General features: G+C 71.4%; 49 protein-coding genes and 1 pseudogene (2 of these 50 cut by a window edge). 25 read left to right on the top strand and 25 right to left on the bottom strand.

Annotation, left to right across the window (positions count from 1 at the left end):
* Positions 1-703 carry the 3' portion of an ArsR/SmtB family transcription factor gene (locus ACO2Q3_RS17535; RefSeq protein WP_423308850.1) on the top strand. 53 nt of this gene lie to the left of the window's left edge, so the window shows 703 of its 756 coding nt (coding positions 54-756); the start codon falls outside the window, past its left edge; it ends in the stop codon at positions 701-703.
* A 225-nt stretch (positions 704-928) separates the two neighbouring features.
* Here ACO2Q3_RS17535 and ACO2Q3_RS17530 read toward each other — a convergent pair whose 3' ends face one another.
* Entirely contained in the window at positions 929-2,143 is a 1,215-nt protein-coding gene (locus ACO2Q3_RS17530) for a M20 metallopeptidase family protein (protein WP_423308848.1), read from the bottom strand.
* A gap of 117 nt (positions 2,144-2,260) precedes the next feature.
* Between ACO2Q3_RS17530 and ACO2Q3_RS17525 the strand changes: the two genes are divergently transcribed.
* Both ACO2Q3_RS17525 and ACO2Q3_RS17520 read left to right on the top strand, forming a co-directional pair.
* The gene (locus ACO2Q3_RS17525) at positions 2,261-2,677 is read left to right on the top strand and encodes a VOC family protein (protein ID WP_423308846.1); all 417 of its coding nucleotides are present in this window, start codon (positions 2,261-2,263) and stop codon (positions 2,675-2,677) included.
* Positions 2,674-3,651: a threonine ammonia-lyase gene (locus ACO2Q3_RS17520; RefSeq protein WP_423308844.1), complete on the top strand. Its 978-nt coding sequence runs from the start codon at positions 2,674-2,676 to the stop codon at positions 3,649-3,651. The genes ACO2Q3_RS17525 and ACO2Q3_RS17520 overlap by 4 nt, the downstream gene beginning before the upstream one ends.
* A 41-nt stretch (positions 3,652-3,692) precedes the next feature.
* Here the strand turns inward: ACO2Q3_RS17520 and ACO2Q3_RS17515 are convergent, their stop codons facing one another.
* Together ACO2Q3_RS17515 and ACO2Q3_RS17510 are read right to left on the bottom strand one after the other, a co-directional pair.
* On the bottom strand, positions 3,693-4,541 hold the full coding sequence (locus tag ACO2Q3_RS17515; protein ID WP_423308842.1) for a C40 family peptidase: 849 nt from the start codon (positions 4,539-4,541) through the stop codon (positions 3,693-3,695).
* Positions 4,538-5,935, bottom strand: a complete 1,398-nt coding sequence (locus ACO2Q3_RS17510) for a leucyl aminopeptidase family protein (RefSeq protein ID WP_423308840.1) — start codon at positions 5,933-5,935, stop codon at positions 4,538-4,540. The genes ACO2Q3_RS17515 and ACO2Q3_RS17510 overlap by 4 nt, the downstream gene beginning before the upstream one ends.
* 121 nt (positions 5,936-6,056) lie before the next feature.
* On the opposite strand from ACO2Q3_RS17510, the gene ACO2Q3_RS17505 reads away from it, so the two are divergent.
* The 3 genes from ACO2Q3_RS17505 (at position 6,057) to ACO2Q3_RS17495 (ending at position 10,749) form a co-directional block, all read left to right on the top strand.
* A complete protein-coding gene (locus tag ACO2Q3_RS17505) occupies positions 6,057-6,875 on the top strand; it encodes a tetratricopeptide repeat protein (protein ID WP_423308838.1) in 819 nt (272 codons plus the stop codon).
* Between the two features lie 471 nt (positions 6,876-7,346).
* The gene (locus tag ACO2Q3_RS17500) at positions 7,347-8,459 is read left to right on the top strand and encodes an OmpA family protein (protein ID WP_423308836.1); all 1,113 of its coding nucleotides are present in this window, start codon (positions 7,347-7,349) and stop codon (positions 8,457-8,459) included.
* A gap of 418 nt (positions 8,460-8,877) precedes the next feature.
* A complete protein-coding gene (locus ACO2Q3_RS17495) occupies positions 8,878-10,749 on the top strand; it encodes a ribonucleoside-diphosphate reductase subunit alpha (RefSeq protein ID WP_423308834.1) in 1,872 nt (623 codons plus the stop codon).
* 246 nt (positions 10,750-10,995) lie between these two features.
* On the opposite strand, the gene ACO2Q3_RS17490 is transcribed toward ACO2Q3_RS17495, so the two are convergent.
* Positions 10,996-11,775 (bottom strand): helix-turn-helix transcriptional regulator, encoded by a 780-nt coding sequence (locus tag ACO2Q3_RS17490; RefSeq protein WP_423308832.1) that lies wholly within the window; start codon positions 11,773-11,775, stop codon positions 10,996-10,998.
* An 81-nt stretch (positions 11,776-11,856) separates the two neighbouring features.
* On the opposite strand from ACO2Q3_RS17490, the gene ACO2Q3_RS17485 reads away from it, so the two are divergent.
* Positions 11,857-12,621 (top strand): class I SAM-dependent methyltransferase, encoded by a 765-nt coding sequence (locus tag ACO2Q3_RS17485; RefSeq protein WP_423308830.1) that lies wholly within the window; start codon positions 11,857-11,859, stop codon positions 12,619-12,621.
* A gap of 6 nt (positions 12,622-12,627) precedes the next feature.
* Here the strand turns inward: ACO2Q3_RS17485 and ACO2Q3_RS17480 are convergent, their stop codons facing one another.
* Together ACO2Q3_RS17480 and rsgA are read right to left on the bottom strand one after the other, a co-directional pair.
* Positions 12,628-13,095, bottom strand: a complete 468-nt coding sequence (locus ACO2Q3_RS17480) for a GNAT family N-acetyltransferase (RefSeq protein WP_423308828.1) — start codon at positions 13,093-13,095, stop codon at positions 12,628-12,630.
* Positions 13,092-14,162 (bottom strand): ribosome small subunit-dependent GTPase A, encoded by a 1,071-nt coding sequence (gene rsgA, locus ACO2Q3_RS17475; protein WP_423308826.1) that lies wholly within the window; start codon positions 14,160-14,162, stop codon positions 13,092-13,094. Before rsgA ends, ACO2Q3_RS17480 begins: the two co-directional genes overlap by 4 nt.
* Positions 14,163-14,401: 239 nt before the next feature.
* Between rsgA and ACO2Q3_RS17470 the strand changes: the two genes are divergently transcribed.
* The 3 genes from ACO2Q3_RS17470 (at position 14,402) to ACO2Q3_RS17460 (ending at position 16,377) form a co-directional block, all read left to right on the top strand.
* Positions 14,402-15,220 (top strand): dienelactone hydrolase family protein, encoded by an 819-nt coding sequence (locus ACO2Q3_RS17470; protein WP_423308824.1) that lies wholly within the window; start codon positions 14,402-14,404, stop codon positions 15,218-15,220.
* A gap of 66 nt (positions 15,221-15,286) precedes the next feature.
* Positions 15,287-15,805: a DUF2939 domain-containing protein gene (locus ACO2Q3_RS17465; protein WP_423308822.1), complete on the top strand. Its 519-nt coding sequence runs from the start codon at positions 15,287-15,289 to the stop codon at positions 15,803-15,805.
* Positions 15,802-16,377 carry a hypothetical protein gene (locus ACO2Q3_RS17460; protein WP_423308820.1) on the top strand — a complete coding sequence of 192 codons (576 nt, stop codon included), beginning with the start codon at positions 15,802-15,804 and terminating at the stop codon, positions 16,375-16,377. Before ACO2Q3_RS17465 ends, ACO2Q3_RS17460 begins: the two co-directional genes overlap by 4 nt.
* 158 nt (positions 16,378-16,535) lie before the next feature.
* On the opposite strand, the gene mtnA is transcribed toward ACO2Q3_RS17460, so the two are convergent.
* Positions 16,536-17,630, bottom strand: coding sequence for an S-methyl-5-thioribose-1-phosphate isomerase (mtnA, locus tag ACO2Q3_RS17455; RefSeq protein WP_423308818.1), 1,095 nt, complete (start codon positions 17,628-17,630; stop codon positions 16,536-16,538).
* Positions 17,631-17,859: 229 nt separating this feature from the next.
* Between mtnA and ACO2Q3_RS17450 the strand changes: the two genes are divergently transcribed.
* The gene (locus ACO2Q3_RS17450; RefSeq protein WP_423308816.1) at positions 17,860-19,524 is read left to right on the top strand and encodes a S53 family peptidase; all 1,665 of its coding nucleotides are present in this window, start codon (positions 17,860-17,862) and stop codon (positions 19,522-19,524) included.
* Here ACO2Q3_RS17450 and ACO2Q3_RS17445 read toward each other — a convergent pair.
* Positions 19,499-20,158 carry a glutathione S-transferase family protein gene (locus tag ACO2Q3_RS17445; RefSeq protein WP_423308814.1) on the bottom strand — a complete coding sequence of 220 codons (660 nt, stop codon included), beginning with the start codon at positions 20,156-20,158 and terminating at the stop codon, positions 19,499-19,501. The two genes, ACO2Q3_RS17450 and ACO2Q3_RS17445, sit on opposite strands and share 26 nt — an antisense overlap.
* 138 nt (positions 20,159-20,296) lie before the next feature.
* Here ACO2Q3_RS17445 and ACO2Q3_RS17440 point away from each other — a divergent pair, with 138 nt between their 5' ends.
* Positions 20,297-21,340 carry a ribonucleotide-diphosphate reductase subunit beta gene (locus ACO2Q3_RS17440; protein WP_423308812.1) on the top strand — a complete coding sequence of 348 codons (1,044 nt, stop codon included), beginning with the start codon at positions 20,297-20,299 and terminating at the stop codon, positions 21,338-21,340.
* A gap of 13 nt (positions 21,341-21,353) precedes the next feature.
* Positions 21,354-22,361 (top strand): phosphatase PAP2 family protein, encoded by a 1,008-nt coding sequence (locus ACO2Q3_RS17435; protein WP_423308810.1) that lies wholly within the window; start codon positions 21,354-21,356, stop codon positions 22,359-22,361.
* Between the two features lie 10 nt (positions 22,362-22,371).
* On the opposite strand, the gene ACO2Q3_RS17430 is transcribed toward ACO2Q3_RS17435, so the two are convergent.
* Entirely contained in the window at positions 22,372-23,640 is a 1,269-nt protein-coding gene (locus ACO2Q3_RS17430; RefSeq protein WP_423308808.1) for a dicarboxylate/amino acid:cation symporter, read from the bottom strand.
* Between the two features lie 179 nt (positions 23,641-23,819).
* Between ACO2Q3_RS17430 and ACO2Q3_RS17425 the strand changes: the two genes are divergently transcribed.
* Positions 23,820-26,858, top strand: coding sequence for a TonB-dependent receptor (locus tag ACO2Q3_RS17425; protein ID WP_423308806.1), 3,039 nt, complete (start codon positions 23,820-23,822; stop codon positions 26,856-26,858).
* 68 nt (positions 26,859-26,926) lie between these two features.
* On the top strand, positions 26,927-28,381 hold the full coding sequence (locus tag ACO2Q3_RS17420) for an AMP nucleosidase (protein ID WP_423308804.1): 1,455 nt from the start codon (positions 26,927-26,929) through the stop codon (positions 28,379-28,381).
* Between the two features lie 54 nt (positions 28,382-28,435).
* Here the strand turns inward: ACO2Q3_RS17420 and ACO2Q3_RS17415 are convergent, their stop codons facing one another.
* Both ACO2Q3_RS17415 and ACO2Q3_RS17410 read right to left on the bottom strand, forming a co-directional pair.
* Positions 28,436-29,698 (bottom strand): hypothetical protein, encoded by a 1,263-nt coding sequence (locus tag ACO2Q3_RS17415; RefSeq protein ID WP_423308802.1) that lies wholly within the window; start codon positions 29,696-29,698, stop codon positions 28,436-28,438.
* Between the two features lie 263 nt (positions 29,699-29,961).
* On the bottom strand, positions 29,962-30,903 hold the full coding sequence (locus tag ACO2Q3_RS17410; protein ID WP_423308800.1) for a zinc-binding dehydrogenase: 942 nt from the start codon (positions 30,901-30,903) through the stop codon (positions 29,962-29,964).
* Between the two features lie 77 nt (positions 30,904-30,980).
* Here ACO2Q3_RS17410 and ACO2Q3_RS17405 point away from each other — a divergent pair, with 77 nt between their 5' ends.
* Entirely contained in the window at positions 30,981-31,619 is a 639-nt protein-coding gene (locus ACO2Q3_RS17405; RefSeq protein WP_423308798.1) for a TetR/AcrR family transcriptional regulator, read from the top strand.
* Positions 31,620-31,812: 193 nt separating this feature from the next.
* Here ACO2Q3_RS17405 and ACO2Q3_RS17400 read toward each other — a convergent pair whose 3' ends face one another.
* Complete coding sequence (locus ACO2Q3_RS17400) at positions 31,813-32,559, bottom strand: alpha/beta fold hydrolase (protein WP_423308796.1); 747 nt, start codon at positions 32,557-32,559, stop codon at positions 31,813-31,815.
* Positions 32,560-32,632: 73 nt separating this feature from the next.
* On the opposite strand from ACO2Q3_RS17400, the gene ACO2Q3_RS17395 reads away from it, so the two are divergent.
* The gene (locus ACO2Q3_RS17395) at positions 32,633-33,409 is read left to right on the top strand and encodes a tyrosine-protein phosphatase (RefSeq protein ID WP_423308794.1); all 777 of its coding nucleotides are present in this window, start codon (positions 32,633-32,635) and stop codon (positions 33,407-33,409) included.
* A 37-nt stretch (positions 33,410-33,446) separates the two neighbouring features.
* Positions 33,447-34,616: a pyridoxal-phosphate-dependent aminotransferase family protein gene (locus tag ACO2Q3_RS17390; RefSeq protein WP_423308792.1), complete on the top strand. Its 1,170-nt coding sequence runs from the start codon at positions 33,447-33,449 to the stop codon at positions 34,614-34,616.
* A 164-nt stretch (positions 34,617-34,780) separates the two neighbouring features.
* Here ACO2Q3_RS17390 and infB read toward each other — a convergent pair whose 3' ends face one another.
* The 5 genes from infB to ACO2Q3_RS17365 all read right to left on the bottom strand — a co-directional run bounded on the left by infB (position 34,781) and on the right by ACO2Q3_RS17365 (position 41,303).
* Positions 34,781-37,912 (bottom strand): translation initiation factor IF-2, encoded by a 3,132-nt coding sequence (gene infB / locus ACO2Q3_RS17385; RefSeq protein WP_423308790.1) that lies wholly within the window; start codon positions 37,910-37,912, stop codon positions 34,781-34,783.
* 85 nt (positions 37,913-37,997) lie between these two features.
* Complete coding sequence (locus tag ACO2Q3_RS17380; protein ID WP_423308788.1) at positions 37,998-38,624, bottom strand: RNA-binding protein; 627 nt, start codon at positions 38,622-38,624, stop codon at positions 37,998-38,000.
* A gap of 11 nt (positions 38,625-38,635) precedes the next feature.
* On the bottom strand, positions 38,636-40,300 hold the full coding sequence (nusA, locus tag ACO2Q3_RS17375) for a transcription termination factor NusA (protein ID WP_423308786.1): 1,665 nt from the start codon (positions 40,298-40,300) through the stop codon (positions 38,636-38,638).
* Entirely contained in the window at positions 40,297-40,872 is a 576-nt protein-coding gene (rimP, locus tag ACO2Q3_RS17370) for a ribosome maturation factor RimP (protein WP_423308784.1), read from the bottom strand. The genes nusA and rimP overlap by 4 nt, the downstream gene beginning before the upstream one ends.
* 116 nt (positions 40,873-40,988) lie before the next feature.
* Complete coding sequence (locus tag ACO2Q3_RS17365) at positions 40,989-41,303, bottom strand: DUF1244 domain-containing protein (RefSeq protein ID WP_423308782.1); 315 nt, start codon at positions 41,301-41,303, stop codon at positions 40,989-40,991.
* 183 nt (positions 41,304-41,486) lie between these two features.
* On the opposite strand from ACO2Q3_RS17365, the gene ACO2Q3_RS17360 reads away from it, so the two are divergent.
* Both ACO2Q3_RS17360 and ACO2Q3_RS17355 read left to right on the top strand, forming a co-directional pair.
* Positions 41,487-42,317, top strand: coding sequence for a sterol desaturase family protein (locus tag ACO2Q3_RS17360; RefSeq protein ID WP_423308780.1), 831 nt, complete (start codon positions 41,487-41,489; stop codon positions 42,315-42,317).
* Positions 42,318-42,321: 4 nt separating this feature from the next.
* On the top strand, positions 42,322-43,536 hold the full coding sequence (locus tag ACO2Q3_RS17355; protein ID WP_423308778.1) for a M48 family metalloprotease: 1,215 nt from the start codon (positions 42,322-42,324) through the stop codon (positions 43,534-43,536).
* Positions 43,537-43,602: 66 nt separating this feature from the next.
* Here ACO2Q3_RS17355 and ACO2Q3_RS17350 read toward each other — a convergent pair whose 3' ends face one another.
* The 3 genes from ACO2Q3_RS17350 to rplU form a co-directional block, all read right to left on the bottom strand.
* Positions 43,603-44,178: a GNAT family N-acetyltransferase gene (locus tag ACO2Q3_RS17350; protein ID WP_423308776.1), complete on the bottom strand. Its 576-nt coding sequence runs from the start codon at positions 44,176-44,178 to the stop codon at positions 43,603-43,605.
* Between the two features lie 153 nt (positions 44,179-44,331).
* Entirely contained in the window at positions 44,332-44,592 is a 261-nt protein-coding gene (gene rpmA / locus ACO2Q3_RS17345; RefSeq protein WP_423308774.1) for a 50S ribosomal protein L27, read from the bottom strand.
* Positions 44,593-44,651: 59 nt separating this feature from the next.
* Positions 44,652-45,269, bottom strand: a complete 618-nt coding sequence (gene rplU, locus ACO2Q3_RS17340; RefSeq protein ID WP_423308772.1) for a 50S ribosomal protein L21 — start codon at positions 45,267-45,269, stop codon at positions 44,652-44,654.
* A 273-nt stretch (positions 45,270-45,542) separates the two neighbouring features.
* On the opposite strand from rplU, the gene ACO2Q3_RS17335 reads away from it, so the two are divergent.
* On the top strand, positions 45,543-46,649 hold the full coding sequence (locus ACO2Q3_RS17335; protein WP_423308770.1) for a CobW family GTP-binding protein: 1,107 nt from the start codon (positions 45,543-45,545) through the stop codon (positions 46,647-46,649).
* Positions 46,650-46,865: 216 nt separating this feature from the next.
* On the opposite strand, the gene ACO2Q3_RS17330 is transcribed toward ACO2Q3_RS17335, so the two are convergent.
* Positions 46,866-47,297: a biopolymer transporter ExbD gene (locus ACO2Q3_RS17330; RefSeq protein WP_423308768.1), complete on the bottom strand. Its 432-nt coding sequence runs from the start codon at positions 47,295-47,297 to the stop codon at positions 46,866-46,868.
* A gap of 159 nt (positions 47,298-47,456) precedes the next feature.
* Positions 47,457-47,903 carry an ExbD/TolR family protein gene (locus ACO2Q3_RS17325; protein WP_423308766.1) on the bottom strand — a complete coding sequence of 149 codons (447 nt, stop codon included), beginning with the start codon at positions 47,901-47,903 and terminating at the stop codon, positions 47,457-47,459.
* A gap of 158 nt (positions 47,904-48,061) precedes the next feature.
* Here ACO2Q3_RS17325 and ACO2Q3_RS17320 point away from each other — a divergent pair, with 158 nt between their 5' ends.
* Both ACO2Q3_RS17320 and ACO2Q3_RS17315 read left to right on the top strand, forming a co-directional pair.
* Positions 48,062-49,096, top strand: coding sequence for a WD40 repeat domain-containing protein (locus tag ACO2Q3_RS17320; RefSeq protein WP_423308764.1), 1,035 nt, complete (start codon positions 48,062-48,064; stop codon positions 49,094-49,096).
* A gap of 131 nt (positions 49,097-49,227) precedes the next feature.
* Positions 49,228-49,296 (top strand): annotated as a pseudogene (locus tag ACO2Q3_RS17315) (hypothetical protein); the annotation flags it as partial.
* Here ACO2Q3_RS17315 and ACO2Q3_RS17310 read toward each other — a convergent pair.
* Entirely contained in the window at positions 49,293-49,835 is a 543-nt protein-coding gene (locus ACO2Q3_RS17310; protein WP_423308762.1) for an isochorismatase family protein, read from the bottom strand. The pseudogene ACO2Q3_RS17315 and the gene ACO2Q3_RS17310 sit on opposite strands and share 4 nt — an antisense overlap.
* 50 nt (positions 49,836-49,885) lie before the next feature.
* A complete protein-coding gene (locus ACO2Q3_RS17305) occupies positions 49,886-50,548 on the bottom strand; it encodes a nitroreductase (RefSeq protein ID WP_423308912.1) in 663 nt (220 codons plus the stop codon).
* 96 nt (positions 50,549-50,644) lie between these two features.
* Between ACO2Q3_RS17305 and mtgA the strand changes: the two genes are divergently transcribed.
* Together mtgA and ACO2Q3_RS17295 are read left to right on the top strand one after the other, a co-directional pair.
* On the top strand, positions 50,645-51,433 hold the full coding sequence (mtgA, locus tag ACO2Q3_RS17300) for a monofunctional biosynthetic peptidoglycan transglycosylase (protein ID WP_423308760.1): 789 nt from the start codon (positions 50,645-50,647) through the stop codon (positions 51,431-51,433).
* A 242-nt stretch (positions 51,434-51,675) separates the two neighbouring features.
* Complete coding sequence (locus ACO2Q3_RS17295) at positions 51,676-53,229, top strand: VWA domain-containing protein (RefSeq protein ID WP_423308758.1); 1,554 nt, start codon at positions 51,676-51,678, stop codon at positions 53,227-53,229.
* Between the two features lie 281 nt (positions 53,230-53,510).
* Here the strand turns inward: ACO2Q3_RS17295 and ACO2Q3_RS17290 are convergent, their stop codons facing one another.
* Positions 53,511-55,734, bottom strand: partial view of an ATP-binding protein gene (locus ACO2Q3_RS17290; protein ID WP_423308756.1) — the 3' portion only. It continues 263 nt past the right edge of the window; the window shows 2,224 of its 2,487 coding nt (coding positions 264-2,487); its start codon lies off the right edge, out of view — the gene reads right to left on this strand; the stop codon is at positions 53,511-53,513.

The raw sequence follows: 55,734 nt of genomic DNA, 5'->3' as shown, positions 1-55,734 counted from the left end.
CGCCGCCCTGATCGGCGATCCCGTGCGCGCCGCCCTGCTGATGGCGCTGATGGATGGCCGCGCCCATCCGGCCGGCGACCTGGCGCGGGGCGCCGGCGTCACCGCCCAGTCGGCCAGCAACCACCTGGCGCGGCTGCTGGAGGGCGGGCTGGTGCTGATGCAGCAGGAGGGGCGTCATCGCTATTACCGGCTGGCCGGCCGCGAGGTGGCCGAGGCGCTGGAGGCGCTGCAGCGGCTGATGCCGCCGCCGGCCCGGGTGCTGGAGGCGCCGCGCAGCCGGCTGGCGCGCGAGATCCGCGACGCCCGCAGCTGCTACGACCATCTGGCCGGACGGCTCGGCGTGGCGGTGGCGGAGGCGCTGCGGGCCCGAGGCCTGGTGGCGCCGGACCTAGCCGACGATCGCCGCTACGAGCTGACCCCCGCCGGCCAGGCCTGGTTCGCCGACTTCGGCGTCGACACCGCCCCGCCGGCCAGCCGGCGCATCTTCGCCCGCCCGTGCCTGGACTGGACCGAGCGGCGCGACCATCTCGCCGGCGCCCTGGGCGCGCGGCTGCTGCAGCGCCTGCTGGCGCTGAAGTGGCTGGCCCGGGTCGAAGGCGGCCGCGGGCTGCGCCTGACCCTGGCGGGGGTGCAGGGGCTGAAGCGGACGCTGGGGGTCGAGCTCGAGCCGTTGGTGGCGGCCGAGGATCGCGCGCGGGCGTGAGGCCTTCATTTGTCCTCATCCGCTTGCCGTCATCCTCGGCCTTGTGCCGAGGATCCATGAACACAGGAGAGCGGGTGGCGCGCTTCGCAGGGCGCGCCATGCACAGGCGGCTGCCGCCGTGCGACGCTCCGCTGCCGCTCGCGACTTCACTTCAGGTGTTCATGGATCCCCGGGACTAGCGCCCGGGGATGACGGTAAGGAGGGGGACAGGCGGGTCTCGCCCCGCTACAGTTCCAAATCCCCGCTAAGCGCCGCCTCGGCCATGGCGCAGTGCATGGCGATGCCGCGGGCCATCACCGTCTCGTCCAGGGTCATGCGGTTGGAGTGCAGGGCGCAGCAGGTGCGGTAGTCGCCGCCTTCCGGCGCGGCGCCCAGGAAGGCCATCGCCCCCGGCAGCTTCTGCAGCACGTAGGAGAAGTCCTCGGCCCCCATCATCGGGTTGGGCATGGTGATCCAGCCGTGCTCGCCGAACAGGGCCTTGGCGGTGCGCTCGGCCAGGTCGGTGATGCGGCCGTCGCAGACGGTGACCGGGAAGCCGTGCTCGATGGTCACCTCGGCCTTGGCGCCGTGGGCGGCGGCGATGTGCTCGGCCACCCGGCGGATGCCGTCGTGCGCGGTCTTGCGGGTGCGCTCCGACAGGGTGCGCAGCGTGCCCCACAGGCGGGCGTCCTCGGGGATGACGTTGTCGGTGGTGCCGGCCTCGATGCGGGCGATGGTGATCACCGCCGGGTCGAACACGCTGATGCTGCGGGTGACCATGGCCTGCAGGGCGGTGACGATCTCGCAGACGATCGGCACCGGATCCAGGGCGTCGTGCGGCATCGAGGCGTGGCCGCCGGCGCCGCGCACCTTGATGCGGATCTTGTCGGACGAGGCCAGCAGCGGGCCGGTGCGCCCGGCGAACACGCCCCGCGGCATGTTGGGCGAGATGTGCAGGGCGAAGGCGGCGTCGGGCAGCGGGTCCAGCAGGCCGTCCTCGATCATGAAGCGGGCGCCGTGGTGTCCCTCCTCGCCGGGCTGGAACATGAACATCACCGTGCCGGCCAGCCGGTCGCGCTTGGCGCACAGCGCCCGCGCCGCGCCGGCCAGCATGGCCACGTGGGTGTCGTGACCGCAGGCGTGCATCGCCCCCTCGGTCTGCGAGGCGAACGGCAGGCCGGTGTCCTCCACCAGCGGCAGGGCGTCCATGTCGCCGCGCAGCAGCACCGTGCGGCCGTTGCCGGCGCCGCGCAGGATCGCCACCAGGCCCGAGGTGGACTTGCCCTCGCGGATCTCCAGCGGCAGGCCGGCCAGGGCGGCCTTCACCTTGGCGGTGGTCTTCGGCAGGTCCAGGCCCAGTTCCGGCTCCGCGTGGATCGCCCGGCGCAGGGCGATGGCGTCGTCCAGCAGGGACTCGCCGGCGGCCGTCCAGATCCCGGGATCGAAACTCAGGGCGTTCATGGGCAGGCTCTCCGGTCACTTCGGTCAGGCGAAAACCAAGGGCGCACCTTGAACGCGGGCCGCGCGCGAAGTCCATGCCTTTCGCTAGGGCGCCCTGATCGTCTATGAGCGGTGGATATGACCCGCCCAAGATTCCATCTGGCGTTCCCGGTGCGTGACCTTGCCGAGGCGCGCGCCTTCTACGGCGGGCTGCTGGGCTGCGCGGAGGGGCGGTCGGCGCCGGACTGGGTCGACTTCGACTTCCACGGCCATCAGATCGTCGCCCACCTGGCGCCGGCGGAACCCGCCGCCGCCACCAACCCGGTGGACGGCGAGAACGTGCCGGTGCGCCACTTCGGGGTGATCCTGGAGATGGACGCCTGGACCGACCTGGCCGCGCGGCTGAAGGCGGCCGGCGCCCGGTTCATCATCGAACCGCAGATCCGCTTCAAGGGCGAGCCTGGCGAGCAGGCCACCCTGTTTTTCCTCGATCCGTCCGGCAACGCCCTTGAATTCAAGGCCTTCGCCGACGACGCCATGGTGTTCGCCAAATGACCATCATCCCCCGTGACGTGATCAGCGCCGCCGACCGCCTGATCGGCAAGGCCGTGGTCACCCCCCTGCTGGAGAGCCCGACGCTGAACGAGCGGGTGCGCGGACGGGTGCTGATCAAGCCGGAGATCTTCCAGCTGGTGGGCGCCTTCAAGTTCCGCGGCGCCTACAACCGCCTCAGCCGGCTCAGCGACGCCGAGCGGGCGCACGGGGTGGTGGCGTTCTCGTCCGGCAACCACGCCCAGGGGGTGGCCCTGGCGGCCAGCATGCTGGGCATGCCGTCGCTGATCGTGATGCCGTCCGACGCGCCGCAGGTGAAGGTCGACGCCACCCGCGCCTACGGCGCGGAAATCCGCTTCTACGACCGCCAGCGCGAGAGCCGCGAGGAGATCGCCGCGGCGATCGCCAAGGAGCGGGGCGCCATCGTCGTGCCGGCGTTCGACGACCCGTACATCATCGCCGGCCAGGGCACGGTGGGGCTGGAGATCGCCCAGCAGGTGCGCGCCCTCGGCGCCGAGCTGGAGCTCTGCATCGGCCCGGTGGGCGGCGGCGGACTGATGGCGGGGGTCGGCGTCTCGCTGCGCTCGCGCCATCCGGACATCGAGATCTGGGGCGTCGAGCCGGAGGCCTACGACGACACCCGCCGCTCGCTGGAAGCCGGCCGTCGCGTGAGCGCCCCGCCCGCGCCCCGGTCGCTGTGCGACTCCCTGGAATCGCCGATGCCCGGCGAAATCACCTTCCCGATCCTGCAGGAAAACCTCACCGGGGTGGTGACGGTCAGCGACGCCGAGGTGGCCGAGGCCATGCGCTTCGCCTTCTCCACCCTCAAGCTGGTGGTTGAGCCCGGCGGCTCGGTGGGTCTGGCGGCGCTGCTGTCCGGCAAGACCCCGCTGAACGGGCGCACCGCGGTGCTGATCCTGTCCGGCGGCAACGTCGACCCGGGCCTGTTCGCCAAGGTGATCAACCGCGAGATCTGATCTCGGGTCGGGGCGCTAGGCAAACGACCGAGCGTCGACGTCTAAAGCCGCCGGAACCCGAGCGGCTGGCCGACGCCGGCGGCGGCGATGCGCTGGATCGCCTCGCCGAGCGGCTCGACGGCCACCGCCATGTGATGGGCGTTGGCGTGCAGCAGGCGGGCGCCGTCGAGCATCACCCCCACGTGCCCCTTCCAGAACACCAAGTCGCCGCGGATCAGGGCGTTGCCGGGCGCGTCCCGGCCCATCCCGGCCTGCTGGTCGGTGTCGCGCGGGCAGGACCGGCCGCAGGCGTAGAGCGCCTGCTGGATCAGGCCCGAGCAGTCCAGCCCCAGGCTGTCGCGCCCACCCCAGAGGTAGGGCGCGCCCAGGAACTGTTCGGCGATCTCGACGAAATCGGTCGGCGCGTCGCCGATCGGGCGCAGGTGCCGGCGGGCGATCCAGCCGGCGCCCAGGGCATGGACGAAGCCGCCTTCCGGCTCGCCATCGACGGTGACCAGGGCGTTCATCGACAGCGGACCGAAGGCCGGCGCGCGGATCGAGGGTTCGGCGAAGGCAAAGGTGCGCAGGGCGCTGACCCAGTGGGTGGCCGGCTCGCCGAGGTCCCCCAGGGCGCCCTCGGCCACGTAGCCGACGTAGCCGTCGCGCCGGGCCTGGCCCCAGGCCTGGCCGCCGGCGGTCTCGACCACGTCGAACAGCTCGCCGAACAGGGCCTGGTCCAGCTGTTCGGCAGCCGGGTCAGGCGCCTTGCGGATCGCGGCGGCGGGGACGGTGATGCGGCGCACCACGGCGGGTGCGAACCGCTCGGCCTTGACCACCCCCTCCAGCTCGGTTCGCGCCAGGTCGGCGCGGGCCAGGGTGATGCGCGGGTCCAGAACGGCCGCCTCGCTCACTGGAAGCGCGCCTTGAGCACCGCGTAGAGGGCGCGGATCGCCTGCGCTTCGGCGCCGGCCGGGAAGCCGGGGCGGCTGCGGCCGCTCCAGGCGAAGATGTCCAGGTGCGCCCAGGCGCCGGTGGTGGGCGCAAAGCGCTGCAGGAACAGGGCGGCGGTCACCGAACCGGCCTGGGCCCAGGGATCGGGATCGTTCTTCAGGTCGGCGATGTCGCTGTCCAGCGACGGCTCGTAGCCCGCCCACAGGGGCATGCGCCACAGCGGGTCGCCCTGCGCCCTGGCGGCCGCCGCGATCTCCGCCGCCAGGCCGTCGTCGGCGGTGTAGAACGGGATCACCTCCGGCCCCAGGGCCACGCGGGCGGCGCCGGTCAGGGTGGCCATGTCCAGGGTCAGCACCGGGTTCAGCTCGGCCGCGCGGGCCAGGGCGTCGGCCAGGATCAGGCGGCCTTCGGCGTCGGTGTTGCCCACCTCGATGCTGAGGCCCTTGCGCGAGGCCAGCACGTCGCCCGGGCGCATGGCGTCGCCGGCAATGGCGTTTTCCGAGACGGGCAGCAGCACGGTGAGCCGCACCGGCAGCTTCGCCGCCATCACCATGCGGCCCAGCGCCAGGGCGTGCGCGGCGCCGCCCATGTCCTTCTTCATCCAGCGCATGCCGGCCGAGGGCTTGATGTCCAGGCCGCCGGTGTCGAACACCACGCCCTTGCCGACGATGGCGACCACCGGGTGGGCCGGGTCGCCCCAGCTCAGCTCGATCATCCGCGGCGCCCGGGCCGGGACGGCCGCGCGGCCGACGGCGTGCACCGCCGGGTAGTTCTCTTCCAGCAGGGCGTCGCCGGTGATCACGGCCAGCTCGCCGCCGAACGCCTCGGCGATCTCGCGGGCGATGGTCTCGATCTGCAGCGGGCCCATGTCGGCGGCGGGGGTGTTGACCATGTCGCGCGCCAGGGCGCAGGCGTGGGCCACGGCCCTGGCCTCCTCGACGTCGGCGCCGGCCGGCGCCACCAGCCGCGGCGCGGGCTCGCCGCGCTTCTGCTTGTAGCGGTCGAAGCGATAGGCCCCCAGCGACCAGGCGATGGCCGCCGCGGTGGGGTCCATGCCCTCGGGCAGGGTCTCGATCGCGTAGTCGCCGGGCGGCAGTTTGGCGGGCAGCGGCCGCAGGGCCGGGGCCGCCGCGGTCTCCTCGCCAAGGCCGAACAGGACCCGCGCCAGCGCCCCCTCGGCGTCCGGGACCAGGACGATCTGTCCCGCCTTGCCGGTGAACTTGGCCAGCGCCGCCGCGCCCCGGGCCGCGGCGTCCGCCGTCTGCGACCAGGCCTCCCACGCCGTCGGCCGGATCAGGGTCACCGGAATGGGCGCCATATCCTTCGCGGCGGAGGCGAGCAGGGTCTCGGGCATCAAAGGAACTCCGCCGTCGCAAACCGGTGTTTGCCGACAATTATGCTTAACGCTTCCTTTAACGAACCCGGCGGATGCTGAGAACAACCCCACTCGCGGACCCGGAAGCGGACCTCAGAACATGTGTCGTAAGCTGGCGCTCGCCGCAACCGCCCTCAGCCTGATCGCGGCCCCCGCGTTGGCCGCCAAGCCCGCGGCGCCGGCCCCGGCCGCGCCCGTCGCCGCGCCCGCGAAGCCCGCGCCCCCGCCGCCGGCCAAGGCCTCCCCTGAGCAGCGCGCCGAGGCCGATCGCATGGATCCCCTGGCCCGCGCCGCCTTCTGGAGCCACGAGGTCAGCGCCGATCCGCGCGACGAGGGCGCGTCGGTCAAGCTGGCCAAGGCGCTGCGCGAACTGGGCCGCTTCGACGAGGCGGCGGGCGAGGCCGACCGCATCCTGGTGATCGATCCCGCCAACGAGGAGGCCCTGCTGGAGGAGGCGCGCGCGCGCATCGCCCAGGGCCAGGCCTTCTTCGCCATCGACCCGGCGCAGCGCGCCGCGGGGCTGGCGCCCAAGGACTGGCGGCCCGTGTCGCTGATGGCGGTGGCCCTGGAGCTGTCGCAGCGCGACGACGAGGCGCTCGCCGCGCACCAGCACGCCCTGTCGCTGGCGCCGAACAATCCGGCGGTGATGTCGAACCTGGCGATGTATTATGCCGCTCACGGACAATCGTCCGAGGCCGAGGCGCTGCTCCGCCGCGCCGCCGCCGAGCCCGGCGCCACGGCGCAAATTCGTCAGAATCTCGCCCTGATCCTGGGCCTGAACGGGCATATGGCGGAGGCCGAACAGCTGCAGCGGCGGGACCTGCCACCCGCTGTGGTGGACAACAACCTCGCCTACCTTCGGGCCGCGCAAACCCAAGCCCCACAACGATCCTGGGACGCCATGAAGGGCCAGCCCTAGGCCGTTTCGCGCCTTCCGCTGTGGCGCCGAAGCCACAGCCGATGGGCAAGCGTCGTCTGCCTGACGCTTATTCGCCGCAATTGGGAACCTATATCCGGCAGCGCACGTTGGGGGCGTTGATCGCACCCGCACGGGCGGGCTGCGAGTGGGGAGAGGGGCGTACGAATCACTTTCACTATCCGTGACGATCAGCCGGTCGTGGCCTGCGCCTGAAGCGCGGGCGTTTACCTCCGGGAAAGCGTTTCGAGGCATTCCGCACCGGGTTTGGCGCGGCAAGGCACGAAATCGCCGCAGAACGCGCCAAAGCCAAGTTGATCGGCGAACCGGATATTGTATAGCGTTGTTCGCTGTCTCACCGCAGAGGCGAATTGTCGGGCACTGTGTCGCAGCCGACACTTCCGCCGGCACTCGAGGTTGATATAACACTGCTCGGTCGGATTGATCGCCGCAGAGGGCAAGGAAGGACCTGGTATGAAACTAAAACTCCTGGCTGGAGCCGCTTTGACGGCGGTTGTCGCCGCAACCGGCGCTGCGGCCCAAGACACGGGATGGTACGGGGCCCTCGACATCGGGTACCATCGTACCGAGGTGCAGTCGTTCCACTCGTCGAACACGATCTACAATCCGACGATCGGTCACAGCGACTCCTGGGCTGGCTTCGCGCGTGTCGGCTACAAGCTGTCGCCGAACCTGCGGATGGAACTGGAAGGCGGCTACCGCCCCGGCGACATCGGTGAGCTCTGCGCCTCGGGCTTCGGCTGCGCCGCCAAGGGCGGCAGCATGCACGCCTGGACCCTGATGGGTAACCTGCTGGTCGACCTCATGCCGAACAGCAGCTTCAGCCCGTACATCGGCGGTGGTCTCGGCGTGGCCCGCACCTCGCTGAGCGGCTCGGTGGCCCTGGGTTCGCCCTCGGGCACCCTGACGGTCGACGACGCGGACACCAAGTTCGCCTGGCAAGGCATCGCCGGCGTGTCGTTCAAGGCCAGCGAGCGTCTGAACGTCGACGTGACCTATCGCTACCTGGGCAGCCAGCGCGAGAACTACACCGTCACCAGCACCGGTACGCTGCAGCCGGGCGTGATCGATGGCGCCTACAAGGACCAGTCGATCACCGTGGGCCTGCGTTACGCGCTCTCCGCGCCGCCGCCGCCGCCCCCGCCTCCCCCGCCGCCGCCGCCCCCGCCGCCGCCGCCTCCCCCGCCGCCTCCTCCGCCTCCGCCCCCGCCGCCTCCGCCGCCGGTGTACGAGGCCAAGGACTTCATCGTGTACTTCCCGTTCGATCAGTACGTGCTGACGCCGGAAGCGCAGTCGGTGGTCCAGGAAGCGGCCAAGTACGCGACCGACGGCCACGCCTCGAAGGAAGTGGTGGTGGGTCACACCGACACCTCCGGTTCGGTGGCCTACAACATGCGTCTGTCCGAACGCCGTGCGAAGGCGACCGCCGACGCCCTGGTCAACCTGGGTGTCCCGGCCTCGTCGCTCGACGTCAGCTGGAAGGGCAAGTCCGAGCCGGCCGTCCAGACGGGCGACGGCGTGAAGGAACCGCTCAACCGTCGCGCCACGATCCACGTCCAGTTCTGATCGACGCGACAATCCGACTAAGCGGAAGCCCGGCCGAAAGGCCGGGCTTCTTGCTTTTGGGGCCGGCGATTCGCCCGCGATCGCCCCGGGCCCTGCGGTGATCCCCGCGGACGGGCTCCCGACGCCCTGGCCGGAACGCCGCGATCTGCGGCAGGCCTTCGCTACGAAACTGTCACAGTCCCGTGAGCGGCCCTGCGACACCGATCGCTAAAGGCTTGATCGGCTTGGGCCCCGGCGGGGCTGTTAATCACTGGTTTACGAAAAAGTCCGTGGACGACCACTCGGCGCCCGTTGACGCTCTGGCAACCATGTGTCCCCATATAGTGGGCTTAGGGGGCGCTTCGCCCACAACATATAGAGGGTGGCAGGGGTCATGGGGGCTTCTGCAACCGTCGGATAGTTCACGGATTTTGGGGACATGATGGGCAGCGAAGCAAAGCGGGAAGAGGGTCTGCAGGGCTCGGCGGCGGCCCCGGTGCGAGTCGCGCCGAAAGCCCGGTTGCAACTGGTGCGCAAGGTGGAGATCGACCGGTCGCGGGACGACCTGCTGACCGACTTCGGCAAGACCACCCTGGAGGATCGCTACCTGCTGCCGGGCGAGTCGTACCAGGACATGTTCGCCCGGGTGGCGACGGCCTACGCCGACGACGCCGAACACGCCCAGCGCATCTACGACTACATCTCGCGGCTGTGGTTCATGCCCTCCACCCCGGTGCTGTCCAACGGCGGCGCGGGCCGGGGCCTGCCGATCTCGTGCTTCCTGAACGCCGTCGGCGACTCGCTGGACAGCATCGTCGGCACCTGGAACCAGAACGTCTGGCTGGCGGCCAACGGCGGCGGCATCGGCACCTACTGGGGCGGCGTCCGCTCCATCGGCGAGAAGGTCAAGGGCGCGGGCCAGACCAGCGGCATCATCCCCTTCATCCGGGTGATGGACAGCCTGACCCTGGCCATCAGCCAGGGCTCCCTGCGCCGCGGCTCGGCGGCGGTCTACATCGACGTGTGGCACCCGGAGATCGAGGAGTTCCTGGAGATCCGCAAGCCGTCGGGCGACTTCAATCGCAAGTCCCTGAACCTGCACCACGGCATCTCGATCAGCGACGAGTTCATGGAGGCGGTGCGCGACGGCGCCAAGTTCTCGCTGCGCTCGCCCAAGACCCACGAGCCGGTGCGCGAGGTCGACGCCCGCCACCTGTGGCAGAAGATTCTGGAGCTGCGCCTGCAGACCGGCGAGCCCTACCTGATCTTCTCCGACACCGTGAACCGCGCCCTGCCGCAGCACCAGCGCGAGCTGGGCCTGAAGGTGCGCCAGTCGAACCTGTGCTCCGAGATCATGCTGCACTCGGGCCCCGACCATCAGGGCAAGGAGCGCACCGCGGTCTGCTGCCTGTCGTCGGTGAATGCCGAGATGTTCCTGGAGTGGCGCGACCACCCGACCTTCATCGAGGACGTCATGCGCTTCCTCGACAACGTGCTGCAGGACTTCATCGACAACGCCCCGCCGGAAATGGAGCCGGCCGCCTACGCCGCCGTGCGCGAACGCTCTGTGGGCCTGGGGCTGATGGGCTTCCACTCGTTCCTGCAGGGCCAGGGCGTGCCGTTCGAGAGCGCGCTGGCCAAGAGCTGGAACATGCGCCTGTTCAAGCACCTGCGCCGCCAGTGCGACGCCGCCAGCCGGGTGCTGGCCGAGGAGCGGGGCGCCTGCCCGGACGCCGCCGAGCGCGGGGTGATGGAGCGCTTCAGCCACAAGCTGGCGATCGCGCCGACCGCCTCGATCTCGATCATCTGCGGCGGCACCAGCGCCGGCATCGAGCCGATCCCGGCCAACATCTACACGCACAAGACCCTGTCGGGCTCGTTCGAGGTCAAGAACCCCTACCTGGAGCGCGTGCTCGAGGCCAAGGGCGAGAACACCAAGGCGGTGTGGAACTCGATCCTGGAGAACGAGGGCTCGGTGCAGCACCTGGACTGCCTCAGCCAGGACGAGAAGGACATCTTCAAGACCGCCTTCGAGCTGGACCAGCGCTGGATCGTCGAACTGGCGGCTGACCGCACGCCGGACATCTGCCAGTCGCAGTCGATCAACATCTTCCTGGCCGGCGACGTCGACAAATGGGACCTGCACATGCTGCACTGGCAGGCCTGGGAGCGGGGGGTGAAGAGCCTCTACTATCTGCGCTCCAAGTCGGTGCAGCGCGCCGCCTTCGCCGGCGCCGACGCCGCCGAGGCCAGCGCCATCCAGGCCGCCAACGCGCGCACCGACTACGACGAGTGTCTCGCCTGCCAATAAGGGGATAGGGCGTCCAAACCCCAAGCGGCGCCTTGAGGGGGCGCGGAGGCCGAAAGGTCGCCGCGCCCCTTCTTTCATCCTCCCTTTCACTGTCATCCCGGAATGGGCGTCAGCCCATATCCGGGACCGCTGGAAACACGGGTGACCGCCATCGCTGCAAGCGCCGGCGCCTGTCGCGGTCCCGGATATCCGCTGCGCGGATTCCGGGATGACAGAAGAGAAGGGGAGCCGCGCCGGCCCTGGCCGTCACGGCGCCGCGGGAACCAGCAGCACCAGTTTGTGGTCGGGGCGTTCGGCGGGGGCGAAGGTGTGCTGGTCGAACACCAGATGGCCGTCGAGCGGGTGGTCGAAGGCGCGGCGGCCGCCCTCGCGCGCCAGCACCCCGGTGTCCGACCAGGCTTCGGCGAAGGCGCGGCTCTCGGCGGCGAGGCCCTCGACCAGGGCGCGCACCTGCGGATCGCCCAGGCTGCGGCCGAAGTCGGCGCGGAACTCGGCCGCCACCCGCCGCGCCCGCTCGCGCCAGTCCGGCAGCAGCCGGCCGGCCTCGGGCGACAGGAACAGATAGCGCAGCTGGTTGCGCTCGCCGCCCGGCCCCAGCCAGCCGGCGAACAGCCGCTCGGCGGCGGCGTTCCAGCAGCAGGCGTTCCACAGCCGGTCGAGGCCATAGGCCGGGTGCGCCAGCGCCTGCACCGCCGCGCGCAGGGCGGCCGGCGTCTCGGCGGGCGGGGCGGGGTCCGGCGCCTCCGGGTCGCGCCGGCCGGCCAGCTCGAACAGATAGGCCCGCTCGGCGGGCGACAGCGCCAGGGCCTGGGCCAGACGGTCCAGAGCGTGGGCGGAGGCCTGCACCGCGCGGCCCTGCTCGATCCAGGTGACCCACGTGGCGCTGATCCCGGCACGCTCGGCCAGCTCCTCGCGCTTCAGCCCCGGCGTGCGCCGACGGCGGGCCGCCGCGGCGGCCGGCTCAAGCGCCTCGCGCCGGGCGCGCACGAAGCGCCCCAGCAGGGCGCGGCTGTCATCCTGGTCCATGGCGCAGAATATACCAGGATAAAGGCTCATCTTGTACCAGGGTAAAGATGGTGGCTCCTGACCCCAACAGGAGACCTGCCCATGACCCGCAGCCAGCATACCGTCGTCACCGACCAGTTCGGCCCCCGCGCCGCCGCCTATGTGCAGAGCGCCGTCCACGCCCAGGGCGAGGACCTCGACCGGCTGGAGGCGATCGCCCACGCCGCCGCCCCGGCGACGGCGCTCGACGTCGGGACCGGCGGGGGGCATGTCGCCTACCGCCTGGCCGCCCACGCCGGACAGGTCACCGCCTGTGACCTGTCTGAGGAGATGCTGGCCGCGGTGGCCGAGACCGCCCGCGGCCGGGGGATCGGCAATCTGACCACCCGTGCGGCCCCGGCCGAGCGCCTGCCGTTCGAGGATGGCGCGTTCGACCTCGTCGCCACGCGCTTCTCGGCCCACCACTGGCATGATGTGGACGCCGGCCTGCGCGAGATGCGCCGGGTGGCGCGGGCGGGGGCGACGGCGGTGATCGTCGACGCCTATTCCCCCGGCCACCCGCTGCTCGACACCCACCTGCAGGCGGTCGAGCTGCTGCGCGACACCTCGCACGTGCGCGACTACACCGCCGCCGAGTGGCAGGGCGTCCTGGCGCGCGCCGGCTTCGCGGTGCGCGAGGCCCGCACCTGGCGCATCCGGCTGGACTTCGCCAGCTGGATCGCCCGCATGCGGACGCCGGACGACAACGTCCGCGCCATCCGCGCCCTGCAGGCCGCCGCCCCGGCCGAGGCCCGCGCCCACTTCGCCGTCGAGGCGGACGGGTCGTTCATGCTGGACGTGATCCTGTTCGAGGCGACGGCGGCCTGAGGGCGGCTATCGCGCCACGTCCAGCCGCCACTTCAGCATCTCGCCCTCGTCGTCGTCCCAGCCCCTGCCGTCGGCGACGAAGCCGCTGGCCTGCAGCACCCGCTGCGAGGGCTGGTTCGCCGCGGCGGTCTCGGCCGTCAGCACCGTGAGGCCGGGATCGGCCCGGGCCTCGCCGACCAGCAGGGCGATGGCGGCGGTGGCGTGGCCGGCGCGGCGACGCTCCGGTGCGGTGGCGTAGCCGATCTCCACGCGGCCGGCCGGATCCGGCGGGGCCTTGTGACTGCACAGGCCGACCACCTCGCCCGCCTCCGCGACCAGCCAGCTGCGGGCGCCAGCGGCGAGGTTGCGGCGCAGCCAGCGCAGCACGAAGGCCTCGTCGACCCCGCCGGGCGGCAGGGCCAGCGAGGGGTCCGGCGGCCCGGCCTCGCCCAGCATCCAGGCGAAGTGGGCGTCGGTGGCGCGAACCAGGCTCACCATTCGCGCCCCCGATGCTTGGCCCGCGCCTTGTTGGCCTTGTTGATCTGCACCCAGTGGCGCCGGTGCGCCTCGCGCTCCACGGGGTCGTCCTGCCGGCGCAGGTGCGCCATCTCGCGTTGCAGCTTGCCGTAGCTGCGCCAGCGCTGCGCATCCAGCGCGCCGTCCTCCAGCGCCGCGCGCACGGCGCAGCCGGGCTCGGTCTCGTGACGGCAGTCGTGGAAGCGGCAGGCGCCGGCCAGGGCCTCGATGTCCTCGAAGGTGGTCGAGACCCCGTCGTCCGCATCCCAGAGGCCCAGCTCGCGCATGCCGGGGGTGTCCAGCAGCAGGGCGCCGCCGGGCAGGCGGACCAGCTCGCGATGGGTGGTGGTGTGACGGCCGTGGGCGTCGTCTTCGCGGATGCCCTGGGTCGCCATCCGCTCGACCCCGGCCAGGGCGTTGACCAGGGTGGACTTGCCGACCCCGGAAGAGCCGACCATCACCGCCGTCTCGCCGGGCGCCAGCTGGGCGCGGACGGCGTCCAGGCCTTCGCCGGTCAGGGCGGCGACCGCCAGCACGGGGGCGCCGAACGCCACCGCCTCCATCTCCGCCACGATCGCCGCGGGATCGTCGCACAGGTCTGCCTTGGTCAGCACCACCACCGGCCGCGCGCCGCTCTGCCAGGCCACCGCCAGGTAGCGCTCCAGGCGCCGGGCGTTGAGGTCGGCGTTCATCGAGGCGGTGAGGAAGGCGACGTCCGCATTGGCCGCCACCACCTGTTCGTCCAGCTTCGGCCCGGCCGCGCGGCGCACGAAGGCGGTGCGCCGGGGCAGGACGTGATGGATCGTGCCGGCGTGCTCGGCCGGCCGCGCCGCCACCGCGACCCAGTCGCCGGCGGCCGGATAGCCGCCGCGCCCCGCTTCGTGCGCCAGCCGCCCGGAAATGCCGGCGGCCAGTTCGCCCTCGTCGGTGGCGAGGATGTAGAGACCCCGTTGCTGGACGACGACGCGCCCCGGGATCAGGCCCTCCGCCGCATGCGGCGCGAAGGCGTCCTGGAGCTCAGGGCTCCAGCCATAGTCTTGGATCAATTCGAAAGTCCTTCAGGACAGGCATTTCAAAGGCTGCCCGCCCCGGTCATCCAGGCGCAGGCTAGCGGATGGCGCCCCGGAGGGCGGCGGTGCGAACGACAGTCATCTTCTGGCCCTCCCCGTTTCGGCTGATGGACGATGCAAGGCTAGGCCCGGGGCCGCCGGGCGTCAACGTCCCCGCTTCGCGTTCGCCGAACCCTGTGACACGATCGCCACGCACCGCAGCCAGGGGAGGGCGCATGGCCACCGACGATCCGCTGAAGGACTACAGCCACTTCGACTTCACCGATCCGGCGGGGCGCTGGACGCGGCGGGTGTACAAGCGCGGCGTCGGGCCGGCGGTGATCGTGATGCACGAGATGCCGGGGCTGCACCCGCTGGCGATCCGCTTCGCCGACCGGGTGGCCGCTGCGGGGATGACGGTCTATTGCCCGATCCTGTTCGGCGAGGCGGGGCGCGAGATCAGCACCGGCTATGCGCTGGGGAGCATGCTGAAGGGCATCTGCATCCAGCGCGAGTTCAACGTCTGGGCCAATGACAAGTCGAGCCCGATCGTCGACTGGCTGCGGGCGCTGGCGGCGTACGCGCACAAGGAATGCGGCGGCAAGGGCGTCGGCGCGGTGGGCATGTGCTTCACCGGAAACTTCGCCCTGGCGATGATGACCGAGCCCTCGGTGGTGGCGCCGGTGCTGTCGCAGCCGTCGCAGCCGCTGCCGATCGGCGTGGGCGCGAAGAAGCGCTTCGCCGGCATCTCCGCCTCGCCGGAGGAGGTGGCCTGCGCCAAGCGCCGCTTCGCCGACGAGGACCTGTCGATGATCGGCCTGCGCTTCCATGGCGATCCGTTCGTGCCGGACGAGCGGTTCGACACCCTGAAGCGGACGTTCGGCGACAGGTTCGAGGCCATCGAGATCGATCCGAAGGACGCCCAGGTGGATCCGCGCATGCGCCATCCGCACTCGGTGCTGACCCTGCACCTGAAGGACGACGACCCCGATGGCCCGACCAAGAGGGCCGAACAGCGGGTTATCGCGTTCTTCAAAGAGCGCACCGGCGCGTGAGCCCTGGGCCGGTTGCAACCGGCCCGCCACACGGGCGCCACAAGCTGGGCCGAGAGGAGGCCACCGATGAAGCTTGCCGCCATCATCCCCGCCCTTGTGGCCACCTTGGCGCTCGGCGCCTGCGCCACCACCCAGCGCCTGTCGGCCGCGCCGGACGTGCACGCCCTGCTGGTCTCGATCCGCGACGACGACCGCCAGGCGTTCGACGCCCACGTGGATCGCCGGGCGCTGGAAGCCCAGCTGCAGGCGCGGCTGGTGGCCCGCACGCGGGACACCGACATGGCCGACGGCTGGAAGGCCCTGGGCCTGGCGCTGTCGGGCCCCGTGGCGCGGGTGGCCGGCAATCTGCTGATCCAGCCCGACGTGTTCCGGGCGGTGGCCGAGTACTACGGCTACCGGCCGGAGACGCCGATCCCGAATTCCTTCCTGGTGGCGGGGGCGCTGAGGGCCCTGCCGGACGGACGGGTCTGCGCCACGCGCCGGCATGACGAGCGCTGCCTGATGACCTTCGCCGACGAGGGCGGGACGTGGCGGCTGGTGGGCTTCGACGGCGATGCGGCCATGTTGAGGATGAGGTCCCGGTGAGTTCTGGTGTCGAGTTGCGTCTGACCTGTTGTCTGGCCGCCGCGGTGGCGGCCCTCTGCCTTCCCGCCGCGCCGGCGACGGCGGCGCCGTTCACCACGGTGCGGATGTTCGCCTACGACCCGGGCAACGACGAGACCCGCCGCGTGGCCGGGCCGCTGACCTTCGAGTTCCGCCAGCAGATGGTGTTCACCACCCTGCTGAAGATCCGCGCCACCGAGGCGCAGGCGACCGCCGTGGTGACCCCCGCCGACGAGCGGGCCCTGGGTCCGGGCGGGCTGACGGCGCTGATCGGCGCCAACGCGCCGGAACGCGACCTGTTCGCCATCCAGGACGAGGCCGAGGGGCCGGCGATGATCTCGGCCTTCTGTCCGGGTTCGAAGCACGCGTGGGTGGCGATCGGTCGGATCCGCGCCAACCGCGACCTGAAGGTGCACATCATCGGCGACGGCCCGGCGCCCGGCCAGGCGCACGTCTGCCACAGCCTGCAATTCTACTTCCACGGCGAGTGGAAGACCGAGGTCCCGTTCGAGGTGAACCCGGCCGAGGTGAAGAAGCCGCACTTCCCGTACTGAGGCGGCGGCTCTTCGCTGGAGCCCCCTTCCCCCGCTTCGCGGGGACTTCCCCCAGAGGGGGAAGAGAACGGAGGCTGAAGTCGCGAGTCTCTTCCCCCCTTGGGGGAAGTACGGCCGAAGGCCGGGATGGGGGCTCCAGCGGGAATCCGGCCTGGGCCTCAGGCCACCTTTCGCTCGGGGAACAGGCCCAGGATCGCCGCCTCGCTGGCGGCGCACACCCCGCGCTCGGTGATCAGGCTGGTGACCAGCCGCGACGGGGTGACGTCGAAGCCATAGTTGGCGGCCGGGCTGCCGGGCGCGGCCACCTGAACCTCGACGATCTCGCCGGAGGGCAGGGCGCCGCGCATGCGGGTCACCTCCTCGGCGGCGCGCTGCTCGATCGGGATCTCCTTCACCCCGTCGCGCAGGCGCCAGTCGATGGTCGAGGACGGCATGGCCACGTGGAAGTCGACCCCGTTGTCGGCGGCGGCCAGCGCCTTGAGGTAGGTGCCGATCTTGTTGGCCGCGTCGCCGGTGCGGGTCACCCGGTCGGCGCCGACGATGCACAGGTCGACCATGCCGTGCTGCATCAGATGGCCGCCGGTGTTGTCGGCGATCACCGTGTGCGCCACGCCCTGCTGGCCCAGCTCGAAGGCGGTCAGCGCCGCGCCCTGGTTCCGCGGCCGGGTCTCGTCCACCCACACATGCAGGTCGATGCCCCGTTCCTGGGCGACATAGACCGGGGCGAGGGCCGTGCCCCAGTCGACCGTGGCCAGCCAGCCGGCGTTGCAGTGGGTCAGCAGGTTCACCCGGCGCCCGCCCGCGCGCTCGGCGGCGGCGGCGATCAGGTCGGCGCCGTGCTCGCCGATCGCCCGGCACATGGCGACATCCTCGTCGGCGATGGCGGCGGCCTCGGCGGCGGCGGCGTCCGCCCGGTCGCCCGCCGCCAGCGGGGCCACGCGCGCCCGCACCCGCTCCAGCGCCCAGGCCAGGTTCACCGCCGTGGGGCGGGAGGCGGCAAGGCCGGCCACGGCCCGCGCCAGGCCGGCGTCCGAGGCGTCCTCGCGCAGCGCCAGGGCCAAGCCCCAGGCGGCGGTCGCCCCGATCAGCGGCGCGCCGCGCACCAGCATGTCGGCGATCGCCCGCACCGCATCGGCGAGGCCGGTCAGCCGGACGATCTCCACCGCATGCGGCAGCCGGGTCTGGTCGATGATTTCCACGGCCCCGTCGGCGGTGGGCCAGAGGGTGCGGGTCGGGCGTCCGTGGATCAGCATGCCGTCGGGTCTCCAGGCGGTGGCGTCGGCCGTTCCACGCCATCCGGCGGCGCGAGGCAAGCCCCTGGTCGCCGCCGCCGCGCGGGGAGGTCCTGGCCTCAAGCTTGGCCATTAAGTTGTGATTTGACGAATGCTCGCTAGGGGCGCGTGGATTGCTGACGGCGCCACCTTCGGCGGCCGCCAGTTCGCGTGTCGACAACCTTCCTCAGGTCAAGAAGCGAGCCCCATCATGCCCACGCAACGCGTCCATCTGGACAACAGCGCCCACCGCATCCCGCCCACCGCCGAGGCGGTCCGCCGGACCAATCCGAACCAGTGGATCGACGTCACCATCGGCGTGCGTCGCCGGCAGGACCTGCCCGACCTGTCGGCGCTGGACGAGACCTTGCCGGGCCAGCGCACCTACATGACCCACGATGAGCTCGCCCAGGGCTACGGCTCCGATCCGGCCTCGGTGGAGCGCATCAAGGCCTTCGCCGCGGCGCATGGCCTGGTGGTGGCCCGCGACGAGCCGATGTCGGCCCGCATGACCCTCGGCGGCACCATGCGGAAGATGTCGGACGCCTTCGGGGTCACCGTGTTCGACTTCACCGATCCCAAGCTGGGCGCCTTCCACGCCCGCACCGGCCGGGTCTCGCTGCCGCAGGAGGTGGCCGGCGACATCACCGGGGTGTTCGGTTTCAGCAACCAGCAGCACCTGCGGCGAGGCCGCCACCGCTCGGCAGGCCTGTCGCCGTCCACCGCGATGGCCACGCGCCGGCGCGCCTGGTTCTATCCGCAGGAGCTGGCGCCGCTCTACGACTTCCCGACCAACGACGCCTCCGGCCAGTGCATCGCCCTGCTGGAGTTCGGCGGCGGCGTGGAGACCGACGACGTCGCGGCCTATTTCAAGGCGCTCAAGCTGCCGGAGCCGGTCGTCCAGGTGATCGCCATCGACGGGGTGGACACCGATCCCCAGGCTGATCCGGACTCCACCGGCGAGGTGATGCTGGACATCGACGTGGCCGGGGCGATGGCGCCGGGGGCCAAGCTGGCGGTGTACTTCTCGACCTTCGACGAAAAGGGCCTGATCGACGCCCTCAGCGCGGTGATCGCCGACACGGTCAACAAGCCGTCGGTGGTCTCGATCAGCTGGGGCTGGGACGAGAATCAGAAATTCCAGACCGACATCCTGTGGTCGCCGGCGGCCATCGACCACGTGAACCACAGCTTCCTGGCGGCGGCGCACCTGGGCATCACCGTCTGCGTCTCCACCGGCGACGACGGCTCGGAGGCGCAGATGCGCGACGGTCGGGCGCACGTGAACTTCCCGGCCACCAGCCCGTATGTGCTGGCCGTGGGCGGCACCACCTTGCACAGCCATGCCTCGACCCTGGTCGAGACGGTGTGGAACGACGGACCCGGCAGCGGCACAGGCGGCGGGGTCAGCGACTACACGGCCCGGCCCGCCTGGCAGGCCGGGATCACGCCGCCCTCGATCAACCCCGGGGCCTTCGCCGGCCGCGCCATCCCCGACGTGGCCGCCAACGCCGACCCGAACACCGGCTACCGGGTGATGTCCGGCGGCGCCATGCAGACCGTCGGCGGCACCAGCGCCTCGGCGCCCCTGTGGGCCAGCCTGATCGCGCGGACGAACAAGGCGCTGGGGGCCAAGGTCGGCAACTTCAACGCCCTGCTGTACGGCCGGATCGGGCCGGCGGGCGTGCTGCGGGACATCGTCGACGGCAACAACGACACCGACGGCCTGCTCGACGGCCAGTACAAGGCCGGCCCTGGCTGGGACGCGTGCACCGGCTGGGGCTCGCCCGACGGCAGGAAGCTGCTGGCCGCGCTGGGCGGCGCTGCCGCGCCCGCCGCCGCCGCGGCGGTCACACCCCCTCCCAGCCCGGCGTGAACGGAAACCGCTCGGCCCAGAGGGCGGCCAGGCGCGGGTCGGCGTCGACCCGGCGGATGCCGTCGGCGAGCTTCGGCGCCGCGCGGTAGAAGCGGCTGCGGCCCTTCTCCGCCCAGCGGGAGATCACCGCGACGTAGAGGTCGAGCACCGACAGCTCGTCGCCCAGCAGATAGGCGCCGGGGGTCAGGCCGGCGTCCAGCACCGACCAGCACTCGGCGATGCGGGCCTTGGTGCGCGCGTTGATCTGGGCGGCGGCGGCCTCGCCGTCGACCAGGCGCTCGGGCTTGTCGCGGATCCAGAACAGCGAATAGACGGCCGCGGAGACGAAAGTCATCCAGCGCAGGAAGGCCGGACGCCCCGGGTCTCCGGGCGCCGCGCCCAGGCGTCCCGCGGGATAGGTCTCGGCCAGCCAGATCAGGATCGCGGCGCTCTCGGTCATCAGCGTTCCGTCCGGCAGCACCAGCGCCGGCACCTGGCGCATCGGGTTGACGGCGGCGATCGCCTCGGCGGCCTCGGGGTCGAACCAGGTTCCCATCTCGACCACGCGATAGGGAAGGTCCAGGATGGTCAGCGCGGCCTCGACCGCCACGCCGCCCGAGCCCGCGGCGCTGTAGAGGGTGAACATGTCGGACATGGCTTATCCCCAGGCTGCCAACAACATCTTGCGTGGGTGCGTTAACTCGCCGCTAGATGTTGCGGTGGTTACGGTTACCCTCATCGAACCTAAACGCCCTGCCGGGCGATTCGAGTCACCAGTGGAAAGCCGCCGTCCATGACCGCCAAGTCGTCCCTCGTCCTTCCCGGCCTGCTCACCCCGTCCAAGGGCTACAAGCCCTTCCGCTATCCGTGGGCGCACGAGTTCTGGAAGCGCCAGCAGCAGGTGCACTGGATGCCGGAAGAGGTGCCGCTGGGCGAGGACTGCAAGGACTGGGCGGCCAAGCTGAACGACAAGGAGCGCAACCTCCTCACCCAGATCTTCCGCTTCTTCACCCAGTCCGACGTCGAGGTGAACGACAACTACATGGAGCGCTACGGCCGGGTGTTCAAACCGACCGAGGTGAAGATGATGCTGGCGGCGTTCTCCAACATGGAGACCATCCACATCGCCGCCTACGCCCTGCTGCTCGAGACCATCGGCATGCCGGAGAGCGAGTTCTCGGCGTTCATGGAATACGAGGCGCTGAAGGCCAAGCACGACTACATGCAGCAGTTCGGCATCGACACGAACGCCGACATCGCCCGCACCCTGGCCATGTTCGGCGCCTTCACCGAGGGCCTGCAGCTGTTCGCCAGCTTCGCCATGCTGATGAACTTCCCGCGCTTCAACAAGATGAAGGGCATGGGTCAGATCGTCAGCTGGAGCGTGCGCGACGAGAGCCTGCACTGCGAGGGCATGATCAAGCTGTACCACGCGTTCAACGCCGAGACCCAGGTGGTGACCAAGGCGGTGGCCGACGACATCGTCGACTGCTGCAAGACGGTGGTCGGCCTTGAGGATCGCTTCATCGACCTGGCCTTCGAGGCCGGCGAGGTGCAGGGTATGACGCCCGAGGACATCAAGGGCTACATCCGCTTCATCGCCGACTGGCGCCTGCGCCAGCTGAACCTGCCGGCCGTCTACGGGGTGAAGGAAAACCCGCTGCCGTGGCTGCAGAGCCTGCTGTCGGGCGTCGAGCACGCCAACTTCTTCGAGGCGCGCGCCACCGAGTACTCCAAGGCCGCCACCAAGGGCGCCTGGCACGGGCCGGACGGCGTGTGGAGCGCGTTCGACGAGATGATGGAAAAACGCGCCGAACTCGGCCTCTCCACCCACTAGGGGCGGTTCGCTCGTGGCCGCGGAGCTCGCGCCGGCCGTCGCCGGGGCCACGCCGGATCTGCGGGGCGCCCTGCGCCTGAACGCCGTGCTGGTCGGCGTGATGCTGGCCTATGTGGCGATCACCTTCCTCGTCGCGCGGAGCGGCGGCGTGCCGTTCTCGCTGGGGCTCTACGCCGTCCTCTGGCTGGTGTTCGGCGGTCTCGGCGCGGCGGCCTTCGCGCTGCGGCGCCGCCTGCCGGCGCGCTGGCGGATCGGCGAGCGCGTGGTGCTGGCCGCGCCCGTGCTGCTGGTGGCCCCGGCCTTCTTCTCGGCCTTCACCTCGCTGAAGAGCGGCCTGGCGCAGCTGCACCCCTATACCTGGGACGCCGCCATCGCCGGATGGGACCGGGCGATCTTCGGCCAGGACGCCTGGCGGGTGCTGCAGCCGGCGCTGGGCCACCCGCCGATCACCTTCGCCCTCAGCGTGCTCTATTCCGGCTGGCATGCAGCCATGCTGACGATCTTCGGCGGCCTGTGCTTCAGCCTCGGACGGCCGGCGCTGCGCCTGCAGGCGCTGCTGGCGCTCGTCGCCTGCTGGGCCCTGCTCGGCACCTGGGGCGCCGTCGCCCTGGCCTCGGTGGGGCCATGTTTCGTCGGACCGCTGCATCTGCCAGGCCCCGACGGCTTCGCCGAACAGGCCGCCTATCTCAGGACGGCCAACGCCCAGCTGCCGATCTGGGAGTTCGCCGAACAGAGCCGTCTGCTGAACGCCGCGGCGGCGGGGCGGCCGGTGCTGGGCTCGGGCATCTCGGCCATGCCCAGCATGCACATCGCCGTGGCGTTCCTGATGATGCTGGTCGGCTGGCGCTTCGGTCGCCGCGCCGGCGTGGCCGGCAGCCTGTATTTCCTGGTGATCGTGGTCGGCTCGATCCACCTCGGCTGGCACTATTTCATGGACGGCGTCGTGGCGGCCGCCGGCGCCGGGCTGCTGTGGCTGGCGGCGGGCCCGGTGGCGCGCTGGACGGTGGCCGCCGCGGCCTAGAGCCCCAGCCCTAGCCGGGCGCGGTGGCCGCGGCGTCGGGTCCGCCGACGATCGGGGCGCCCAGCTCGCCCTCCCACTTGCCGACCACGGCGGCGGCCACCGAGTTGCCGATCACGTTGGTGGCGCTGCGTCCCATGTCCAGCAGGTGGTCGACCCCCAGGATCAGATAGATCCCCGCCTCCGGCAGCTTGAAGAAGCTCAAGGTGGCCATGATCACCACCAGCGAGGCGCGCGGCACCCCGGCCATGCCCTTGGAGGTGACCATCAGCAGCAGCAGCATGGTGATCTGCTGCCCGATCGACAGCGGGATGTTGTAGACCTGGGCGATGAACAGGGTGGCGAAGGTGCAGTACATCATCGACCCGTCCAGATTGAACGAATAGCCGAGCGGCAGCACGAAGCTGACGATCTTGCGCGGCAGGCCGAAGGTCTGCAGGCCCTCCAGCAGGCGCGGGTAGGCCGCTTCCGACGAGGCGGTGGAGAAGGCCAGCAGCCCGGGCCGCCAGGCGGTCTGCACCAGGGCGCCGACCCGGCGGCCGATCACCAGGAAGCCGGCCGCCACCAGCACGCCCCACAGGATGCCCATCGACAGGTAGAAGCCGCCGACGAACCGGGCGTAGGTCTGCAGCACACCGATGCCCTGGGTCGCCACCGTCGAGGCCAGGGCGGCGAAGATCGCCAGCGGGGCCACCCGCATGACGAAGTTGGTCACCTTCAGCATCACCGCGGCGGCCTCCTCGACCAGGGCGGTGATCTGCGGTGCGCGTTCGGGCAGGGCGGCGATCGCCGTGCCGAAGAAGATCGAGAACACCACGATCTGCAGGATCTCGTTGCGCGCCATGGCGTCGATGATCGAGGTCGGCACCACGTGGCCGAGGAAGTCCTTGAAGGTGAAGCTGGACACCTCCACGCCGCTGGCGTGGGCGGTGACCTCGGGCGGGGGCAGCGACAGGCCGGCGCCGGGTTGCAGCAGGTGCACCATGCCCAGGCCGATCAGCAGCGAGACGATCGAGGCGCTGACGAACCAGCCCAGGGTCTTGGCCCCGATGCGGCCGACGGCGGCGGCGTCCTCCATGTGGGCGATGCCGGCCACCAGGGTGGTGAACACCAGCGGCGCGATGATCATCTTGATCAGCCGCAGGAACAGGTCGGTGATCAGCGTCAGGTTGCCGGCCACCGCCTTGGCGTCGGCGGGGGCCAGCCAGTGGTTGCAGCCCCATCCCACCAGCACCCCCAGCACCATGCCGGCGACGATGAAATAGGTGAAGGTGCGGCTCATGCGCGGATCCCGGGCGTGGACAAGGCGCCTATCTCATACGGCCGCGCGCCCAGGTCCATGGCAAAGCACGCGCCGGCGCTCCGCGACGCCCGGCCGCTGCCGCTTTACCATCGTTACAAGCGACTGACATGAAAAGGAAATGTCGGTGTGGGACCTGCCCCGGACGGTCGGGGGCAGGCATGGCGCGGGACGTGGTCATCGAGGGCGAGGCGCGCGCGGGTGGGGTGACGGCAGGCCCGCACGCAGGGCGGTGGCGCGCGCGGCTGCTGGCCGGCGGCGCCCTGACCCTGCTGGCCACGACCGCCCTGGCCCAGTCGGCGCCGGCCGACCCGAAGCCCGGCGCGGCGGCGGCGACGTCGCATCGATCCGCCGCCGAGGCCGACGAGGCCGCCGACCGCGCCGACGCGGTGGCGGGCGTGACGGTCACGGCGCAGCGCGAGCGGCCGCAGTACGGCGCGGTGGTCGGCGACATCAAGCCGGAGCTGCAGATGTCCCCCGCCGACATCCAGTCCTACGGCGTCAGCACGGTGACCGAGCTGCTGGACGAGCTGTCGCCCGAGACCCGCAGCGATCGCGGCCGCGGCGCCAGCGCCCCGGTGGTGCTGCTCAACGGTCACCGCATCTCCAGCCTGGGCGAGGTGCAGAACATCCCCACCGAGGCGATCCTGCGCATCGACATCCTGCCCGAGGAGGTGTCGCTCAAGTACGGCTATTCGGCCGACCAGCGGGTGGTGAACATCGTGCTGAAGCGCCGCTTCCGCGCGGTCACCGGGGAGGTCGCCGGCGGCGGGACCACCGAGGGCGGCGATGCCACCGGCCAGGTCGAGATCGACCAGTTCCAGGTGCGCCGCGACACCCGCTTCAACCTGGACCTCAAGTACCAGGCCGCCGGCGGCCTGACCGACGCCGAGCGGGGCCTGACGGAACCCGCCGCGGGCGCGCCCTACGACCTGGCGGGCAATGTCGTTTCCCCGACAGGCGGTGAGATCGACCCCGCGCTGAGCGCCCTGGCCGGCCGGCCGGTGACCGTGGCCGGCGTGCCGGCGGTCGCCGGCGCCGGGCGGCCCCTGACCCTGAGTGACTTCGCGCCGACCGCCGGCGTCGCCAACGTCACCGACACCGCCGCCGATCACAGCCTGGTCCCCGCGACGCATCAGCTGACCGCCAACGTCGTCGCCGCCCGGCCGATCTTCTGGGGCATCAACGCCACCGCCAACGTCACCCTCGGCGCCACCCACAGCGACAGCCTGCAGGGCTTGCCGGGCGTCAGCCTGCTGGTTCCCGCCGGCGATCCGTTCTCGCCGTTCGCCGGACCGGTGGCGGTGGATCGCTATGTCGCCGGCCAGGCGCCGCTGCGCCAGACGTCGGACGGCTGGACGGCCCATGTCGGCTTCGGCTTCAACCGCGACGTCGGCGACTGGCGGCTGACCCTGACCACCGCCTACAACCACGCCGACACGGTCACCCACACCGGCCAGGGGCTCGACGCCGCCGGCCTGCAGGCGCTGCTGAACGCCGGCTCGACCACGCTCGATCCGTTCGGCCCGCTGCCTGCCGAGCAACTGGCGTCGCGGCCGCTGAACCTGGCCAGGGCCGTCACCGACGGCGGCAACATCCAGATCCTGGCGGCGGGGCCGCTGCTGAAGCTGCCGGCGGGCAACCTCTACGTCAGCGCCAAGTTCGGCGACGTCGCCTCGGCCGCCAGCTCCAGCGTCTGGGACGACACGCAGGTGCGCGCCCAGTCGCTGGCGCGCAACGACGTGCAGGCGCTGCTCAACATCGACCTGCCGATCGCCAGCCGGTCCCGGCGGGTGCTGGGCTTCCTCGGCGACCTGTCGCTGAACAGCAACGCCGCGGTGGACCGCTATTCCGACTTCGGGGCGCTGACCACCCTGGGGTTCGGCCTGAACTGGACGCCGATCAAGGGCTACAACCTGATCGTCTCGGAGACCCGCGACCACCTGGCGCCCACCCTCGCCCAGCTGGACGGGCCGGTGCTGGAGACGCCGGGGGTGCGGATCTTCGACTATGTCACCGGCCAGACGGTGAGCGTCACGCAGGTCACCGGCGGCGAGGCCAGCCTCAAGGCCGACAGCCGGCGGGTGATCAAGGTCGGGCTGACGATCAGGCCGATCGCCTCGCGCGACCTGACCTTCACCGCCAACTACGTCGACAGCCACATCGACGGCGCCATCGGCGCCTTCCCGGCCGCCACCGCCGGCCTGGAGGCGGCCTTCCCGGCGCGGTTCGTGCGCGACGCCAACGGGGTGCTGGTGGAGGAGGACCTGCGGCCGCTGAACTTCGCCAGCCAGGACCGCCAGGAACTGCGCTGGGGGGTCAACTTCTCCATGCCCGTGGGCAAGCAACCGCGGCGGCCGCCGTTCGATCGACGCGCCTTCCTGCGCGGCCGCGGGCGCGGCGAGGGCGGCCGCAGGCCGGAGGCGGACGGCGACTTCGAGCCGCCGCCTGGTCCGCCGCCGGATGGCATGCCCCCGCCGCCGGGCGCGGACGGCGGCGGTCGCGGCGAGCCCGGCTCGGGCCGCGGCCAGGGCGGTGGCGGATCGGGCGGCGGCCCGGACGGTCCTGGCGGTGGAGGACCGGGCGGTGGGGGACCGGGCGGCGGCTTCGGCGGGCCTGGCGGCTTTGGCGGCGGCGGCTTCGGGGGCGGTGGCTTTGGCGGCCGCGGCTTCGGTGGCGGTCGCCGCGGCTTTGGCGGCGGCCCGCCGGTGGGCGGCCGCTTCCAGGTGGCGGTCTACCACACCATCATCTTCAAGGACCGCTACCAGGTGGCCGCCGGCGGCCCGGCCCTCGACCTGCTGAACGGCGCGCCGGCCGGCGGCTCCGGCGGCCAGTACCGCCACGAGGTCGAGGCCCAGCTGGGCTATACCAACCAGGGCTACGGCCTGCGCCTCAGCGCCGACTGGCGCAGCGCCACTACCGTCGCCGGCGGCGCCATGGGTCAGACCGGGACCCTGAACTTCTCGGACATCGGCACACTGAATCTGCGGCTGTGGGACGACTTTTCCAGCCAGCCGAAGATGCTGATCAAGCACCCGTTCCTGCGCGGCGTGCGGCTGACGCTGAACGTCAGCAACCTGTTCGATCAGCGCATCAAGGTGACCAGCACCGCCGGCCCGACGCCGCTGATCTACCAATCGGCCTTTCTCAATCCCACCGGCCGGGTGGTGTCGCTGAGCCTGCGCAAGATTCTGTACTAGCGCGCCCTTTGCCGCGACTTGCGCCACGCGGCCTCGCCAAACCACGGGTTGACGGCCTATATCGGGCCATGAACCCAGAGAAAGACGCAGCCGCCATCGTCGAGCGGCTTATCCAGACCTACGACGACTCCGTCGCCGCCCTGCGCACCGCCCTGAAGGCCTTCATGGCGGACGGCATGGCCCCGGACCCTGCCCTGCGCCAGGGCCGGGCCTTCTCCTATCCGGAGCTGAGGCTCACCTACCGGCCGTCCGGCCCGCCGCCGAAGCTGGCGCGCTCCTATGCCCGGTTCAGCGCGCCGGGCGCCTACGCCACCACGATCACCCGCCCGCGGCTGTTCCGCGACTACCTGACCGAGCAGCTGACCCTGCTGATGACCGATTTCGAGGTCGAGGCCGAGGTCGGGCGCTCCACCCAGGAGATCCCGTTCCCCTACGTGCTGGACGGCGCCTCGGACATCGAGCTGGCCGACGTCACCTCCACCGAGATCGCCCGGCACTTCCCGACCACCGAGCTGGCCTTCATCGGCGACGAGGTGGCGGACGGCTTCTGGGACCCGGCGCTGGAGGCCGGCCGGCCGCTGGCGCTGTTCGACGCCCTGCGCACCGACTTTTCCCTCGCGCGCCTGGCGCACTACACCGGCACCCCCGCCGAGCACTGCCAGCAGTTCGTGCTGTTCACCAACTATCACCGCTACGTCGACGAGTTCGTGCGCTGGGGCGCCGCGGAGCTGAAGCGGCCGGACACCCCGTACGAGAGCCTGTCGTGCGTCGGCGGGGTGGTGATCACCAAGGACACCCCCGACCCGGACAGCGCCATCAACTCGGCCGCCTGGCGCAAGCACCAGATGCCGGCCTATCACCTGACCGCGCCGGGGCGGCAGGGGGTGACGCTGATCAACATCGGCGTCGGGCCCTCCAACGCCAAGACCATCACCGACCACCTGGCCGTGCTGCGGCCCGAGGCCTGGCTGATGATCGGCCACTGCGGGGGGCTGCGCTCGACCCAGGCGATCGGCGACTATGTGCTGGCTCACGCCTACCTGCGCGATGACCACGTGCTGGACACCATCCTGCCGCCGGAGATCCCGATCCCGCCGATCGCCGAGGTGCAGGTGGCCCTGAACCGCGCCGCCGAGGTGGTCACCGGCGAGACCGGCGATGCGCTGAAGGCCCGCCTGCGCACGGGCACCGTGGTGACCACGGACGATCGCAACTGGGAGCTGCGCTATTCGCTGAGCGCCCTGCGCTTCAACCAGTCGCGGGCGGTGGCCATCGACATGGAGAGCGCCACCATCGCCGCCCAGGGCTACCGCTTCCGCGCCCCCTACGGCACCCTGCTGTGCGTCTCCGACAAGCCGCTGCACGGCGAGATCAAGCTGCCCGGCCAGGCCAACGCCTTCTACGAGCGGGCGATCAGCCAGCATCTGCGCATCGGCATCGTCACCATGGACCTGCTGCGCCAGGAGGGGCCCCGGCTGCATTCGCGCAAGCTGCGCAGCTTCGACGAGCCGCCGTTCCGATGAGCGAAAGGCTCCAGGCGGCGCCTGGAGCCTCCCGATCCGCGGCTGCGTCCGGAGCTAGTGTGCGTAGCCGCGCTCGATGGCCTCGCGTTCGGTGAGTTCGCGCTCGCCGCCCTGGGCGTCGGCGGTGCGGATCGCCATCGGGGCGACGCCGGAGGTGTCGTCGGCGGCCGAGATCATGCAGCCGCCGGTGTCCATCAGCCCGTGCTGGCCGACGCAGAACAGGTCCTCGTACTGCGGACCGGCCACCGCCATGCACTGGTAGAAGTTCAGCTTGGCCATCTTCAGGCAGTTGATGCTGACCAGGTCGTTCAGCAGCGGCTGCACGCGCTCGGCGTTGGCCTCGCCGGCCTGGCCGAGCACGGTCAGGGCCGCCAGGGCCATGCCGCGGGTGACGGTGCTGGAGCGGGTTCCCGCGCCCGGCTGGCCGGCCTCGCCCGCCGAGACCGTCTGCAGCAGGTGCTGGATGCGGCTGTCGTCCTTGCGCACCGGCTGGGCCGAATTGGCCTTCACCCGCGCCAGGGCGCCCTGCGGATCGGCGACGAAGGCGCGCGACCACGCCTGGTGCTGCACGTCGTAGGCCGACTGCTTCACCGCCTTGCCGGCGCCCATCACGTCGGCGCCGCGGCTGTGCAGCACCGCGGCCACCCGCGCCGCGGTCTGGTCGGCGCCGGGGATGCCCATCACGCTCTGCGGCTGGGCCAGGATCTGCTCGGCCATGTCCTGCGGATTGACCCCCAGGCGGCGCACCTGCGCCACGAAGTCCGGGTCGTGCAGCGCCACCAGGGCGGCGTAGGCGATGGCGCCCGTCTCCAGCTGGCGGGTCTCGTAGCTCGAGCCGGCGTCGACCACCTTGGCCACCTGGCCGCCGTCGGCGAACTGGGCGCGCACCTGGGCGGCCGAGGTCATGAAGTCGTCGAAGGCGCTGGCCGCTTCCAGCAGGCGCGGGTCGATGTCGAAGCCCGGGCGCGGGGCCGGCGGTGCGGCCATCACGGCTGGCGCGGTCGGGGCGGGGGCGGACACGGTGTTGTCGGCGAACAGCAGGGGGCCTTCGTCAGCCCGTGCCGCGGCGTCGACCCCGTGGTCCTGCGCCGTGCGCGCCGCCTGCCAGCGGACGTATTGCGCATCGAGGGTGTGGTCCTTCACGCCGGGCGGCAGGGGCGTGTCCGGCAGCCCGGAGAACTCGTCCGTCGCGCTCAGCGCCGGCGCGGGCATCACCGGAACCGGACGGATGAACTGCGACTGCGACTGGGCCATGGCCTGTCCGGCCAGCCCGCCCAACAACGCCACGAAGGCGCACCCCTGCATCAATTTGCGCATCACTTGACCCCTCAACCGAGGCCCCGATTGCGCGCTTGAGCCAGTCAACAAATCCCAAAATAATAGTGTAAAATCAGCTTTAACTATAAAAAGAATCCAGTGAATACCGTATACGTCGCAGTATTCGTGGATGATCTGCCACAATTGCTACAACCGGTGCGACGTGGCGGTACAACTTGTCGCAGGCATCGGTCGGCTTGCTGACAAAGTACTGGCCGGCGCCGCATTCCCGCCGGATGCGAGGCGGCGGCGCCGGGCTTCAGTCATTGGACGGTCAGCACCGCCTTGCCGGTGTAGCGGCGGGCGACGAGGTCTGCGGCGACCTCGGCGATGCGTTCCCACGGGGCCTCGATCTCGATCATCGGGTCGAGGGTTCCGGCGGCGACCAGGCCGGCCAGTTCGGCTAGGGCGGGGCCGGGCGGGCTGTGCTGGAACTCGTAGCCCAGGAACAGGCCGTACAGGCTGGTCCCCCCGGCCCGGAAGGCGGAAGCGTCGAAGGTAGTCACCGGGCTGTCCGAGGCGCCGAACAGCACCACCTCGCCGCCCGGGTTCAGCCGCCCCAGCGCCGAGCCCAAGGTCTGGCCGCCCACCGATTCCAGGATCAGGTCATAGTTGCCGACAGCCCCCTCCAGCATCGGCCCGTAGGCCACGGCGGCCGCGCCCAGCTTGCGCACCAGCGCCTCGCGCTCTGGCGAGCGGATCACCGCGGTGACCTCGGCGCCCCAGTGCGCGGCCAGCTGGATGGCGAACACCCCGACCCCGCCGGTGGCGCCGGTGATCAGCACGCGCCGGCCCTTCAGCTCCGGCCGACGCCGCAGCGAGGCCCAGGCCGTGAGGCCGGCGACGGGCAGGGCGGCGGCCTGGGGGATGCTGATCCCCGGCGGCAGCTCGGCCATCATGAACGGCATGGCGGCGACCTGCTGCGCCCACGAGCCGGTGGCCATCACCCCGACCACCCTGGCCCCTGCCGCCGGGCCGCCGGACTCGGCCGCGCGCAGCACCGTGCCGGCGAAGTCCCAGCCGGGCCGGGCGCCCGGCGCGGCGTCGCTGAGGGCGGTCTTCACCTCGCCGCGGTTGAGGGAGATCGCCTCGACCCGCACCAGGGCCTCGTGCGGCCCGGGCTGGGGCGCGGCGACCTCGGCGATCGACAGCCTGCCCACCGCGGCCGGATCCACCACCACCGCCTTGATCACGTCCTGGGTCATCGTCGCGCTCCTCCGTCTGGTATACTATACCGTATAGTATTTTCCTTTCACCCGTCAATCGGGCTAGGACTGGCGCCATGGACCTGCCGGACCCCCACGCCGTCGAGACGCCGGGCTCAGCCCGTGACCGGGCGGCGGCCGAGCGCCGCGACGCCATTCTCGAGGCGGCCAAGGCGGTGTTCCTTGAGGAAGGCTACGAGCTGGCCTCGATGGACCGCATCGCCGAGCGGGCCGGCACCACCAAGCGCACCGTCTACGACCGCATGGGGCCGAAGGAGGCCCTGTTCGAGGCCGTCGTCGAGCGGGTCTGCGCCAACGTGAAGCGCGAGCTGCCCGGGCCGGACGACCTGCCGGCCGATCCGCGGGTCGGCCTGGCGGAGGCCGCGGCGCGGACCTTCCGCTACATGATCTCGCCCAACTGCGTGGGGCTGATCCGGCTGGTGGGGGCGGAGGCGGCGCGGCGGCCGCGAGCCGTCGCGACGCTGCGCGAGGCCTATGCCGTCGGCGAGACCAAGTTTCGCGCCTACCTCGACGCCTGCGTCGCCGCCGGATCCCTGAGGCCGCACGACACCGCCCTCTCCGCGCGCCTGTTCTGCGACGTCGTCAGCCACGCCGCCAGCCACCGCGCCCTGCTGGGCGAAGACCCCACCGACGAGACCGCCCGCCGCGCGACGGCCGCCGTGGCGGAGCTGCTGCTGGACCGCTGGGGGGCTTAGGGGCCGCGCTTCCCCAGGCCCCCTCCACCATTCGCCCTTCGGCCGAATGGTCCCCCTCCCCCGTTGCACGGGGGCGGAGTAGAAGCGCCGCCGTTTTTCGTCTCCTCCCCCGCTCAGCGAAGCGGAGCGGGGGAGGGGGACCGTCGGGCTTCAGCCCGAGGGTGGTGGGGGCCAGCGACGTCGCGACCGCCGCTCAGGCCAGGAAGCCGACCATCGCCTCGCGGAAGGCCGGCGTGGCCACCACCGCGCCGTGGTCGCCGGGCAGGGTCAGGGGGGTGCAGGCGGGCATGATGGCGGCCAGGGCCTCGACCGAGCCGTTGTCGTGGTCGTCTTCGCCCAGGATCGCCAGGGTCGGGGTCGGGATCGCCGCCAGCTCGGCCTTGGTGGTCGGGGCAAAGGCGGCCAGCACGCCCAGCAGGGCCGCGGGCTTCAGGCCCTGCGCCGCCATCGCCCGATGCAGCGCCCGGCCCATGGCCGGGTCGGCGGCCGCCTCGCCGTGGCGGATGGCGTCCTCGAACGCCTCGGCGCGAGGGCCGGCGTGCATGATGCCGAAGTCGCCCATGCCGCCCAACACGCAGCGGCGGGGACGCGCGCCGCGCACCAGCACCCGGGCCGCGGTGCGGCCGCCCATGGAATAGCCGGCCAGGTCGTAGTCGGTGAGCCGCAGGTGGGCGATCAGCGCCTCGACGTCGGCCGCCATGACGTCGGGCGGCCAGGCGCCCGGAGCCTCCGGGGCGTCGGAGGCGCCATGCCCGCGGCAGTCCGGGGCGATCACCCGGTGGCCGGCCTCGGCCAGGGCCTGGGCGACGCCGGGCGCGAACCAGTTGCGCTCGGCGCTGGACAGGAAGCCGTGCAGCAGCACCACCGGCCGGCCCTCGCCGAGTTCGCGCCAGGCCAGCCGTACGCCGTCGGCGACCTCGAAGCGGTGCGCCTGGCTCATGCCCGCCCTTCCCCGCGGCCTGCCGCCGCGTGACGTCTCGCCATTGTCATGTGGCCCGTCTAACAGGTTGCCCATGAGCAGACATCTGGCCTTCGACGGCGTCGAGAACTTCCGCGACTATGGCGACTATGCCGGGGCCGGCGGGCGGCGGCTGAAGAGGGGGCTGCTGTACCGCTCGGCCGCCCACGCCCAGGCCACCGACGACGACCTGGAGAAGATCCAGGCGCTGAACCTGGCGGCGATCGTCGACCTGCGGCGCAAGGGCGAGCGCGAGCGCCAGCCGTCGCGGCGCCATCCGCAGTTCTCCGGCCGGGTGATCTTCACCGACGAGGGCGACGTGGGCGAGGACCCGTGGCAGCTGTTCATCCGCCAGTCGGACCTCTCGGCCGAGGCCTTCCGCGGCTACATGTTCGACTACTACGACGAGGCGCCGTTCGTGGACCGGCACCTGTACCTCTACGCCGAGTACTTCAAGGCGCTGGCGGAGCTGGATGGCCCGGTGCTGATCCACTGCGCCGCCGGCAAGGACCGCACCGGCATCCTGGCGGCGCTGACGCACCACATCGCCGGCGTCTCCGATGACGACATCCGCGCCGACTTCCTGCTGACCAACAACCCCGAACGCCTGGCCAAGCGCCTGCCGATGATCCTGCAGGCGATGACCGAGATGTCGGGCCGCGCGCCCACCGAGGCGGCGGTGATGGTGGCGATGAGCGTCGAGGAGGGCTATCTGGAGCGCGCCTTCGCCGCCATCAAGGCGCGCTACGGCTCGCTCGACGCCTACCTGGAACGGGCGCTCGGGGTCGACGCGACGATGCGCGAGAGGCTAGAAGCGCGGCTGTTCGCCTAGAGCCTCCCGGTCAGGGCGCCGCACAACGAGGAACGCCTTGAAGAGCTTTGAACCGCCCCGTCGCATCCTGATGGGGCCCGGCCCCTCCGACGTCAGCCCGCGCGTGCTGTCGGCCCTGTCGCGGCCCACCATCGGTCACCTGGATCCGGCCTTCCAGGGCCTGATGGAAGAGATCAAGGAGGCCCTGGCGCGGTTGATGAACGCCCCCGGCTACGCCTGCCTGCCGCTGCCCGCCCCCGGCACCGCCGGCATGGAGGCGGCGATCATGAACCTGCTGGAGCCGGGCGACCTGGCCGCCGTGGCGGTGAACGGCCAGTTCGGCGAGCGGATGGTCGACATGGCCGGCCGCGCCGGGGCTGAGGTGCTGCGCATCGAGCACGACTGGGGAACCCCGGTCGACGCCCAGAAGGTCGCCGACGCCCTGAAGGGCCGCAAGGCCAAGGTGCTGGGCTTCGTGCACGCCGAGACCTCCACCGGCGCCCTGACCGACGCCGGCGCCGTGTGCGCCGTGGCGCAGGCGGCCGGCGCCCTGACCATCGTCGACTGCGTGACCTCGCTGGGCGGGGTGCCGGTGGACGCCGCCGGCTGGGGCGCCGACGTGATCTACTCCGGCACCCAGAAGTGCCTCTCGGCGCCGCCAGGCCTGTCGCCCTTCGCCATGAGCCCGAAGGCCCGCGAGGCGGTGGCCGGGCGCAAGGAGAAGGCCCGCAACTGGCTGCTCGATATGGGCCTGATCATGAGCTACTGGGGCGGCGAGGGCGGCCGCACCTATCACCACACCGCGCCGATCAACGCCCTCTACGGCCTGCACGAGGCCCTGGTGGTGATCGAGGAAGAGGGCCTTGCGGCCACCCATGCCCGGCACAAGGCGATGCACGAAGCCCTGGTGGCTGGGCTGGAGGCCGCGGGCCTGAAGCTGCTGGTCGCCGAGGGCCAGCGCCTGCCGCAGCTCAACGCGGTGCGCGTGCCGGACGGCATCGACGAGGCGCAGGTGCGCGCCCGCATGCTGGCGAAGTACAATCTGGAGATCGGCGCCGGCCTCGGCCCGCTGAAGGGCCAGATCTGGCGCGTCGGCCTGATGGGCGCCTCGGCCACCCCCTGGCACGTGCGCCTGTGCCTCACCGCCCTGACCGAGGCCCTGGCGGCGCAGAACTATCCCGACGCCGGCAAGGCCGCCCTGGCCGCCGCGGAAGCGAAGCTGGGGTAGCCTCTACCCTCCCCCTTGCGGGGAGGTACAGCCCGCGAAGCGGGCAGGGTGGGGGTTACCTGCCGACGCACAGGCCAAGCGCGTTGGCCGGCGCGCGGCGTCTCACTTCCCCACCCTGATCGCTATGCGATCTTCCCTCCCCATGAAGGGGAGGGAGGAAGCGGCTACAGCGAGCGCTTGATCTCTTCGACGGTGAAGCACTCGATCTGGTCGCCGGCCTTGATGTCCTGGAAGCCCTTGAACGCCATGCCGCATTCCTGGCCGGACTGGACCTCGTTGACCTCGTCCTTGAAGCGCTTGAGCGTCTCCAGGGTGCCGAGCTCGAGCACGACCACGTCCTGACGGACGATCCGCACCCGCGCGCCCTTGCGGACCACGCCCTCGACGACCTTGCAGCCCGCCACGCGCCCGACCTTGGTGATGTCGAACACCTGCAGCACCTCGGCGTTGCCCAGGAAGGTTTCCCGCTGGATCGGCGCCAGCATGCCCGAGAGCACGCCTTTGATGTCGTCGATCAGGTCGTAGATGATCGCGTAGTAGCGGATCTCCACGCCTTCCTTCTCGGCCAGGTCGCGGGCCTGCTTGGAGGCGCGGACGTTGAAGCCGATCACCGGCGCGCCGGCGCCCTTGGCCAGCATCACGTCGCTCTCGTTGATGCCGCCGGCGCCCGACAGGATGATGCGCGCGCGCACCTCGTCGGTGGCCAGCTTGTCGAGCGAGCCGACGATGGCTTCGGCCGAGCCCTGGACGTCCGCCTTGATCACCAGCGGCAGTTCCGAGACCTTCTTGTCGGCCAGCTTGGCCATCATGTCGGCCATCGACGAACCGGCGCCGACCGGGGCCAGCGAACGCTCGCGCTTCTGGCGGATCCGGTACTCGGTCAGCTCGCGGGCGCGGGCCTCGTTCTCCACCACGGCGAAGGCCTCGCCCGGGTCGGGCGCGCCGTCCAGGCCGAGAATCTCCACCGGCGTCGAGGGCGCGGCCTCGGTCAGCTGCTCGTCCCGCTCGTTGAGCAGGGCGCGCACGCGGCCGAAGTTGGCCCCGGCCACGACGATGTCGCCGCGCCGCAGGGTGCCGCGCTTGACCAGCACGGTGGCCACGGCGCCGCGGCCGCGGTCGAGCTTGGCCTCGATGACCACACCCTCGGCCGTACGGTCGGGGTTGGCCTTCAGGTCCATGACCTCGGCCTGCAGCAGGATGGCTTCCAGCAGGTTCTCCAGGCCGGTCCGCTTCAGGGCCGAGACCTCGATCACCTGGGTCTCGCCGCCGAGGCTTTCCACCACGATCTCGTGCTGCAGCAGCTCGTTGATCACCCGGGTCGGGTCGGCGTCCGGCTTGTCCATCTTGTTGATGGCCACGATGATCGGCGCATTGGCCGCCTTCGCATGCTGGATGGCCTCGATGGTCTGGGGCATCACGCCGTCGTCGGCCGCCACCACCAGCACCACGATGTCGGTGACGTTGGCGCCGCGGGCGCGCATGGCGCTGAACGCCGCGTGGCCCGGGGTGTCGAGGAAGGTGACCTTCTCGCCGTCCGCCAGCCGCACCTGATAGGCGCCGATGTGCTGGGTGATGCCGCCGTGTTCGCCGGCCGCCACGTCCGTGGCGCGCAGGGCGTCCAGCAGGCTGGTCTTGCCGTGGTCGACGTGACCCATCACCGCCACGACCGGCGGGCGGGGCATCAGATGATCGTCGATGTCGGCGTCGGCCAGGAAGCCGGTCTCGACGTCGCTCTCCGACACGCGGCGCACGGTGTGGCCGAATTCGGTGGCCACCAGTTCGGCGGTGTCGTTGTCGATCACGTCGTTGATCTTCAGCATCACGCCCTGACGCATCAGGAACTTGATGATCTCGACGCCGCGCACGGCCATCCGCTGGGCCAGTTCCTGGACGGTGATGACGTCCGGGATGACCACTTCGCGGGCGATGCGCGACTGTTCGACGTGACCCTTGCGCTTTTCGCGCTCGCGTTCGCGGGCCCGGCGCACCGAGGCCAGCGAGCGCATGCGTTCGACGGCGCCCTCGTCATCCCCGGCCACGGCCTGGATGGTCAGGCGGCCTTCGCGCCGCTTGGGCTCGCCCTTGGTGCGGGACACGGCCTTGGCGTTGGCCGCATTGGCCTTGCCGCGGCGCGCCTCTTCCTCGTCGAAGTCCGGACGACGGTCGAGGTTCAGGCTGCCGGGACGCGGCGTCTGGCGGGCGGCGCGCTGGATCTCGGGACCGGCCGGCGCGGCGCCGGCGGCCGGCGGACGCGGGCCTCCGGGGCGCGGGCCGCCGGGACCACGGGCGCCCGGCGCCGGGCGCGGGGCCAGGGCCGAATAGCGCACCGTCTCGCCCGGGCGGGCCGGCGGACGGTCGCCGCCGCGATCGCCACGCGGCGCCTCGCTGCGCGGACCGTCGCGGAAGCCGCCGCCGGGACCGCCCTCACGCGGCGGGCGCTGCTGGTAGCCGCCTTCGCGCGGGGCGCGCTGGTTGAAGGCGATGTCCGGGCGCGGCGCGCCGCCTTGCGGCCGGTCAGGCCGATAGGTGGTGGTGCTCTGGCGGTCGTCGCGGCGGGCCTGCGAGGGATCGTAGGTGCGCGTCTGGCCGGGCGCAGGACCGCGATCCTGGCGCGGCGCCGAATGGCTCTGCGCCGCCGGGCGGTGTTCCGGCGCGCGGGCGATAGGCGCCGGCTGCGGCGCGGGACGCGGAGCCTGGGGTTGCGGCGTCGGCGCGGGAGTCGGGGCCGGCGCGGCGGCCACCGGCTGCGGGGCCACGGGCGGCGGGGCCGCCGGCGGCGGCGCGGCCGGCTGGGCGGCGACCGGTTGCGGCGCAGGCGCGGGCGCCGGGGTCGGCTCGACCGGCTTGGGCGCAGGGGCCGGCTCGGCGGCGCGGGCGGCCTCCGCCTCGCGGCGGCGGGCCTCCTCGGCCGCACGGGCGCGGGCCTCGGCCTCGGCGGCCTGGCGCTCCTGCTGCTGGCGGGCGAACTCCGCGGCCACCTTCTGGCGGGCGAGGCGCTCCTCCTCCGACAGGCCGCCGGCGGCGGACGACGGCCCGGAAGCCGGGCGCGGCGCGGGCGCGGGGCCGCGAGTGTCGAAGGTGCGCTTCTCGGACGACGAGGGCGCGGCGAGGTTCGGCGCAGGCGCATCGATGCGCCGGCGCTTGGTCTCCACCACCACCGTCTTCGACCTGCCGTGGCTGAAGGTCTGCTTCACCACCCCGGCGCTGACCGCCCCGCCGCTGCGCGGCTTCAAGGTCAGGGGCGCGCGGCCCCCCTGGCCTGAGTTGGACCGGTCGTTTTCGTTGTCGTCCGTCATGCGCTCGCTTGACTAAATCCAACCGGGCACATCGCCCGGCACACAAATTCGAAATGCCTCAAGGGGCGGGGAAGACCCCGCCCTTTCAAGGCTCCTCGCGCCAACTCTCAGGGAAGAGCGGACGGAAGCCAGATAGTCGCCGGGCGTCGAAAGTCCAGCGATCAGCAGTCCGCCCCGCAAGGCAGGCGCTGTGTACCACATTCTCGGCGCCCAAGGCCAAACCCAATTCGCCCGACGTGAACAGACCGATCACGATCGGCGCCGGCTGCACCTTGCGGGCCACGGACAGCAGCTTGCCGCGACCGTCCGCCGCGCCGTCCAGGGCCTCCACCAGCACCGCCACCTTGCCGCCGCGCAGGGCGGTCGACACCTTCTCGAAGCCCAGCAGCAGCTCGCCCGCCCGCCGCGCCAGGCCCAGCCCCGCCAGCAGCCGCCGGGTCAGCAGGTCGGCGACCTGGTCGGCCAGGTCCGCCGGCGCCGTCAGCTTGGCCTTGGCCGCCCGGGAGAACAGACCCTTCTTCGCCGCGGTCTCCACCGAGGCGCGGTCCGCCGCCACCCAAAGGCCGCGACCCGGCAGCTTGCGCGCCACGTCAGGCGTCACCACGCCCTCCGGACCCGCCACGAAGCGGATCAGGCGCTCTTCGTCCATCACCTCGCCGGTGACGATGTCACGGCGTTCGCGGGCGGCCTCGGCGAGGGTGGCGGGGGGCATGGGCTTTGGGCTCAGCCCTCCGTCTGGCCGCCCTCGATCACGGCTTCCTCCGCCGCGGCCTCGGCGCCCAGCGCCTCGTCCTCTTCGGCGAATTCTTCCTCGATCTCGGCTTCCGGCTCGATCCAGCCCATGGCCACGCGGGCGCGCATGATCAGGGCCTCGGCGTCCTCGGCGGACAGGTTGAAGCTTTCCAGTATGCCCGGCTCGCGCACCCGCTCGCCGTCCTTGGACTCGTAGTAGCCGCGGATGTCGTCCGGAACGAGGCCGGCCAGGTCCTCGACGGTCTTCACGTCGCCCTGGCCCAGGGCCACGGCGATCGGCAGGCTCACGCCCTCGATCTCCAGCACGGCGTCCTCGACGCCCAGCTCGCGGCGCTTGGCGTCGTATTCGGCGGCTTCCTTTTCCAGGTAGTCACGGGCGCGCGCCTGGATTTCCTCGGCGGTGTCCTCGTCGAAGCCCTCGATCTGAGCGATCTCGTCGGCCTCGACATAGGCGACGTCCTCGACCGTGGCGAAGCCCTCGGTGACCAGCAGCTGGGCGATCACCTCGTCCACGTCCAGGGCTTCCTGGAACAGGGCGGTGCGCTCGGCGAACTCGCGCTGGCGGCGCTCGCTCTCCTGGCTCTCGGTCATGATGTCGATCTGCCAGCCGGTCAGCTGGCTGGCGAGACGGACATTCTGGCCGCGGCGGCCGATGGCCAGCGACAGCTGTTCGTCCGGCACCACCACCTCGACCCGCTCGTCCTCCTCGTCCATCACCACCTTGGTGACTTCGGCGGGGGCCAGGGCGTTGACCAGGAAGGTGGCCTCGTCCGGGTTCCACTGGATGATGTCGATCTTCTCGCCCTGCAGTTCGGCGACCACCGCCTGCACGCGGCTGCCGCGCATGCCGACGCAGGCGCCGACCGGGTCGATCGACGAGTCGTTCGACACCACCGCCATCTTGGCGCGGCTGCCCGGGTCGCGGGCCACGGCGCGGATCTCGATCACCCCGTCGTAGACTTCCGGCACTTCCTGGGCGAACAGCTTGGCCATGAAGCCGCCGTGCGCGCGGCTGAGCATGATCTGCGGACCCTTGGTCTCGCGGCGGACGTCATAGATGTAGGCGCGCACCCGGTCGCCGACCTGGAAGGTCTCGCGCGGGATCGACTGGTCGCGGCGCATGATGCCTTCGCCGCGGCCCAGGTCGACGATCACGTTGCCGTACTCGACCCGCTTGGCCACGCCGTTGACGATCTCGCCCACGCGGTCCTTGAATTCTTCGTACTGGCGCTCGCGCTCGGCCTCGCGGACCTTGCCGGTGACCACCTGGCGGGCCATCTGGGTCTGCACCCGGCCGATCTCGAACGGCGGCAGGATCTCCTCGTAGACCTTGCCGACCGTGGCGGTCTTGTCGTCGCGCAGGGCGTCGGAGATGCGCTTCTGGGCGTACTCGTTGACCTCCTCGGCGTCGTCCTCGACCACGGTGACGTAGCGCTTGAAGGTGGTCTCGCCGGTCTTCGGGTCGACCCGCACGCGGATGTCGTGCTCGGCGCCATAGCGGGCGCGGGCGGCCTTCTGATAGGCCTCCTCGATCGCCTCGATCACCACCTCGCGCTCGATCGACTTCTCGCGGGCCACCGCGTCGGCGATCTGGAGCAGCTCCAGACGGTTGGCGGCAATGCCGGTGACACTCATGGGATGACGTCCTCTTCGTCGGTATCTTGGTCGTTCGTTTCGGGGGCTTCTTCGGCCAGCCGGGCCGCGCGGGCCTCGGCGCCGCGTTTCATCAGTTCGTCGGTCAGCACCAGCTTGGCGTCGATGATCCAGGCGAACGGCAACAGGGCGGTCTCGTCCTCGCCTTCCAGGTTGAGGGCGACGTTGTCGCCCTCGATCCCGGCCAGCTCGCCCTTGAAGCGCTTGCGCCCCTCGGCCAGGCGGTCCAGCTCCAGCCGCGCCTCGAAGCCCTCGAAGGTCTCGAAGTCCTTCAGCCGGGTCAGCGGCCGGTCGATGCCGGGGCTGGAGACCTCCAGGGTGTATTCGCCGCTGATCGGGTCGGCGGCGTCCATCACCTGCGAGATCGCCCGCGACAGGGCGGTGCAGTCCTCGACCAGCATGGTCCCGTCGCTGGCCCGCTCGGCCATGATCTGCAGCCGCCGCGTCTCGCGCCCGCCCATCAGGCGCAGGCGGACGATCTCATAGCCCGCCGCCTCGGCCACGGGGTCGAGCAGCTCCAGCAGGCTCAAATCTTCGGCGGTCTTCCCGCGCAAGCTTGGCAACTCCAACGGCAAACAAAAAGCGGCGGGCCTTCCGGGCCGCCGCTCGTAAGCGCCATCCAGCGCTAACGGACGATGAGGGGCCTATATAGCAAGCCGGCTGCCGAATGTCAGCCCCCCTCGCGGTCCCCCCGCAGACGCTCGTTGATCGCCAGGCTGGTCTCCATGCGGGCCAGCTGCTCGGGGGTGGCCTCGGCCTGGTGCAGCGCCTTCCACTGCGCCTGCGGCATGCCGTAGACCAGCTCGCGGGCCGCCGCGCGATCCAGGGCGCCGTCCGACGCCTCGCTCAGCCAGTCGCCCAGGCAGTTGCGGCAGAACCCCGCCAGGCCCATCAGGTCGACGTTCTGCGCATCGGTGCGCATCTGCAGATGCTCGACCAGGCGGCGGAAGGCGGCGGCGGCGAGCCTGTCATCGATCTGGGCCACGGCGGTCTCCTGCATCGGTGGGGGCCGATCCTTAGCGCATCGGGCGGGCGCGGCGTAGCCTCCGCGGCTTGACCTGACATCCTCCCCGCCTGCCGGTACCCGGGAGGGGGCCCCCGGGGGCGGCCTTTACGCAAACTTAGAGCCGTCCGGCGCAGGGTCCGGGCCTCAAGATCGAGGCGCCACATGACGCTCACCCTCTTCGTCCTGGCCGTCTGCGCCCTGCTGTTCAGCGTGGCCGCGCGGCTTCGGCCGTGCAATCCCGACCAGCCGCCGGTGGTGTGGAAGGAGCTGGGGGTCGATGCGCTGTACTTCGTGTTCAGCGCCCTGTTCTACGGCAATGTGTCGCTGGCGCTGATGCACGCGGGCGTCGGCGCGGCGCTGGGGGCCAGGGCGCCCGCGGCGATCCGGGCGATCGAGGCCGGCTACGGCTGGCTGCCGACCCTGCCGCTGGCCGTGCAGGCCCTGCTGGTGCTGTTCGTCACCGACGTCCTGCAGTACTGGCTGCACCGGCTGTTCCACGGCCACGCCCTGTGGCCGTTCCACGCCATCCACCACAGCTCGCGGCATGTGGACTGGACCACCACCTACCGGATCCATCCGGCCCAGTTCGTGGTCTACAGCGGGATGGTCGCGGCGATCGTGCAGACGCTGGGCTTTTCGCCGATGGTCTATGTGGTGCTGGGGCCGTTCAACATCGTCATGGGCGCCTTCGTCCACGCCAATCTGGACTGGGACTTGGGGCCCCTGCGCTATGTCGTCGCCACCCCGGTGTTCCACCGCTGGCACCACGTCGACGACGTCAATGTGCGCGACAAGAACTTCGCCCCGACCTTCCCGATCCTCGACCTGATGTTCGGCACCTTCTACATGCCCAAGGGCGAGCGGCCGCAGGTGTTCGGCGCGGAAAACACGCCGGACGGCTTCCTGGCCCAGCTCGTCTGGCCGTTCCGCGAGGTGGCCGGCCGGCTGCGCGCCCGGCCCGCCGCGCCCGGCGTGGACGCCCCGGCGGCCTGACGCCATGGCCGCGACGCCCCCGGCGGCCTTCGATCCTGTCGAGGCGACCGATCTCTATATCGATGGCCTGTCGCCGGCCCTGCGCGCCGCGGGCGCGGCCTACGCCGAACAGCGCGAGGCGGCCTGGGTGCTGGGCGGGGTGCTGATCATCGCCGTCGCCCTGATCGTCATGAAGTCGCGCCTGTTGCCCCAGCTGGCCGCCCGCATCGAGGCGGAGCGGCCGCGGCCATGGCTGGCGGGCCTTGCCGGGGCCTTCGTGCTGTTCCTGGCGATGATCCTGGTCAAGCTGCCGCTCGACGTGGCCGTCGCCTGGCTGGCCGACCGCACGCGGCTGGGGCCCACCGCGCCGGTGGGCGTCTATCTGGCCCGGGCCTGGGGCGGCGACCTGCCGCTGCTGCTGGGGCTGACCGTGGTCGCCTGCGGTCTGCAGGGCCTGGCGCGGGCCTTGCCGCGCACCTGGTGGGCGTGGGCCGGGGCCATCGCCGGCCTGGCGCTGATCGGCCTGGTGTGGGGGCCCTATGCCGGCCGCGCCGGACCGGCGCACCTGCCGCCGCTGCCGCCCGGCCCCGCGCGCGACGGGATGCTCAGCCTGATCCACGACGCCGGGCTGTCGGCCAGGGACGTCTATCTCGTGGCCAGCCCGGAGGTGGACGGCGACGTCACCGGCCTGCCGGGCCAGGCCCGGGTGGTGGTGAACCAGGGCATGCTGGACCACGCCAGCGTGCCGGAGATGCGCGCCGCCATCGGCCACCTCGCCGGCCACTTCGTGCGCGGCGACCAGTTCGGCTTCGCCCTGCTGCTGGCGCTCAGCGTCCTGGCGGGACTGCTCGCCATCCACAGGCTGGCGGGGCCCCTGACCGCGCTGCTGGGCGAAGGCGCAGGCCGCGGACCGGGCGACCTGGTCGCGCTGCCGGCGGCGCTGATGGCGGCCGTGCTGGCGATCGGCGCCAGCGCCCTGGCCGAGCGGGCCTACGATCGCTGGATCAACGTGCGCGCCGACCAGTTCTCGCTGGACCACGCCCGCGCGCCGGACGGCCTGGCCCTGAACCTGCTGCGCGGCTGGCGCGACGACAAGGTCGACCCGGGGCCGCTGGAGGAGGCGCTGTTCTTCGATCACCCCTCGCTGCGCAACCGCATCCTGCACGCCATGCGCTGGAAGGCCGGACACGGCGTTTCCGCCGCGCCCGGCCCGCAGGGCGGATCGCCCGCCGGTCGATGAGTCAATCCGTCGCCACCCCGGACAAGCGCGAAGCGCGCCTATCCGGGGGCGGCGGCCGCTGAGGCGCTAGGCCAGCCAGACCATCATCCGGGTCGGCGCCTCGGCGCCGCCGCGGGCGCGGCTGGCCAGCTGGCGCACCTCGCCGGTGTAGAGGAAGCCGGCCTTGACCAGCACCTCGCCCGCGGCCGGGTTGTCGGCGAAGTGGCCGGCGACGACGAAGCGTTTGCCCCACTCGTCCTTGACCCAGTCGAGGGCGGCGGTGACCGCTTCGGTGGCGTAGCCCTTGCCCCAATGCGGGCGGCCCAGCCAGAAGCCGAGTTCCGGCGCCGGGCCGTTCTTCATGTCCAACGCCACGACGCCGACCAGGTCGCCGTCCTCGCCGTCGACGGCGAACGCCACCTGCCGCGCGAAGTCGGCGGCGCCGAGGTGGTCGATCAGCCGCTCGGCCGCGCTGCGGGGGAACGGGTGGGGGATGGCGCGGGTCATGCGCGCCACGCCGATGTCGCCGGCGAGCATCGCCAGGGCGGCCGCGTCGTCCGCCTGCGGCGGGCGCAGCGTCAGGCGTGGCGTCTCCAGCACCGGCCCCTTGCGCGGGGCGGCGTTGACGCGCTTCGGCTCCAGGCCTTCACGGGTGCACAGCATGATCGATTCTCCCTGCCTCCTCGGCGGGGCGCGCCTGGAGGTCTCTTGGCCAAAAACAAAGCGGGGGGAGTCCGATGGTCCGGACTCCCCCCGCAATGGTTCGCCGTCCGGATCGCTGATTGTGAGGCGATCCGGGGGTGAATTTCGGATCGCTTATTTCTCGGCGGTCACCACGTTCACGTAGGTGCGGTCATCACGCTTGGTGACGAACTTCACCGCGCCTTGCTCGGTGGCGAACAGGGTATGGTCCTTGCCCATGCCCACATTGTCGCCCGGCCAGAACTTGGTGCCGCGCTGACGCACGATGATGTTGCCGGCCACGACGGCTTCGCCGCCGAACTTCTTCACGCCAAGGCGGCGGCCATCAGAATCACGCCCGTTGCGCGAGGAGCCGCCCGACTTCTTGTGTGCCATATCTAGTCTCCGAAACTCGTATTTCTAGGCTTTGCCGTGAAAAATCCGGGAAGAGGCGCTTACGCCTCGTCGGCCTTCTTCTTGGCGGGGGCCTTCTTGGCGGGCTTGTCGGCGTCGGCCGCGGCGGCCTTCACCGGAGCGGGCTTCGCGGCGGCGGCCTTCTTGGCCGGGGAGGCGGCCTTGGGGGCCTCTTCCGTGGCTTCGGGGGCCGGAGCGGCCTTGGCGGCGGCCTTCTTCGGCGCCGGCTTGGCGGCCGGAGCGGCGTCCGCCGGGGCCTTCACGAAGCGGGCCAGGTTGCGCGCGCGCAGGTCCAGCTCGGCCTTCGGGGTCAGGTCGACCTCGCCGTCCCAGGTCTCGGTCTTGCCGCCACCGGCCAGGGCGGTGACGCGAAGCACCGTCTCGGTCTGGCGATGGCCGCGGGTGCGACGGTAGCCCTGGCGACGGATCTTCTTGAAGATCTTCACCTTCTCGCCCTTGCGGGTCTCCACCAGGGTGGCCGACACCGAGGCGCCTTCGACGACAGGCGCGCCGATGGTGACGGCGTCGCCTTCACCGATGGCCAGCACCTGGTCGAACGCGACCTTCGCGCCCGGCTCGCCGTCCAGCTTTTCGACCACCAGCAGGTCGCCGGCCTTGACCCGGTATTGCTTGCCGCCGGTCTTGATCACCGCGTACATCGGTATCGCCTTCGAATAAGAGACTGTCGTCGCAAAAAGGAATGCGCCCGAGGGCGGACCCGCGGGCGAAGGGAGGCGGCTTTATAACGACGAGACCCGCGAAGTCAACGCGGCTTTGGGCGGCTTTCGGCGGCTTTGGCGTCGCAACCGGCGAACGGGCAACGCTAGACTGCTTCGCGCCTCGGCCAAAGCCCGTCATCGCGCGCCGTCTTCGCGCCGCCGCGTGCGGGGCGCCCGTGGACGTCGCGGCCTCGCGACCCTAAATGGTGCGGCATGAGCCAGACCGCAGCCAGCCAGACCCCCGTCACCGTCCTCACCGGCTATCTCGGCGCCGGCAAGACCACCCTCCTCAACCGCATCCTCACCGAGGACCACGGCAAGCGCTATGCCGTGATCGTCAACGAGTTCGGCGAGATCGGCATCGACAACGACCTCGTGGTGGGCGCCGACGAGGAAGTGTTCGAGATGAACAACGGCTGCGTCTGCTGCACGGTGCGCGGCGACCTGATCCGCGTGGTCCAGGGGCTGATGAAGCGCCAGGGCGCGAAGGGCGCCGGCGGCAAGGGCGGCTTCGACGCCATCATCATCGAGACCACGGGCCTCGCCGACCCCGGCCCGGTGGCGCAGACCTTCTTCGTCGACGACGACGTCAAGGCCAAGACCCGGCTGGATTCGGTGACCACCCTGGTGGACGCCAAGCACGTGCTGCTGCGCCTGTCCGACAGCCGCGAGGCGCGCGAGCAGATCGCCTTCGCCGACCAGATCGTGCTCAACAAGACCGACCTGGTTTCCGAGGACGACCTGAAGATGATCGAGGCGCGGCTGCGGCGGATGAACCCGCTGGCGCCGATCCACCGGGCCCAGCGCTCCAACGTGCCGCTGGACGCCATCCTGGGCCGCGGCGGCTTCGACCTGGACCGTATCGTCGAGCTGGAGCCTGAGTTCCTCAACCCGGCGCACGGCGAGCCCGGGCACGTGCACGACGAGCACTGCGACCACGATCACGACCATGATCACCACGGCCACGACCATCACGGTCACGACCATCAGCACAATCACGACCACGGCGACCACGTGCATGACGAGGACATCAAGGGCATCTCGCTGCGCCTCGACAAGCCGGTGGACGCGCACAAGGTCACCCGCTGGCTGAACGACCTGCTGGCGCTGCAAGGGCCCAACATCCTGCGCGCCAAGGGCATCCTCGACGTCGCCGGCGAGGACCGGCGGCTGGTGTTCCAGGCGGTGCACATGATCCTGGAGGGCGACTTCCAGCGCCCCTGGACCGACAAGGACCAGCGCTACAGCCGCATGGTGTTCATCGGCCGCGAGCTCAACGAGGACCAGCTGAAGGCCGGCTTCGAGAGCTGCGTGGCCTGAGGACGATGCGCGGCGGGTGTTCCGTCGCTGGCCTTGCGCCCCCTCCGTCAGCCCGCTTCGCGGTCTGCCACCTCCCCCGCTTCGCTACGCTGCGCAGGGGAGGAGAAGGTCAGCGCGTTTTCCTCCTCCCATGCGTAGCCGAAGGCGCAGCGGGGGAGGTGGCGCGGCTCGCTAAGCGAGACGTGACGGAGGGCGCGCAAGGCCGCCTTCGGCGCTCTATTTCAGCGCCTCATTGATCAGGCCGATGCGGTCGTAGCCGGACGCCTTCATCGTGTTGACCACCTGCATGAACCGGCCGTAGCGCACGTGACGGTCGGCGCGCAGCATCACCCGGGGGTGCGCCGACGCGGCGCCCAGGGCGCGGCCGAGGTCGGCGGGCAGGGCGGCGAGGGTGGTGGGGCGCGCGGCGGCGCCGGTGGTCAGGAACAGGCCCTCGTCGGTCACTGACAGGACGGTGGGCGGAGCGCTGGCCGTCCTGGTGGCCGGCGGCATGTCCAGGTTCACCGCCACCGTGGCCAGGGGCGCGGTGACCATCATCACGATCAGCAGCACCAGCATCACGTCCACGAACGGGGTGACGTTGATCTCGGCGTTCTGCTTCAGCGCGTACGCGGCCTTGCCGCGCGGGCCTGCCATCGACATCGCCATGTCCGTCCTCCCGGGCGCCGGTCGATAGGGAGCCCCAGCGGTCCCGTCGCCACGCCTCGCCTGCGGCCAGCGTCGGCCCGGCCGGAAGTCCAGACAAGCAAAAGGCCCGGAACCGTCAGGTCCCGGGCCTTCACAAGTCTGTTCTATGGACGAGCGGGTCTAGAGCTCTTCGCTGATCAGGCCGATCTTGAAGTAGCCGTCGGTCTGCAGCTGATTGATGACGTCCATGAACTCGCGGTACTTCACGTGCTTGTCGGCGCGGATGAAGACGCGTTCGTTGGTCGGGTTAGGCACGCCCAGCGAGGTGGCCAGGTCGTTGGACAGGTTCTCCAGACGCGACTCGCGGATGTCGCTCTTGCCGAACGAGACGTAGATCCGGCCGCTGTCCTGGATGGAGATGAAGGTCGGCGGCTTGCTGTCCGGGTTCTTCGGCGGGGTCGCGGGCGGCAGGTCCAGCTTGATCGACACCGTCGCCAGGGGCGCGGTCACCATGAAGATGATCAGAAGAACCAGCATCACGTCCACGAAGGGGGTGACGTTGATGTCGGCGTTCTGCCCGAGGCTGAACTTCTTGCCTCCGCCGCCACCGCTGAGCTTAGCCGCCATGGAATACTCCCTCGCGCGGCCGCCAGTCGGGCGCCGCTTTCGTTCGTTCGAACCCATGGCAAGGATGCCGGGCGATGTAAAGCCCATCTCTCGCCGACCGGCGTGCGTCCAAGCCGGCGCCTTCCGCCCGGGCGCTCGGGGGGCTATCTGCGTGCGCCATGACGTCCAGCACCCCCACCGCCGCCGCCGCCAACGCCGCCCCGCGCACCTTCGCCTTCGACGCCTACGTCACCGACGCCCTGATCGACGGATCGCCGTCGGCGGCCGGTCAGGCGGTGTTCGCCCTGGGCGACGGCCAGGTGGCCTGGGCCGACGGGGTCCGCGGCGAGGCGCATGACGGGGCGGTGCTGTGCGCGGCGGCGCATCCGTCCGGCGACGGCGTCGTCACCGGCGGCGACGACGGCCGGGTGGTCTGGTCGCGCCGGGCCGGCGACGGGGTCGAGCAAGCGGTGCTGGCCGAGCTCAAGGGCCGCTGGATCGACGCCCTCGCGACCTCGGCGGACAGCGGCCTGGTGGCCTTCGCCGCCGGCCGCGACGTGCACGTGCGCGACGTGGACGACGCCAGGTTCGAACGCCGCTTCACGCACGACAAGTCGGTGGCGGGCCTGGCCTTCGACCCCAAGGGCCGGCGGCTGGCGGCGGCGACCTACGGCGGGGTCGCCCTGTGGTACGCGCGCATCGCCGAGCAGAAGCCGGTGATGCTGAAGTGGGCCGGCTCGCACGTGGCGGTCGCCTTCAGCCCGGACGGCAAGTTCCTGCTCAGCGCCATGCAGGAGAACGCCCTGCACGGCTGGCGGCTGAGCGACGCCAAGGACATGCGGATGGGCGGCTATCCGGCCAAGATCAAGTCGCTGGCCTTCCTGGAGAACGGCCTGTGGCTGGCCACCTCGGGCGCCAACGGCGTGGTGCTGTGGCCCTTCCAGGGCGCCAACGGGCCGATGGGCAAGCAGGCCAACGAGATCGGCTTCGACGAGAGCGCCCTGGTGGCGCGGCTGTCGGCCGAGCCGGGCCGCACGCTGCTGGCCGCCGGCCTCGACGATGGCCGGGTCTGGGTCTGCGACCTGAAGACCCAGCGCCTGGAGACCCTGAAGGCGGACAAGGGCCCGCCGATCAGCGCCCTGGTGCTCAAGGGCGACGCCGTGGCGTGGGGCGACGAGGAAGGCGGCGCGGGCGTGGCCCCGGTGCCGTTCTGATCCAGAGCGCTCGCCTCCCGCAGAACGACGCAGCGCGGTTTCTCTTCCCCCTCTGGGGGAAGTACGGCCGAAGGCCGGGATGGGGGCTGAAGCACGCCGGCGCAGCCGCGGAATCGGCGGCCCCCTGGAGCCCCCTCCACCGCTCCGCGGTCCCCCTCCCCCAAAGGGGGAGAAGAGGGGAGGCGGTCAGCGCAGCCTAGACCTTCACCAGGTCGTCGCTGGTCACCACCGTCGCGCCGGCCTCGGCGAAGGCGCGGTTCTGGCGGTCGATGATCTGGCCGGCGGTCTCGCCCTTGAAGTCCCAGGTGCTGTGCGCGTCGCCCACCACCGTCACCTTCAGGCCCCGCGCCAGGGCGCCGTTCACGGTGGCGGTGACGCAATGCTCGGTCTGGGCCCCCAGCAGCACCACGCCGTCGGCGCCCATGTCCTCGATCCAGCGCACCAGCGCCGGCTGGCTGAAGGCGTCGCCGACGCTCTTGGAGAAGGTCGGCTCGCCGTCCTGCTGGCCCAGCGCCGGCCAGACGGGCCAGCCGGCCTCGCCAGGGGCGAGCTCGTCGCCGGCCTCGCCGTCGTGACGGACGAAGGCCACCGGGCGCCCGCCGCCGCGCGCCCACGCGATCACCCGGCGCGCGCGTGCGGTCAGGGTGTCCGCGTCGTGGATCGGCGGATACTTCGGGCTGGCGAACATGCCGGTCTGCAGGTCGATGACCAGGACGGGCGCGGGGGGCGGGCTGCTCATGCTCTCAGCCTAGCACGCCGACGGAACAGATCAAGAACCGTCCGGCGCCCTCAGCCCTCGAACCCCTGCATGTGCGCCCAGGCGTCGAACGGGTCGCGGCGGGTGCGCCAGCCGTTGATCGGCGCCGTCTCGTCGCGATAGCCCAGCGCCATGCCCGAAAACAGCATGTGGTCGTCGGGCAGGTCCAGGAAGGCGCCGACGGTCTTGGCGTAGCGGGCCCAGAACTCCTGGGCGCAGGTGTCCAGCCCCTGTTCCACGGCCAGCAGCATCAGGGTCTGCATGTACATGCCGACGTCGGACCACTGCGGCGGCCCCAGCTTGCGGTCCAGGCAGAAGAACAGGCCCACCGGAGCGCCGAAGAACTGCGCGTTCTTGGCCAGCTGGCGCAGGCGGCCGGCGCGGTCCTCGCGCGGGATCTCGATGGAGGCGTACAGGTCTTCGCCGCAGACGAACCGGCGGGTGCGGAAGGGATCCCACAGGTCGGGGGGATAGACGTCGTATTCCGGCTCTTCCATCGGGCTGGAGGCGACCCGCGCCTTCAGCGCCTCCAGGGGCTCGCCAGCGACGGCATAGACGCGCCAGGGCTGCAGGTTGCCGCCGGAAGGGGCCCGCTGCGCCGCCTCCAGCAGCGCGCGCACCACCGATCCCGGCACCGGATCGGGCTTGAACGCCCGCACCGAGATCCGCCGGGCGACCGCCTCCGACACGTCCATTCGCAAACCCTCGTTCGACTTGAGCGCCTTGACGGCGCCGCGCATGGCCGCGAGCCTAGCAGCCTTCCCGCCACGTCAGCACAAGCGCCCTCGCCCATGGCCCAGGCGGCCGCCCGCCCCAAACCCGCGCCCAGACCCGCGCCGTCCCGGCCCCGGCCCGCGCCCTCGCGCCCGGCGCCGCCGCCGGCGCGGCGCGGCGGCGGCTGGCGCTGGCTGCGCAGCCTGGTGGTCGGCCTGCTGATCTTCCTGATCGTCGCCCCGCCGATCGCGGTGGTGGTCTATCGCTTCGCGCCCGTGCCGATCACCATCCTGATGATCGAGCGCCTGGCCCAGGGCCATGGCCTGGACCACCGCTGGGTTCCGCTGTCGTCCATCTCGCCGGCGATGACCCGGGCGGTGGTGGCCTCGGAGGACGCCAACTTCTGCTCGCACCACGGCTTCGACTTCGGCGCGATCCAGAAGGCGGTGGCGCACAACGACGCCAAGCCGGGCAGGATCCGCGGCGGCTCCACGGTCAGCCAGCAGACCGCCAAGAACGTCTTCCTGTGGCCGGACCGCTCCTGGGTGCGCAAGGGACTGGAGGCCTGGTTCACCGTGCTCATCGAGCTGGTCTGGGGAAAGGCGCGGATCATGGAGGTCTATCTCAACACCGTGGAGATGGGCCCGGGCGTCTATGGGGTGGAGGCCGCCTCGCAGCGCTACTTCCATCACGGCGCGCGCACCCTCAGCCCGGCCGAGGCCTCGCGGCTGGCGGCGATCCTGCCCAATCCGCTGAAGTGGAGCGCCGCCGATCCGGGGCCGTACGTGCGCCGACGCACGGGCAAGATCGACGCCCGGTCGGGCACGGTCAGCCGGGGCGGCCTGGCCGCCTGCGTGCTGGACTGACCTCGCCGCCGCCCGCCGCCGGCAGGTATCGACAACTTTCCAGCCGATTCACCTTCTCCATTGGGCCTTTCATTTACTGAACCTGACGACAATGCCCGCTGAACTACGACGCGTGCGCCCCTTCCGGGCGCCGTGAAGGCTGGGGCTGGCGGACGATGAAGCGGGCTAATGGGGCGGCGGCGACGCCGTGGAGCAGGCCACTTGCGGGCCTGAAGCGGCTGTTTCGGCGCGAAGAGGGTTCGGTGGCGGTGCAGTTCGCGCTGCTGGCGCTGCCGCTGTGCATACTGGCCTTCGGCCTGGTGGACGTGAACCGCGCCACGGTGGCCAAGCAGCAGCTGCAGGACGCCCTGGACGCCGCTACCCTGATGGCCGCGCGGACCACCACCGCGACCACGGATACGGCGCTCTACAACGTCGGCAATCCGGCGCTGACGGCCAATCTGTCGACCCTGTCGGGCGTGACGCTGAAGACCTCCAGCTTCCACCTGAACGGCGTCTACATCGACTCCTCCGCCACCGTGCAGGTGACGCCGGTGGTGGCGAACCTGTGGATGTCGGGCAACATGAACATCACCGCCACCTCGCAGGTGGTGCGGACGATGGACGACCTGGAAGTCGCCCTGGTGCTCGACAACACCGGCTCGATGGCCTCCAACCTCGGCAGCGGCGGCAGCAAGATCAACGCGCTGAAGTCCGCGGCCTCGTCGCTGATCGACACCCTGGCCGCCGCGGCGGCCAACAGCACCGATCCGAACGCGGTGAAGTACGCGGTTGTGCCGTTCTCGATGACGGTGAACGTCGGCTCGACCTACCAGGGCCAGACCTGGCTGACCGGCGTGCTGCCGTCGTCCAGCGGCTACGGTGGGCTGACGCACGACGTGTTCGCCACAGCCAACACCGACCGTTTCACGCTGCTCTCGCAGATGGGCCTCACCTGGGGTGGCTGCGTCGAGAGCCGGCCGGCGCCCTACGACACGCAGGACACGGCGCCGACGACCGGTACGCCGGATACCCTGTTCGTTCCGTTCTTCGCGCCGGACGAGCCTGACGCCAACAAGGCCAGCAATGGCTCCGGCGGCTATTACAGCTCGCAGAACAACTGGATCACCAACGACAAGACGTCGTCGCCCAGCTGGGTCACCCGCCTGGGGACGGTTGCCAAGTACGCCAGCAGCAACAAGAGCAACATCACCTCGACGGGCAAGACCGCCGGCCACGGCCCGAACGAAGGCTGCGCCATCGCGCCGTTGCAGCGGCTGACCACCAACGCGACGACCGCCAAGAACACGCTCAACTCGATGGTCGCCACGGGCAACACCAACGTGGCCATGGGCCTGATGTGGGGCTGGCACGTGCTGTCGCCGAACGCGCCGTTCGCTGACGGGGTGGCCTATGGCACCGCCAACCACGACAAGATCGTCATCCTGCTGACGGACGGCGACAACACCAACGACACCTACAGCAACGACTATGAGAACGCGATCTACACCGGCGTCGGCTACATCCGGCAGGGCCGGCTGGTCGACACCAACGGCGTGGCGCTGACCACCTCGTCGACGTCCACCGACCGGATGAACGCCATCGACGGCCGCGAGCTGGCGACCTGCGCCAACATGAAGGCTAAGAACATCATCATCTATTCGATCGGGGTCGGGGTCTCGACCCACTCGCAGACGCTGTTGCAGACCTGCGCCTCGGGCGCGGATCACTACTACGACGTGACCGACTCCTCGCAGCTGAACACGGTGTTCAACGCCATCGCTGGGTCGATCCAGAACCTGCGGCTGTCGAAGTAAGTCTCCCCGGCGTCCGCCCTCCCCAAGACCGGACGCCGCGCGCCGGACCTCCCCAGGTCCGGCGCGCTTTTCCTTGCGGCCAGTGAGCGCGGCCATGCGCCCCCGCCCCCGCTTCGCCTCCGGCTACGCAGGGGAGGAGAGGGGTGCAGCGCTACTGTCTCCTCCCCTGCGCAGCGCAGCGGAGCGGGGGAGGTGGATCGACGCCCGCGAGGGCGGCGAGACGGAGGGGGCGCAAGGCGGCCGGCGGAAAGGCCGCAGGCTCTCGGCGGAGCCTCAGGCGGTCAGGCGGTCAGGCGGTCCCGGGATCGGGCATCCAGGCTCGAGGCCTGGCGAACCGCGTCCAGCAGGCTGGCGGCGGTGATCGGCTTGGTCAGGTGGCCGTCGGCGCCGGCGGCGCGGGTCGCGGCGACGTCCTCGGGCATGGCGTTGGCGGTCAGCGCCAGGATGGTCACCGGCCCGCGGCCCTCGACCGCCTCGCGCGCGCGGATGGCGCGGATCGCGGTCAGGCCGTCCATCACCGGCATCTGCATGTCCATCAGCACCAGGTCGAAATCGCCGACGGACCAGATGTCCACCGCCTCCGCGCCGTTCTCGACACAGGTGGGTTCGATGCCCGCCGACCCCAGGATCAGCTGCACCACGCGCCGGTTGGTGGCATGGTCCTCGGCCAGCAGCACCCGCAGGGCGCCGATGTCGCCGCCGTGGGCGTCGGTGGCCTCGGCCGGCCAGCCGGTCCGCGGGTCGCTCTCCGCGGCGTCCAGGCTCAGGCGCAGCTCGAACACCGAGCCGGCGCCGGGGATCGAGCTGGCGCAGAGCTCGCCGCCCATCGCCGCGGCCAGCGAGCGTGAGATCGCCAGCCCCAGGCCGCTGCCGCCATAGCGGCGCGTGATCGAGCCGTCGGCCTGCTCGAAGCGGTCGAACAGTCGGCGCGCGGTGTCTGCGTCGAAGCCGATGCCGGTGTCGCGCACGCGGAACACGCAGGCCACCTGGTCGCCCTCGGTCTCGGCCGAGAGGCTGAGCGCGATCGCGCCCGAGGCGGTGAACTTGACGGCGTTGGACACCAGGTTGCTCAGAACCTGGCGCAGCCGGGCGCCGTCGCCCAGCACGGTCCGCTGCAAGGCTTCGCCCTGCAGGTCGATCGCGAAGTCCAGCCCCTTGGCCTCGGCCGCGGCGCGGAACAGGGCGCCGACGTCCTGCAGCGCCTGGACAGGGGAAAGCGCCTCGCGGCGCATCTCCAGCCGGCCGGCCTCGATCCTGGCCAGGTCCAGCACGTCGGACAGCAGCGCTTCCAGCGTCTGGGCCGAGGACTCGATCAGGCCGACCATCTCGCGCTGGCGGGGATCCAGGCTGCTGCGGCCGAGGGCGCTCGCCACCCCCATCACCCCGTTCAGGGGCGTGCGGATCTCGTGGCTCATGTTGGCCAGGAATTCGCTCTTGGCGCGATTGGCCGCCTCGGCCTCGTCGCGCGCCCGGGTCAGCGCCAGGGCGGCCCGCTTCTCGTGGTCGATGTTGCGGACCACCCCGACGACGCGGATCAGCTCGCCCTGGTCATCGCGCACGGCCTCGATGGCTGATTCCACCCACACGTCGGGCTGGTCGCCCTGCAGCAGTCGATAGGTGGTGCGGAAGGGTTCGCCCGCCTGCAGGTGGCGCTCCCACAGCGCGATCGCCGCGGGGCGGTCCTCCGGGTGGACGACCCGCCAGATGTCGCCCGCCATGTACTCGTAGGTGATCTCGGCGTCGACGAAGCCGCGCCCCTTCCAGCCCAGGCCGTTCAGCTCCCGCCGGCGGAAGTCCACTTCCCAGATGTTCACCTCGCCGATCTCGCTGGCCAGCAGCAGGCGCTGTTCGGAACGCTCGGAGGCTTCCAGGGCGTCGATCACGTCGGTGATGTCGACGCTCATCAGCATCACCCCGCCGATCTCGCCCGTGGCGTCGCGCCAGGGGGTATGCTCGGTGCGCAGCCACACCGTGCGCCCGTCCGGCAGGTCCAGCCGGACGCGCTCGCCACGGACGGTGTCGCCCGAGAGGGCGCGGTCGAAGGCGCTGGACCAGCGCTCGCGCGCGCCGGGCAGGATGTCGTACAGCGAGCGGCCGATGACCTGGGCGGGGGTGAAGCCGCGTTCCTCGAACCAGCGCGGACTGCCCTGGATGATGCGCAGCTCGCGGTCGGTCATCGCCAGCGCCACCGGCGCGGCCTGCACCACCGAAGCCAGGGTGGCGCGCGCGGCGCGCGCCTCGGCCTCGGCCCGGGCCCGGGCCAGGATCGCCTCGCGCCGCTCCCAGTCGTCGGCGATCAGGTCGGCCAGATCCTGAAAGCGCCGGGCCAGGCGTGCGTCGAAGGCGTGCGGCTTGACGTCGAACACCGCCAGCACGCCGACCTTTTCGCCGCTGGCCAGCCGGATCGGCGCGCCCGCGCCGAAGCGCACCACCTCGGCCACGTGCGGCTCCAGGGCGTCGCTAAGGGTCTTGTTGCGGCGCAGATCCTCGATCCAGACGACTTCG

This window comes from Caulobacter sp. KR2-114, from assembly GCF_049446115.1.
Classification (GTDB): domain Bacteria; phylum Pseudomonadota; class Alphaproteobacteria; order Caulobacterales; family Caulobacteraceae; genus Acaudatibacter.
This window is presented reverse-complemented; position numbering and strand designations above follow the sequence as displayed.

Coding starts and splice junctions, on each gene's coding strand:
- ACO2Q3_RS17325 (WP_423308766.1), bottom strand. CDS start 47,903: ATGGCGGCTAAGCTCAGCGGTGGCGGCGGAGGCAAGAAGTTCAGCCTC.
- ACO2Q3_RS17420 (WP_423308804.1), top strand. CDS start 26,927: ATGAACCCAGAGAAAGACGCAGCCGCCATCGTCGAGCGGCTTATCCAG.
- ACO2Q3_RS17520 (WP_423308844.1), top strand. CDS start 2,674: ATGACCATCATCCCCCGTGACGTGATCAGCGCCGCCGACCGCCTGATC.
- rplU (WP_423308772.1), bottom strand. CDS start 45,269: ATGTACGCGGTGATCAAGACCGGCGGCAAGCAATACCGGGTCAAGGCC.
- ACO2Q3_RS17405 (WP_423308798.1), top strand. CDS start 30,981: ATGGACCTGCCGGACCCCCACGCCGTCGAGACGCCGGGCTCAGCCCGT.
- ACO2Q3_RS17450 (WP_423308816.1), top strand. CDS start 17,860: ATGCCCACGCAACGCGTCCATCTGGACAACAGCGCCCACCGCATCCCG.
- ACO2Q3_RS17395 (WP_423308794.1), top strand. CDS start 32,633: ATGAGCAGACATCTGGCCTTCGACGGCGTCGAGAACTTCCGCGACTAT.
- ACO2Q3_RS17410 (WP_423308800.1), bottom strand. CDS start 30,903: ATGACCCAGGACGTGATCAAGGCGGTGGTGGTGGATCCGGCCGCGGTG.
- ACO2Q3_RS17430 (WP_423308808.1), bottom strand. CDS start 23,640: ATGAGCCGCACCTTCACCTATTTCATCGTCGCCGGCATGGTGCTGGGG.
- ACO2Q3_RS17500 (WP_423308836.1), top strand. CDS start 7,347: ATGAAACTAAAACTCCTGGCTGGAGCCGCTTTGACGGCGGTTGTCGCC.
- ACO2Q3_RS17415 (WP_423308802.1), bottom strand. CDS start 29,698: ATGCGCAAATTGATGCAGGGGTGCGCCTTCGTGGCGTTGTTGGGCGGG.
- ACO2Q3_RS17355 (WP_423308778.1), top strand. CDS start 42,322: ATGGCCGCGACGCCCCCGGCGGCCTTCGATCCTGTCGAGGCGACCGAT.
- ACO2Q3_RS17335 (WP_423308770.1), top strand. CDS start 45,543: ATGAGCCAGACCGCAGCCAGCCAGACCCCCGTCACCGTCCTCACCGGC.
- mtnA (WP_423308818.1), bottom strand. CDS start 17,630: ATGCTGATCCACGGACGCCCGACCCGCACCCTCTGGCCCACCGCCGAC.
- mtgA (WP_423308760.1), top strand. CDS start 50,645: ATGGCCCAGGCGGCCGCCCGCCCCAAACCCGCGCCCAGACCCGCGCCG.
- ACO2Q3_RS17310 (WP_423308762.1), bottom strand. CDS start 49,835: ATGAGCAGCCCGCCCCCCGCGCCCGTCCTGGTCATCGACCTGCAGACC.
- ACO2Q3_RS17465 (WP_423308822.1), top strand. CDS start 15,287: ATGAAGCTTGCCGCCATCATCCCCGCCCTTGTGGCCACCTTGGCGCTC.
- ACO2Q3_RS17360 (WP_423308780.1), top strand. CDS start 41,487: ATGACGCTCACCCTCTTCGTCCTGGCCGTCTGCGCCCTGCTGTTCAGC.
- ACO2Q3_RS17495 (WP_423308834.1), top strand. CDS start 8,878: ATGATGGGCAGCGAAGCAAAGCGGGAAGAGGGTCTGCAGGGCTCGGCG.
- ACO2Q3_RS17425 (WP_423308806.1), top strand. CDS start 23,820: ATGGCGCGGGACGTGGTCATCGAGGGCGAGGCGCGCGCGGGTGGGGTG.
- ACO2Q3_RS17320 (WP_423308764.1), top strand. CDS start 48,062: ATGACGTCCAGCACCCCCACCGCCGCCGCCGCCAACGCCGCCCCGCGC.
- ACO2Q3_RS17305 (WP_423308912.1), bottom strand. CDS start 50,548: ATGGACGTGTCGGAGGCGGTCGCCCGGCGGATCTCGGTGCGGGCGTTC.
- ACO2Q3_RS17510 (WP_423308840.1), bottom strand. CDS start 5,935: ATGCCCGAGACCCTGCTCGCCTCCGCCGCGAAGGATATGGCGCCCATT.
- ACO2Q3_RS17525 (WP_423308846.1), top strand. CDS start 2,261: ATGACCCGCCCAAGATTCCATCTGGCGTTCCCGGTGCGTGACCTTGCC.
- ACO2Q3_RS17505 (WP_423308838.1), top strand. CDS start 6,057: ATGTGTCGTAAGCTGGCGCTCGCCGCAACCGCCCTCAGCCTGATCGCG.
- nusA (WP_423308786.1), bottom strand. CDS start 40,300: ATGAGTGTCACCGGCATTGCCGCCAACCGTCTGGAGCTGCTCCAGATC.
- ACO2Q3_RS17530 (WP_423308848.1), bottom strand. CDS start 2,143: ATGAACGCCCTGAGTTTCGATCCCGGGATCTGGACGGCCGCCGGCGAG.
- rpmA (WP_423308774.1), bottom strand. CDS start 44,592: ATGGCACACAAGAAGTCGGGCGGCTCCTCGCGCAACGGGCGTGATTCT.
- ACO2Q3_RS17380 (WP_423308788.1), bottom strand. CDS start 38,624: ATGCCCCCCGCCACCCTCGCCGAGGCCGCCCGCGAACGCCGTGACATC.
- infB (WP_423308790.1), bottom strand. CDS start 37,912: ATGACGGACGACAACGAAAACGACCGGTCCAACTCAGGCCAGGGGGGC.
- ACO2Q3_RS17330 (WP_423308768.1), bottom strand. CDS start 47,297: ATGGCGATGTCGATGGCAGGCCCGCGCGGCAAGGCCGCGTACGCGCTG.
- ACO2Q3_RS17350 (WP_423308776.1), bottom strand. CDS start 44,178: ATGCTGTGCACCCGTGAAGGCCTGGAGCCGAAGCGCGTCAACGCCGCC.
- ACO2Q3_RS17485 (WP_423308830.1), top strand. CDS start 11,857: ATGACCCGCAGCCAGCATACCGTCGTCACCGACCAGTTCGGCCCCCGC.
- ACO2Q3_RS17470 (WP_423308824.1), top strand. CDS start 14,402: ATGGCCACCGACGATCCGCTGAAGGACTACAGCCACTTCGACTTCACC.
- ACO2Q3_RS17490 (WP_423308832.1), bottom strand. CDS start 11,775: ATGGACCAGGATGACAGCCGCGCCCTGCTGGGGCGCTTCGTGCGCGCC.
- ACO2Q3_RS17445 (WP_423308814.1), bottom strand. CDS start 20,158: ATGTCCGACATGTTCACCCTCTACAGCGCCGCGGGCTCGGGCGGCGTG.
- ACO2Q3_RS17400 (WP_423308796.1), bottom strand. CDS start 32,559: ATGAGCCAGGCGCACCGCTTCGAGGTCGCCGACGGCGTACGGCTGGCC.
- ACO2Q3_RS17440 (WP_423308812.1), top strand. CDS start 20,297: ATGACCGCCAAGTCGTCCCTCGTCCTTCCCGGCCTGCTCACCCCGTCC.